General features: G+C 34.9%; 50 protein-coding genes and 2 tRNA genes (1 of these 52 running past the window's edge). 21 read left to right on the forward strand and 31 right to left on the reverse strand.

What is annotated here, in order from left to right:
- Window positions 1-92 precede the first annotated feature (92 nt).
- The 4 genes from ACNQGH_RS01195 (at window position 93) to ACNQGH_RS01210 (ending at window position 3276) form a co-directional block, all read left to right on the forward strand.
- On the forward strand, window positions 93-536 hold the full coding sequence (locus ACNQGH_RS01195) for a hypothetical protein (protein ID WP_417954151.1): 444 nt from the start codon (window positions 93-95) through the stop codon (window positions 534-536).
- Between the two features lie 172 nt (window positions 537-708).
- A complete protein-coding gene (locus tag ACNQGH_RS01200; protein ID WP_417954152.1) occupies window positions 709-1146 on the forward strand; it encodes a hypothetical protein in 438 nt (145 codons plus the stop codon).
- A gap of 97 nt (window positions 1147-1243) precedes the next feature.
- On the forward strand, window positions 1244-2329 hold the full coding sequence (bioB, locus tag ACNQGH_RS01205) for a biotin synthase BioB (RefSeq protein ID WP_417954153.1): 1086 nt from the start codon (window positions 1244-1246) through the stop codon (window positions 2327-2329).
- 77 nt (window positions 2330-2406) lie between these two features.
- Complete coding sequence (locus ACNQGH_RS01210) at window positions 2407-3276, forward strand: cupin-like domain-containing protein (protein ID WP_417954154.1); 870 nt, start codon at window positions 2407-2409, stop codon at window positions 3274-3276.
- 283 nt (window positions 3277-3559) lie between these two features.
- On the opposite strand, the gene ACNQGH_RS01215 is transcribed toward ACNQGH_RS01210, so the two are convergent.
- From ACNQGH_RS01215 to ACNQGH_RS01240, 6 genes are all read right to left on the reverse strand, one after another.
- Window positions 3560-7648 carry an Ig-like domain-containing protein gene (locus ACNQGH_RS01215; RefSeq protein WP_417954155.1) on the reverse strand — a complete coding sequence of 1363 codons (4089 nt, stop codon included), beginning with the start codon at window positions 7646-7648 and terminating at the stop codon, window positions 3560-3562.
- Between the two features lie 581 nt (window positions 7649-8229).
- The gene (locus tag ACNQGH_RS01220; protein WP_417954156.1) at window positions 8230-10500 is read right to left on the reverse strand and encodes a cation:proton antiporter; all 2271 of its coding nucleotides are present in this window, start codon (window positions 10498-10500) and stop codon (window positions 8230-8232) included.
- Window positions 10501-10623: 123 nt separating this feature from the next.
- On the reverse strand, window positions 10624-11343 hold the full coding sequence (locus tag ACNQGH_RS01225) for a LytR/AlgR family response regulator transcription factor (RefSeq protein ID WP_417954157.1): 720 nt from the start codon (window positions 11341-11343) through the stop codon (window positions 10624-10626).
- Window positions 11306-12049 (reverse strand): sensor histidine kinase, encoded by a 744-nt coding sequence (locus ACNQGH_RS01230; RefSeq protein ID WP_417954407.1) that lies wholly within the window; start codon window positions 12047-12049, stop codon window positions 11306-11308. Before ACNQGH_RS01230 ends, ACNQGH_RS01225 begins: the two co-directional genes overlap by 38 nt.
- A 73-nt stretch (window positions 12050-12122) precedes the next feature.
- The gene (locus ACNQGH_RS01235) at window positions 12123-12452 is read right to left on the reverse strand and encodes a DMT family transporter (protein WP_417954158.1); all 330 of its coding nucleotides are present in this window, start codon (window positions 12450-12452) and stop codon (window positions 12123-12125) included.
- A 1-nt stretch (window position 12453) separates the two neighbouring features.
- Complete coding sequence (locus tag ACNQGH_RS01240; RefSeq protein ID WP_417954159.1) at window positions 12454-14724, reverse strand: cation:proton antiporter domain-containing protein; 2271 nt, start codon at window positions 14722-14724, stop codon at window positions 12454-12456.
- Between the two features lie 197 nt (window positions 14725-14921).
- Between ACNQGH_RS01240 and ACNQGH_RS01245 the strand changes: the two genes are divergently transcribed.
- From ACNQGH_RS01245 to rpoN, 3 genes are all read left to right on the forward strand, one after another.
- Complete coding sequence (locus ACNQGH_RS01245) at window positions 14922-17294, forward strand: efflux RND transporter permease subunit (protein ID WP_417954160.1); 2373 nt, start codon at window positions 14922-14924, stop codon at window positions 17292-17294.
- 545 nt (window positions 17295-17839) lie between these two features.
- Window positions 17840-19276, forward strand: a complete 1437-nt coding sequence (gene asnS, locus ACNQGH_RS01250; RefSeq protein ID WP_417954161.1) for an asparagine--tRNA ligase — start codon at window positions 17840-17842, stop codon at window positions 19274-19276.
- 73 nt (window positions 19277-19349) lie between these two features.
- Window positions 19350-20816, forward strand: coding sequence for an RNA polymerase factor sigma-54 (gene rpoN / locus ACNQGH_RS01255; protein WP_417954162.1), 1467 nt, complete (start codon window positions 19350-19352; stop codon window positions 20814-20816).
- A gap of 78 nt (window positions 20817-20894) precedes the next feature.
- Here the strand turns inward: rpoN and ACNQGH_RS01260 are convergent, their stop codons facing one another.
- Window positions 20895-21482 carry a thymidine kinase gene (locus ACNQGH_RS01260; RefSeq protein ID WP_291248571.1) on the reverse strand — a complete coding sequence of 196 codons (588 nt, stop codon included), beginning with the start codon at window positions 21480-21482 and terminating at the stop codon, window positions 20895-20897.
- A gap of 245 nt (window positions 21483-21727) precedes the next feature.
- On the opposite strand from ACNQGH_RS01260, the gene ACNQGH_RS01265 reads away from it, so the two are divergent.
- From ACNQGH_RS01265 to ACNQGH_RS01290, 6 genes are all read left to right on the forward strand, one after another.
- The gene (locus tag ACNQGH_RS01265; RefSeq protein WP_417954163.1) at window positions 21728-22705 is read left to right on the forward strand and encodes a hypothetical protein; all 978 of its coding nucleotides are present in this window, start codon (window positions 21728-21730) and stop codon (window positions 22703-22705) included.
- A gap of 133 nt (window positions 22706-22838) precedes the next feature.
- Complete coding sequence (gene rsmI / locus ACNQGH_RS01270; protein WP_039108596.1) at window positions 22839-23552, forward strand: 16S rRNA (cytidine(1402)-2'-O)-methyltransferase; 714 nt, start codon at window positions 22839-22841, stop codon at window positions 23550-23552.
- A gap of 9 nt (window positions 23553-23561) precedes the next feature.
- Complete coding sequence (locus tag ACNQGH_RS01275) at window positions 23562-23906, forward strand: HopJ type III effector protein (RefSeq protein ID WP_417954164.1); 345 nt, start codon at window positions 23562-23564, stop codon at window positions 23904-23906.
- Window positions 23907-23957: 51 nt separating this feature from the next.
- Window positions 23958-25646 (forward strand): single-stranded-DNA-specific exonuclease RecJ, encoded by a 1689-nt coding sequence (gene recJ / locus ACNQGH_RS01280; protein WP_417954165.1) that lies wholly within the window; start codon window positions 23958-23960, stop codon window positions 25644-25646.
- A gap of 13 nt (window positions 25647-25659) precedes the next feature.
- Entirely contained in the window at window positions 25660-26925 is a 1266-nt protein-coding gene (locus tag ACNQGH_RS01285; RefSeq protein WP_417954166.1) for an MFS transporter, read from the forward strand.
- Window positions 26926-27077: 152 nt separating this feature from the next.
- Window positions 27078-27434 (forward strand): hypothetical protein, encoded by a 357-nt coding sequence (locus ACNQGH_RS01290; protein ID WP_417954167.1) that lies wholly within the window; start codon window positions 27078-27080, stop codon window positions 27432-27434.
- A gap of 99 nt (window positions 27435-27533) precedes the next feature.
- Here ACNQGH_RS01290 and ACNQGH_RS01295 read toward each other — a convergent pair whose 3' ends face one another.
- The 4 genes from ACNQGH_RS01295 to ACNQGH_RS01310 are packed head-to-tail and all read right to left on the reverse strand — an operon-like array spanning window position 27534 to window position 29742.
- Entirely contained in the window at window positions 27534-28289 is a 756-nt protein-coding gene (locus tag ACNQGH_RS01295) for a UDP-2,3-diacylglucosamine diphosphatase (protein WP_417954168.1), read from the reverse strand.
- A 4-nt stretch (window positions 28290-28293) separates the two neighbouring features.
- Window positions 28294-28758 carry a 6-pyruvoyl trahydropterin synthase family protein gene (locus tag ACNQGH_RS01300; protein WP_417954169.1) on the reverse strand — a complete coding sequence of 155 codons (465 nt, stop codon included), beginning with the start codon at window positions 28756-28758 and terminating at the stop codon, window positions 28294-28296.
- 36 nt (window positions 28759-28794) lie between these two features.
- On the reverse strand, window positions 28795-28968 hold the full coding sequence (locus ACNQGH_RS01305) for a hypothetical protein (RefSeq protein ID WP_417954170.1): 174 nt from the start codon (window positions 28966-28968) through the stop codon (window positions 28795-28797).
- Between the two features lie 6 nt (window positions 28969-28974).
- On the reverse strand, window positions 28975-29742 hold the full coding sequence (locus tag ACNQGH_RS01310) for an enoyl-CoA hydratase/isomerase family protein (protein WP_417954171.1): 768 nt from the start codon (window positions 29740-29742) through the stop codon (window positions 28975-28977).
- A gap of 128 nt (window positions 29743-29870) precedes the next feature.
- Between ACNQGH_RS01310 and ACNQGH_RS01315 the strand changes: the two genes are divergently transcribed.
- A tRNA-Ala gene (locus tag ACNQGH_RS01315) sits at window positions 29871-29944 on the forward strand.
- A 208-nt stretch (window positions 29945-30152) separates the two neighbouring features.
- Here the strand turns inward: ACNQGH_RS01315 and ACNQGH_RS01320 are convergent.
- The 4 genes from ACNQGH_RS01320 to ACNQGH_RS01335 form a co-directional block, all read right to left on the reverse strand.
- Window positions 30153-31229 carry a nucleotidyl transferase AbiEii/AbiGii toxin family protein gene (locus tag ACNQGH_RS01320; RefSeq protein WP_417954172.1) on the reverse strand — a complete coding sequence of 359 codons (1077 nt, stop codon included), beginning with the start codon at window positions 31227-31229 and terminating at the stop codon, window positions 30153-30155.
- A 24-nt stretch (window positions 31230-31253) separates the two neighbouring features.
- Window positions 31254-32024: a DUF6577 family protein gene (locus ACNQGH_RS01325; RefSeq protein ID WP_417954173.1), complete on the reverse strand. Its 771-nt coding sequence runs from the start codon at window positions 32022-32024 to the stop codon at window positions 31254-31256.
- Window positions 32025-32337: 313 nt separating this feature from the next.
- A complete protein-coding gene (gene mtgA, locus ACNQGH_RS01330) occupies window positions 32338-33078 on the reverse strand; it encodes a monofunctional biosynthetic peptidoglycan transglycosylase (protein ID WP_417954174.1) in 741 nt (246 codons plus the stop codon).
- Window positions 33078-34190, reverse strand: a complete 1113-nt coding sequence (locus ACNQGH_RS01335) for an NAD(P)/FAD-dependent oxidoreductase (RefSeq protein WP_417954175.1) — start codon at window positions 34188-34190, stop codon at window positions 33078-33080. The genes mtgA and ACNQGH_RS01335 overlap by 1 nt, the downstream gene beginning before the upstream one ends.
- Window positions 34191-34394: 204 nt before the next feature.
- Between ACNQGH_RS01335 and ACNQGH_RS01340 the strand changes: the two genes are divergently transcribed.
- Window positions 34395-36248 carry a S9 family peptidase gene (locus tag ACNQGH_RS01340; RefSeq protein WP_417954176.1) on the forward strand — a complete coding sequence of 618 codons (1854 nt, stop codon included), beginning with the start codon at window positions 34395-34397 and terminating at the stop codon, window positions 36246-36248.
- Window positions 36249-36365: 117 nt separating this feature from the next.
- The gene (locus ACNQGH_RS01345) at window positions 36366-38798 is read left to right on the forward strand and encodes a hybrid sensor histidine kinase/response regulator (RefSeq protein WP_417954177.1); all 2433 of its coding nucleotides are present in this window, start codon (window positions 36366-36368) and stop codon (window positions 38796-38798) included.
- On the opposite strand, the gene ACNQGH_RS01350 is transcribed toward ACNQGH_RS01345, so the two are convergent.
- From ACNQGH_RS01350 to pdxA, 9 genes are all read right to left on the reverse strand, one after another.
- Complete coding sequence (locus ACNQGH_RS01350; RefSeq protein ID WP_417954178.1) at window positions 38795-40132, reverse strand: sigma-54-dependent transcriptional regulator; 1338 nt, start codon at window positions 40130-40132, stop codon at window positions 38795-38797. The two genes, ACNQGH_RS01345 and ACNQGH_RS01350, sit on opposite strands and share 4 nt — an antisense overlap.
- 125 nt (window positions 40133-40257) lie before the next feature.
- The gene (locus ACNQGH_RS01355; protein ID WP_417954179.1) at window positions 40258-40563 is read right to left on the reverse strand and encodes a hypothetical protein; all 306 of its coding nucleotides are present in this window, start codon (window positions 40561-40563) and stop codon (window positions 40258-40260) included.
- A gap of 40 nt (window positions 40564-40603) precedes the next feature.
- Window positions 40604-40924 carry a hypothetical protein gene (locus ACNQGH_RS01360; RefSeq protein ID WP_417954180.1) on the reverse strand — a complete coding sequence of 107 codons (321 nt, stop codon included), beginning with the start codon at window positions 40922-40924 and terminating at the stop codon, window positions 40604-40606.
- A 279-nt stretch (window positions 40925-41203) separates the two neighbouring features.
- Window positions 41204-42550, reverse strand: a complete 1347-nt coding sequence (gene accC / locus ACNQGH_RS01365; protein WP_417954181.1) for an acetyl-CoA carboxylase biotin carboxylase subunit — start codon at window positions 42548-42550, stop codon at window positions 41204-41206.
- 93 nt (window positions 42551-42643) lie between these two features.
- Window positions 42644-43123 carry an acetyl-CoA carboxylase biotin carboxyl carrier protein gene (accB, locus tag ACNQGH_RS01370; protein ID WP_417954182.1) on the reverse strand — a complete coding sequence of 160 codons (480 nt, stop codon included), beginning with the start codon at window positions 43121-43123 and terminating at the stop codon, window positions 42644-42646.
- A 22-nt stretch (window positions 43124-43145) separates the two neighbouring features.
- Window positions 43146-44144, reverse strand: a complete 999-nt coding sequence (locus ACNQGH_RS01375; protein ID WP_417954183.1) for a beta-ketoacyl-ACP synthase III — start codon at window positions 44142-44144, stop codon at window positions 43146-43148.
- Between the two features lie 173 nt (window positions 44145-44317).
- Complete coding sequence (rpmF, locus tag ACNQGH_RS01380) at window positions 44318-44512, reverse strand: 50S ribosomal protein L32 (protein WP_007137315.1); 195 nt, start codon at window positions 44510-44512, stop codon at window positions 44318-44320.
- A gap of 9 nt (window positions 44513-44521) precedes the next feature.
- The gene (locus ACNQGH_RS01385) at window positions 44522-45073 is read right to left on the reverse strand and encodes a YceD family protein (protein ID WP_143387030.1); all 552 of its coding nucleotides are present in this window, start codon (window positions 45071-45073) and stop codon (window positions 44522-44524) included.
- 84 nt (window positions 45074-45157) lie between these two features.
- Window positions 45158-46207 carry a 4-hydroxythreonine-4-phosphate dehydrogenase PdxA gene (gene pdxA / locus ACNQGH_RS01390; protein WP_417954184.1) on the reverse strand — a complete coding sequence of 350 codons (1050 nt, stop codon included), beginning with the start codon at window positions 46205-46207 and terminating at the stop codon, window positions 45158-45160.
- Window positions 46208-46265: 58 nt separating this feature from the next.
- Here pdxA and ACNQGH_RS01395 point away from each other — a divergent pair, with 58 nt between their 5' ends.
- Window positions 46266-46853, forward strand: coding sequence for a riboflavin synthase (locus tag ACNQGH_RS01395; RefSeq protein WP_417954185.1), 588 nt, complete (start codon window positions 46266-46268; stop codon window positions 46851-46853).
- Window positions 46854-46893: 40 nt separating this feature from the next.
- Here ACNQGH_RS01395 and ACNQGH_RS01400 read toward each other — a convergent pair whose 3' ends face one another.
- The 3 genes from ACNQGH_RS01400 to mce form a co-directional block, all read right to left on the reverse strand.
- Window positions 46894-47121 carry a hypothetical protein gene (locus tag ACNQGH_RS01400; RefSeq protein ID WP_417954186.1) on the reverse strand — a complete coding sequence of 76 codons (228 nt, stop codon included), beginning with the start codon at window positions 47119-47121 and terminating at the stop codon, window positions 46894-46896.
- A gap of 189 nt (window positions 47122-47310) precedes the next feature.
- A tRNA-Ile gene (locus ACNQGH_RS01405) sits at window positions 47311-47384 on the reverse strand.
- 138 nt (window positions 47385-47522) lie between these two features.
- Entirely contained in the window at window positions 47523-47924 is a 402-nt protein-coding gene (gene mce / locus ACNQGH_RS01410; protein ID WP_417954187.1) for a methylmalonyl-CoA epimerase, read from the reverse strand.
- Between the two features lie 226 nt (window positions 47925-48150).
- Here mce and ACNQGH_RS01415 point away from each other — a divergent pair, with 226 nt between their 5' ends.
- Complete coding sequence (locus tag ACNQGH_RS01415) at window positions 48151-49806, forward strand: Ig-like domain-containing domain (protein ID WP_417954188.1); 1656 nt, start codon at window positions 48151-48153, stop codon at window positions 49804-49806.
- Between the two features lies 1 nt (window position 49807).
- Here ACNQGH_RS01415 and ACNQGH_RS01420 read toward each other — a convergent pair whose 3' ends face one another.
- The 4 genes from ACNQGH_RS01420 to ACNQGH_RS01435 all read right to left on the reverse strand — a co-directional run bounded on the left by ACNQGH_RS01420 (window position 49808) and on the right by ACNQGH_RS01435 (window position 54140).
- Window positions 49808-50578 carry a nitrilase family protein gene (locus ACNQGH_RS01420; RefSeq protein ID WP_417954189.1) on the reverse strand — a complete coding sequence of 257 codons (771 nt, stop codon included), beginning with the start codon at window positions 50576-50578 and terminating at the stop codon, window positions 49808-49810.
- Between the two features lie 81 nt (window positions 50579-50659).
- Window positions 50660-51406, reverse strand: a complete 747-nt coding sequence (locus tag ACNQGH_RS01425) for a succinate dehydrogenase/fumarate reductase iron-sulfur subunit (protein ID WP_143387023.1) — start codon at window positions 51404-51406, stop codon at window positions 50660-50662.
- A 54-nt stretch (window positions 51407-51460) separates the two neighbouring features.
- Complete coding sequence (locus ACNQGH_RS01430) at window positions 51461-53461, reverse strand: fumarate reductase/succinate dehydrogenase flavoprotein subunit (RefSeq protein WP_417954190.1); 2001 nt, start codon at window positions 53459-53461, stop codon at window positions 51461-51463.
- A 13-nt stretch (window positions 53462-53474) separates the two neighbouring features.
- Window positions 53475-54140 carry a succinate dehydrogenase cytochrome b subunit gene (locus ACNQGH_RS01435; protein WP_417954191.1) on the reverse strand — a complete coding sequence of 222 codons (666 nt, stop codon included), beginning with the start codon at window positions 54138-54140 and terminating at the stop codon, window positions 53475-53477.
- A gap of 369 nt (window positions 54141-54509) precedes the next feature.
- Between ACNQGH_RS01435 and ACNQGH_RS01440 the strand changes: the two genes are divergently transcribed.
- The 3 genes from ACNQGH_RS01440 to ACNQGH_RS01450 all read left to right on the forward strand — a co-directional run.
- A complete protein-coding gene (locus tag ACNQGH_RS01440; protein ID WP_417954192.1) occupies window positions 54510-55871 on the forward strand; it encodes a hydroxymethylglutaryl-CoA synthase family protein in 1362 nt (453 codons plus the stop codon).
- A 265-nt stretch (window positions 55872-56136) separates the two neighbouring features.
- Entirely contained in the window at window positions 56137-57429 is a 1293-nt protein-coding gene (locus tag ACNQGH_RS01445) for an aminopeptidase P family protein (protein WP_417954193.1), read from the forward strand.
- Between the two features lie 230 nt (window positions 57430-57659).
- Window positions 57660-57671 carry the beginning of a TIGR00266 family protein gene (locus ACNQGH_RS01450; RefSeq protein WP_417954194.1) on the forward strand. The gene runs 789 nt beyond the window's last position, so only the first 12 of its 801 coding nucleotides appear in the window; its start codon is at window positions 57660-57662; the stop codon falls past the right edge of the window.

Raw genomic sequence — 57671 nt, forward strand, 5'->3', positions numbered from 1 at the left:
CATAAAATATTGTCATATTTTCTGTAAATTTGATGTACAATGTATTGTTTATCATAGCCGTATTATTTTTAACTCCTCTAAAAATTAATCATATGAAACTGCCAAAAGAATTTTACAACGGATTTATAATTTTCCTCGGAATTGGACTTTACTTTTTGTCAATGGAGCTTATGGGCCTCGCACATTTGTTTTACTTGCGCCTCTTTAATGTCTTATTTGTATTTTATGGAACCAATAGAACCCTAAAAACAAATTTTTCAGAAGGCAAGACAATTCTTATTTCCAATGCCGTTTCGGCATTGATCACATCGCTCACAGGAGTTTTTTTAAGCATCATTGGATTAATAATTTACAGCTATTCAAAAGGTGGTGATGCTTATGTAGGCTCATTATCAAAAACTTTTCTATTTGGCGGAAATCCCTCTGTGATGACGTATTCCATTTCTCTACTTTTTGAAGGAATCGTATCAGCCGTAATTGTCACATTTATGTTGCTGTTGTACTGGGAAAGCCGCTACTCTTCAGACAAACATTAAAATTAAACCAATAAACCAAAGGTTTCTGATTTGCATCATCCCAAAAAAGACAACTTCAAGAAATCCTATAATACAGCTTTACTTTTCATGCTATTTTTTAAAGAGCTCAAAAAAAATTCTATACCTATAATTCAAACATGCGTTCTATTTTTAATTTTTAAAAACTAACCGAATGAAACTACCTAAAGAATTAGTAAACGGAGTTATTATTTGCACCGGAATTGCACTCTATTTTCTGTTAATGAATGCACTGGGCTATGCTGATTTATTTTACCTGCGCATCGTTAACGTATTTTTTGTTTTTTATGGCGTTAACAAAACTATCGAAATGAATGTGGCCGAAGGCAAAAAAACGTTCATAGCTAATGCAATATCCGCCATGATCACATCATTGATAGGTGTATTTTTAAGTATAGTGGGATTAGTAGTCTATAGTTACATGCAAGGTGGAGACTCCTATGTAAAATCCTTGTCGAAAACATTTTTGTTTGGCGGAAACCCATCAGTAAACACCTATTCTATTTGCCTGCTATTTGAGGGGATTGCATCTTCGGTAATTGTTACCATGTTACTCATGTTATATTGGAACAACCGTCTTACAACTGATTAACATTAGCTGTAAAATATTGTCCATTGGCTTTTAGCTACTATTGCATTGCTTCTTTAGAACAATTTGACTACTTTTGGTGCATCAAAAAATCGTATCGATGAGCATTACAAAACATAACTGGACGAAAGACGAAATTATCGCAATATATAACAAACCTATGATGGATTTGCTTTTTGAAGCAGCGTCCATTCATAGAGAGCATCATGACCCTAACGTTGTTCAAGTTTCAACTTTACTTTCTATAAAAACAGGCGGTTGCCCGGAAGATTGTGGGTACTGCCCACAGGCAGCCCGGTATCACACAGCTGTTGAAGGCAATGATTTAATGTCAGTTAGTCAAGTAAAAGCACAAGCTTTGCGCGCAAAATCAAGTGGCTCTTCCCGTGTATGCATGGGAGCAGCTTGGAGAAATGTAAAAGACGGCCCTGAATTTGATCAGGTACTGGAAATGGTTCGTACTATAAACAAGCTGGACATGGAAGTGTGCTGCACACTTGGAATGATTACGGAGAACCAAGCGCATCGCTTAGCAGAAGCAGGTTTATATGCTTACAATCACAATTTAGACACTTCAGAAGAATATTATAAAGAAGTAATCTCGACACGCGGATTTGAAGACCGTTTGCAAACTATAGAGAATGTCCGTAAAACGAATGTAACTGTTTGTAGCGGTGGAATTATTGGGATGGGAGAAAGTATTGAAGACAGAGCAGGAATGCTTGTAGCACTTTCTACACTAAATCCCCAACCGGAATCAGTGCCAATAAATGCTTTGGTTGCTGTTGAAGGAACTCCAATGGAAGAAGAAAAACCGGTAGAAATTTGGGAAATGATACGAATGGTAGCCACTACCAGAATTATTATGCCGGAAACTCAAGTGCGCTTATCCGCAGGAAGAATGAACATGAGCCGTGAAGGCCAAGCCATGTGTTTCTTTGCGGGTGCCAATTCTATTTTCGCAGGAGATAAATTATTAACTACTCCAAATCCAGATGTAAATGAAGACATGAAAATGTTTGAAATGCTGGGATTAAATCCTCAAAAACCATTCACAAAAGTTTCTCAGCCTCAAACCATTGAAGCAGCAGATTCTCAATTCGCACCTCTAGGAGAAAAACCAAAATGGTCAAGACCGGGGCACGCCATCGAGAGAAATCTCGAAGCATCTGCTAAAGAAAAATAGTATTGACTTTACTACATAAAAGCTTTTATAATTATGCTCTTGACCTAAAAATCAAGAGCTTTTTCTAATCTTTATTCATGAAAATAAATCTTACCGAAATAGAGCGTGTTGAAACCATTTCGAAAGATGATTTTTATTCTAACTATGTCAAAAAACAAAAGCCTTTAGTTGTTGAAAAGTTGACTCAAGATTGGCCTGCATACAAAAAATGGAATCTCAACTATATCAAATGTATTGCAGGTGAAAAAACAGTTCCCTTGTATGATAACAGGCCTGTTTCTCACAAAGATGGTTTTAATGAGCCTCATGCCGAAATGAAGATGGCAGACTATATTGATTTATTACAATCAAAACCTACCAATTACAGAATATTCCTTTATGATTTAATGAAGGAACTACCCGTTCTTCATAAGGATTTTAAATGGCCGAATATTGGATTACATTTAATAAAACAATTACCGATGCTTTTTTTTGGAGGTAAAAACTCCAAAGTATTCATGCACTTTGATATTGATTATTCGAACATACTCCATTTTCAATTTGATGGTCAAAAACAATGCATTTTATTTGATCACGATCAGACTCCTTTTTTATATAAAATTCCCCATTCATTAATCTGTAGAGAAGATATCGATTTTGACAATCCCGATTTTGATAAATGGCCCGCTTTAAAACAAGCAAAAGGATACATTTGCAAACTAAATCATGGTGAAATGCTGTATATGCCTGAAGGATACTGGCATTATATGAAATACCTCGAACCTGGTTTTTCAATGAGTTTACGGGCTTTTCCAAGAAAAATTTCCAGTCTATCAAAAGCCGTTTACAATCTGACGATTATGCGTCATTTTGATAATTTGATGCGTAAACTGAAGGGACAGAAATGGATTGATTATAAAAACAAAGAATCCATTGTACGCACCCACAAAAAATTAAATATTAACTAAGACTACGAACGTAAAAGTTTACCATAGAAACAGTGTTTCTTCCACAATATTGACATTTAGAATATTTACTTATAAAAATAAATAGTTTTGCTTTTTTACGGGAATATGATTTTTGAGAAATGCTAATTCCAACGTCTTAAGGAATTTTATTCACAATAGACCTGGGATGAATGAGCAGCAACAGCATAAATGCCATTAATTTTATTTATTAATTAAAAAAAATCCCATCCTGAAATAAGCAGAATGAGATTTTTTAATGAATTATCAAAATTAACCAAATGTTCTAATAAATAACTTTTTTAGAAATTATCTCACCCGTAGTTAAAGTTACTTTTACGATTACCGTTTGTTTCTTTAAAGTAAAATTTGAGATATTAAATTCATTGTTTTCTATTGCTTCTTTATCAAACACTTTTCTTCCAAGCAAATCAAAAACAGTAATCCTTTTTATAATTTCAAGTTCTGATTTTATTTTTAATTCATTTTTATCTTTTGAAACCAATACCGTATGATCCAATGTTTCAAAACTACCCATTGCTAAATTTTTATTGGTATTGATGTATCGCAGTACAAAACGATCGTTAAAAACACCCGCTTCTGTTAAGAAACTATATGCTCCCCCTTTTAGATTTTTTATAGTATTAGTATTCTTATCTTCAATAAAAACATCCTGAGACGCTAGTAATCCATCTGCCTCATCAATAGCTATTGAAAAAGCACCTTTAATAGTAGTACTATAGCCCAAAGGCACCTGATCATTTTCATCGAAAGGCAATGCTCTTCCTTGTATTGTTAAATTTTTATCTTCATTGACACTATAAAAATCAACAAAATCATTCCCATCAACACTCTCCCCGTCAAAAGCATTATCATATTTGTTAGTGGCGTTTGCAACATAGCCAACCAAGGTTTGTTTGAACGCCCCTTGATCATTCGTCAAATTAAGCCAAACACGATTCTTTGCAATTGCATTTGTTGTTTTCGAATTTTTAGTCATCTTGAAAAACTGGGAGTTATTTACACCCGAAGTCCCGCCAGCAAGACGCATACTATTATTAAAAACAGCATTACCAGCAGCTATACCCGTTGCAAGAAAACTTTGCCCCGAAGCAATTTTACCGGAAGGTTTATTAGATGTTTGTTCAACAAGACCTCCTATAAAGTTACCAGATCCGGTTCCAATTCCGCCCGTAAGATTGTAAGCTGCATAATCATCGGATGAGTAAGCATAAATACCAGTTCCGGGATTGCTAACTCCAATTCCGATTTCTGTGTGGTGTGTCCAGAAATAAAGGGTTCCGTCCAATACCCCACTATTTGCTGTTAAAAATAAATCTGCATCTAAAGCGGATGGATAAGGATTACCTATAAGATTTGTAGTCTCGTTTCCTGCAAATGGAATTGAAATAGAAACATTTCCATTGTTTGGCACTCCTATAAAAGGAGCTTCATAAAATCCCGGAGGCGGTGTTGTCGTATAATGTGGCCCTCTAATAATATAACCAATACCTATTGACATAACATTAGCTGGATCCTCGTGATGCCAATCATCTGCAACTGCATCAAATGAATAAAAGAAACTTGAAGGGGTTTTAGTGGAAACATTTTTCAATATTTGCGCTGCCACCGGTGAAGACCAATAGGTATAATCAGTCTCTCTACTTGTAGAATTGCTTCTCTTATAAGTTATGTTCCCTGTATTTATAGCATTACCATTAATTTGTACCAAACTTGCATTATTCTCGAATGTCAAAGATCCCCCAGAAACAGTTACTTCGTTGGTTAAGGTCAAAGTATGCGCTGAATTAATAACAACAACTCCTGAATTTACCTGACAAGAGCAACCAACTAGATCAGCAGTGGATGAAAAATCTCCATTAAAAATGATTTTATCCGCACTTGTCGGAGCACTCGGCAGCCATGAACTTCCATTCCATGTTGAAGTAATTGAGGCCGGGTTTATTACTACATTGGCAGAGGCTTGAGAGGTACATCCCCCAGTAGTAGTCACTGTAAAATTATATATTGTTCCCGGACTTAAACCTGTAACGACAACAGTAGTTGAGTTTCCAGATAATGCTCCCGGATTTATCGTCCAATTTCCTGCCGGCAAACCGCTCAGGACAACACTCCCAGTTACTACAGAACAATTAGGTTGTGTAATATCCCCGAATACAAATATTGGGGCTGATGGCAGCGTGTTTACCGTTACGGATTGTTGAGCCGCTATTGTTCCTCCACAGCTTCCTGTTATTGTATAAATAATAGTACAAGTTCCTGCAGATACTCCTGTTACTAATCCTGAAGCATTAACGGTTGCTACTGCGCTGTTACTACTACTCCAAGCCCCTGTTCCACCGCTCAAAACTACTGTGTTACTTGTATAAGTTGCCGTGCTTCCAATGCATAGTGAACTTGTCCCTGTTACTGAGGCTATACTGGCATTAGGACTGACTGTTACTGATTGTTGAGCAACTTTTGTACCCCCACAGCCTCCTGTTATTGTATAAATAATGGCACAAGTTCCTGCAGCTACTCCTGTTACTAATCCTGAAGCATTAACGGTTGCTACTGCGTTGTTACTACTACTCCAAGTTCCTGCTCCACCGCTCAAAACTACTGCATTAGTTGTATAAGTTGCTGTTCCTGCAACACATAATGATGTTGTTCCTGTTACTGAAGCTATACTGGCATTTGGACTGATTATTACCGATTGTTGGGCAACTTTTGTTCCTCCACAGCCTCCCGTTATTGTATAAATAATGGCACAGGTCCCTGCAGCTACTCCTGTTACTAATCCTGAAGCATTAACGGTTGCTACCGCGCTATCACTACTACTCCAAGCCCCTGTTCCACCGCTCAAAACTACTGTGTTAGTTGTATAAGTTGCCGTGCTTCCAATGCATAGTGAATTTGTCCCTGTTACTGAGGCTATACTGGTATTTGGATTGACTGTTACTGACTGTTGAGCAACTTTTGTACCCCCACAGCCTCCTGCTATTGTATAAATAATAGTGCAAGTTCCTGCAGCTACTCCTGTCACTAATCCTGAAGCATTAACGGTTGCTACAGCGCTGTCACTACTACTCCAAGCCCCTGTTCCACCGCTCAAAACTACTGTATTAGTAGTATAAGTTGTCGTGCTTCCAATGCATAGTGAACTTGTCCCTGTTACTGAAGCTATACTGGCATTTGGATTTACTTTTATAGTTCCCGTAGCATTCACAGCGCTACACCCTCCTGTTAATGGAATGGCATAGCTAAAAGTACCCGATACAGTTGGTGTTCCACTGATGGTTATCGTATTTGACGCCCACGTTGCCGATACACCTGTAGGCAAACCGTTTGCTCCAGAAACTCCGTTATTTGATATACCTGTTGCTTCAGTGGTTGTATGCGTTATACTATTCAATACAGTATTAACACACAATGTTGGTGTTGAAGAAGCTGCCCCAGATGTATTCGCAGCTGTCACCGCTAATACCCCGTAATTTCCATATTTAGAGCAACTGTTCCATGTTACCTGAGCTCTATATTTATATTTATCCATCACAACACTAACATTGCTAAGGGTCAAAGTTGCATTTGTTCCTCCAGAAATAGAATTCCAACCGGAACCATCATTCTTATTAACTTGCCATTGGTACGCTGAAGGAACTCCCGAAGGTGTTGGCGAAGAAAATGTAATTGCAAATACCGCACTAGCTCCTGAACAAGCACTAATATTGGCAGTAGTCCCCATAAATGGACAACTTCCTCCATAAATAACCTCATTCATCAAAGCCGCCAATGTAGCGTCTGTTGCTACAGTACCCGGTGGTTTCTCATCTGCATTTCCAGTGACAGTAACAGAGGCATTCGGATTAACAGGATAAACAATTCCACTACCGCTACCACCAATAACCCCTGACACATTTCCCCCAACTATTACATCCCCATTATTTTGTAAAATTGTACTAGCGGTAATCAAATTGCCTCCTATTATAACGGTACTTTTCCAAAAATTAGCATTCCCTTGATTTGTAAAATCGCCATAAACTTTAATTGTTGCACTGTCACTATTACCTCTACCGGCATTAAAATTAGCGCCACTGTCAATAGCAACATTTCCATAAACCGTTAAGGTTATGCCATTCTCTACAGTTAATATTCCAGTCCCTAAAACACTTATATTATTTGCAAAAGCATTTGCAGTAACAGTAACTGTTTTTCCAGATGGAATTATTACATTATCGGCTGATGTAGGGACCCCATTTGGAGTCCAATTAGCAGCAACATTCCAATTTCCAGATGTCGCATTATATGTTTTTTGAGCAAAAACAACAGTTTGAACTAAAACTAAAAAAAGAGTAAGGAGTAATTTTTTGATCATCTATATTTTTGTGGTATTTAAATAAATTCTATGCTGCGCTTATGCCTTTCTAAATGAAAAAACTTACATTAAAAAACAAATAAAAAAAAACAAATTTTAACCACATAATAAACTCGTTCATATGTCTATTTATCTGTTGTGCGACAGTTTTTTACATACTTTTATAAATCTCAAGAATGTGACCCTAAAAAACAACACTAATTTTTTAATTATTATTTTTTCGCACCACAATGATTTGAAATTTAGCAAGATGCATTTCAAAACAGAATATAAAGAGATTATTTAGCTCAAAAACGACCTTTTGAAGCAGCATTTGCAGATGTTCCATTAATCCATTCAGGCAATTTGGCACCGACTACAAGACTTTAGGTAAAGACCTTTTGAATGGAAAACAGAACGCAATCAGATTTTAAAGGATTGAGAATAAGTGAATTTTGACGTTACTGACCCAATCAACTTCCTAAATTTAAGGACAGTATTGTTACAAAAATAGATTAGGCACTTAGGACTTGAACTAAAACAAAAAAGCCCTGCATATTTCTTAAAAACGCAGGGCTTTACTTGTTTCAGTTTAACAATTATTATGGTTTAATAATCAAAACTGATGGCGTATTATTGAGCCAAATACTGTGAGAATCCAACAATTTTTTCCAGCTTTCTAAACTGATAATCATCAAATCCTGATGCTCTAAAAACTCTTTTTTAATCGTTCGTTCCTGCATCATCATAATGTGATTGGGAGCTATTTGTTCTATGGAACGAATTCCTTCTTGGATTTTTCGATTATTTCTTATGTGCCCAACGGCATCCAAAACTGTAATTTGAGAACCATTATTGTGAATCAATTTTTGGGCAAATTCAATCAAAAAGGCATCCTCATCACCAAAAATAGGCATAAAGACCTGATTTATTTCCTTTAATTCTTTGTCGACAAGAATTCCGACTGGCATTTTGCTTTTGGCAATAATTTGTCTTGTTCGCTCGTCGAAAGGAGAATTTTCAAACAAGCCTTCTTTTCCTGTAAATTTATCAATCAGGCGATCCGGATTGATGATTCTTGTCGTAAAACCAAGTACTTTACCCAGCAGTGTTCCTTCAAAAATAGATTGTCCTAAACCTACCAATAACAAGTCATATTCACCATGATTAGCTGTATCAATTATATCCGAATCAATATCATTTGACGCTTTGAAAAGAGTAATGATTTTTTGATTTAGATTTTCTGATTCAGAAATAATCGGTAAAAACATTTCTCGTTCATAATCTTTCACATCAAAGGAATGCAACTCTGAACTTAATGACAAATGCATTGCAGTAACAACCGTATTCCCACTTTGTTTTTTGACTAAACTATTGGCAACGTTCAATAGTGTTTTTCCTTTTTCAGCTGTGGCAAAAGAAATCAAAACTTTATATTTACTTTTATTGCTAATTTCTTCCGGGATAATGCTGCTTTTGGTCTTAAATATATAATTAATGAAATCCAAAGCCGGACCGGTCATAAAGGTGGTTGCCAATGCCATAATAACCATCATGGTAAAAATTTGAGTTGACAAAACACCTAAGTCATACCCAATATTCAGCACTACCAATTCCATCAAACCTCTTGTATTCATTAATGTCCCAATGGACAGACTGTCTTTCCAATTATGACCTACAAACTTTGCCGCAAGGGCACTACCAAAAAATTTTCCGACTACTGCAACCAAAATAATCAAGCCTGTAATTTTCCATAAATAAGGGTCGTCGATTAACCCTATTTGGGTCCTTAAACCTGTAAAAACAAAGAACAAAGGAAGTAAGATTACAACTGAAACATCTTCTACTTTTTCGATAAAAATAGTGCGGAATTTATTGTTTTCCGGCATGATTGCCCCAGCCAAAAATGCTCCGAACAAAGCATGAATCCCTATTAACTCAGATGCATAAGAAGACAACAATAATGTCAAAAAGAAAATAGCCACAACGGGTTTGTTTAGACTTTCTCTGGTAGAATTCAAATCACCGACTCTTTTTAGAAAAGGCCTAACCATTTTTAACATCACAACTACATAGATTATAGCTAATGCAATAACATACAAGGAACTCATAAAAGAACCCGCTTTTACAATGGCAATTACTGCTGCCAGAATACACCACGCAGTGATATCATCGGCAGCGGCACAGGTAATTACAATTGCCCCTAATTTAGTTTTATGAATCCCACGTTCCCGAACAATTCCTGCCAAAACCGGAAATGCAGTAATGCTCATGGCGATTCCTAAGAACAATCCAAAAGAAAGGAATTCAACACCTGGAGGAGCAAAAGAATGATAAATAAAATAAGCAAGCCCTAAACCTAAAGTAAACGGAATAATAATACTGGCATGACTGATAACAACAGCATCATGCGCTTTATTTTTAAGCACTTTTAAATCCAATTCCATCCCAATAACGAACATGAAAAGGATTAACCCAATTTGGCTCAGAAACTGCAAGTTACCTAACGAATCCTTTGGAAATAGCATTGCCGAAAATTCGGGAAAATACATCCCGATTAAAGAGGGCCCTAAAACAATCCCTGCTATCATCTCCCCTATTACTGTTGGCTGCCCAATTCTTCTGCAAACCCATCCAAAAAATCGAGCCACCAAAATAATAGTGACAATTTGCGCCAGAAGAATGGCTAAAGGGTGTTGTAAATTATGGTTCATCGACATTGTAAAATCATTCCAATGTCCGTTTTCTATTTGGTGAGAAACAATGTTTTGCCCTATTTCCAGCGTTTTCCCTTTTAGAATAATCCAATACATCAAAGCAGATGACCCGCCAATAATTATCAAATAAAAAAACGAATTTTTAATACTTCGCATACTACCTCTTTTTAAATTATCATTCATTCACGATGCAAATATGGGAAGTGATTATGGAGAAATAAAAAGAAACACAGGGTAATTTCTTTTGGATGTAACAAGATTGGAAAACTTTGTAATAAGTTAGATTTTCACTTTTATTAAAAAATCAGAACGATAGGTTTCACTCAAAATTAGTGTAGTAAATTTTCCGTTTTGTTCTTGATGGCTCAGCGTAATTTCATTGTGATTAAAAAATTTCACAGCCATCAAAGCTATAACTTCCTTTTTATTCACTCTACAAAAATCAACCTTTGGAAGCTGACTTAAAAGCGACTCAAAATTAATGTTTTTTAAAATCAGGGAACTACCATCGACAAGAAACACTTCTTTATCTCTGCTGTCAGTCACAGCAGTTTTGATGTATTGAATCTGATCAAAATACAACAATGCCTTCCCTTTGTCAGTATTCAAATGAATGAATTTTTTAGTGACCGAAGGCTTGTTAAATCGTTCTAAAGCCTTTGCAACTGCTTTTTGCAAACGCTCTTTTGTAACTGGTTTTGTAATATAATCAACAGCATCAATTTCAAATGCTTCGGCAGCATAATTTTTATAGGCAGTGGTAAAAATAACTAATTTATTTTGTAGTAAACTCGCAAGAGTCAACCCATCAATTGCTGGCATTTCGATATCTGAAATACACAAATCGAAATCGAGTTTTGGAATTTCAGCCAGTAAATTTTTTGGATTATTGAATGCTTTTACGATTTCCAATTCTGGGATTTGCTCACAAAGCATTTTCAGGTAAGTCAGTCCTGGTAATTCATCGTCCAGCAGCAAGCATTTGAGTTTTGTATTCAAGAAGATTGATTTTTAAGTGCGCAATATAAATGTCATTTTCAACAAATTTATCTAGTTTGAACTGATTTTTGTATATAATTTTCAACCTTTGCTCTAAAGTAGTGGCTCCAATGCCGCTTCGTTCTTTTTTCAATGTCTTTTTATCTGAAATTTTATTCGAAACTGTCAAATAGAAACAATTGTCTTTGAATTCAAATAAAACCGAGATAAAAGCGTCAGCGCTTTGCAAGTCAGCATGCTTAAAAGCATTTTCTATTAAATCTATTGAAATTAAAGGTGCCAAAAGTCGTTGTTCATAGAGCATTTCGCCTTCATTGATTTTGGTTTTTACTTTCAATTCAAAAAGCGGACTGACTTTAATTTTATTGATTTCTATTAAATTCAATGCAAATTCGATTTCTTCTTTTGGAGAAACAAACTTTTTTTGGCTTTCATATAAAATATAATCCAGCACATTCGCCAATTTATCCAACGCAAAATAGGTTTGGTAAGCATGCGACTGAATTGAATTGAGAATGTTTTTAAAAAGGTGAGGATTGAGCTTGGATTCCAATGTCTCCAACTGTAAATTATTCACTTTCATTTCCAGCAAATGAAACTTTTCCTCTACACTCTCTTTTGCTTTTCCAGATTGGATTAATCGATAAACAAGATAGCAGAGTGCAATTGCCAGTGTCAGAATAATAGCCAAAAACATATAAATCATACCGTTGTTTTCTTGAATTTGGTTCATATTTTAAGTTTAAAATACTTTAAAAAAGTAAAATCATTTTTCGCATTTAATGATTCGACACGAATTTCAACCCAATAATCGAAGCTATTAAAGTAGTGATAAAGAAAACCCTCCAAAAATCAGCTGGTTCTTTAAAAACAAAAATTCCAATCAAAACAGTTCCTACTGCGCCAATTCCGGTCCAAACCGCATAAGCAGTTCCTATAGGCAATGTTTGCGTGGCTTTATACAGCAATACCATGCTGATGGTCAGACAAACTAAAAATCCACCCAGCCATATTGCAGCGGTAACGCCTGAACTTTCTTTGGCTTTGCCTAAACAAGTAGCAAAACCCACTTCAAAAAGACCACCAATAATCAATAAAATCCAATTCATCTTAGTGTTTTAAAATCAAAACAGATGGAACTCCTCTCAGCCATACACTTCTTGAATCCACAAGAGTTTTCCAATTTTCGTGACTAATAATCATTAAGTCTTCGTTCGACAAAAACTCCTCTTTAACAATCTTGTCTTGCATCAAAGTGATGTTTTTAGGATATTTTTGTTCCAAAGAATTTATGGCACTTTTGATCACAAAATTGGACTCAATATTTTCATTTACATCCAAAATAATTATTTTGGAATTGTTATTGTAAATTAATTTTTGGGCGTAATCCAATAAAAATGAATCTTCAGAACTAAAAATCGGAAGAAAAACTTCGTCCACTTTTTGCAAATCCTTATCGATCAAAATCCCAATAGGCATCTTGGTTTTAGAAATAATTTGTCTGGTTCTTTCGTCAAAAGGAGAATTTTCAAACAATCCTTCTTTTCCGGTAAACTTATCAATCAATCGATCCGGATTAATTATTCTTGTCGTAAAACCAATTACTTTTCCGAGAATAGTACCCTCAAAAATTGATTTTCCTAAACCTATAAGTAACAAATCGTAATCTCCTTGATTCGCAATATCAGCAATATCCGTTTCTATGTCAATAGTCGCTTTAAAAATGGTAGTGATTTCCTGTTTTAATATTTTAGATTCTTCAACAATCGGAATAAAACTATTTTTCTCTTTATCCTCCATATTAAATTGGTGCATTTCATCACTCAAAGACAAATGCATAACCGTAATGGTGGATGTTTCTTTTGTTTTCTTTATTAAACTGTTGGCCAGTCGTAAAAGCGACTTCCCTTTTTCATTATTTCCGAACGAAATTAATATTCGGAATTTATTGTGGTTTGTTTCTTCTTCGGTATCAACACCGTCCTTGGTATTAAAAATGTAATTGATTAAATCCAAAGCAGGGCCAGTCATAAAAGTAGTCACCAATGCCATAATAACCATCATCGTAAAAACTTCGGGAGTCAACACTTTAAGTTCTAATCCGATGTTCAATACAATTAATTCCATCAATCCCCTGGTATTCATCAAGGCACCAATAGTTAAACTATCACGCCAACTCTGACCTACAAATTTGGCGGCCAAAGCACTTCCTAAAAATTTCCCGACCACCGCAACTAAAATAATAAACGCAGTTACTTTCCATAAATAAGGATCATTGATCAGTCCTATTTCGGTTTTTAGACCCGTGAAAACAAAAAACAAAGGCAATAGCAGGATTAAGGCTACATCCTCGACTTTTTCAATAAATATCGTTCTGAATTTTGACACATCCGGCATAATAGCGCCCGTCATAAAAGCGCCAAAAAGTGCATGAATACCAATCACTTCAGTAGCATAAGAAGAAAGGATAAGCGTCAAAAAAAAGATCGCAACAACAGGTTTTACAATACTGTCTTTAGTTCCATATAAATCCCCGATTCTTTTCAGGAATGGCTTTACAATAAAAAGCATTACAACGACATAAATTAATGCCAACGAAATGATGTATAACGAACTAACAAAAGTCCCTGCTTTTACAATCGCAATGACCACCGCCAGAATACACCAGGCTGTGATATCATCGGCAGCAGCACAGGTTATAACGATGGCGCCTAATCTGGTTTTATGAATTCCTCTTTCCTGAACGATTCTTGCCAAAACAGGAAAAGCAGTTATACTCATGGCAATTCCCATAAACAAACTAAACGAAAGAAATTTTACGCCTTCGGGAGCAAATCTATTGTAAACGAAGTAAGCCAACCCGATTCCAAGTGCAAAAGGAATAACAATACTGGCGTGACTAATTACTACAGCCTCATTCGCTTTGTTTTTTAACACTTTCAAATCAAGTTCCATGCCTATTACGAACATGAAAAGTATCAGTCCTATTTGGCTTAAAAATTTTAAATTTCCCAACGATTCCACCGGAAATAATGCAGCTGAAAATTCAGGAAAATAAATGCCCAATAAAGAGGGGCCAAGAACAATACCTGCAATAATCTCTCCTATTACCGATGGCTGACCTATTTTTCTAAAGACCCATCCAAAAAAACGGGCTACTAGAATTATTGTTATAATTTGAGCTAATAGTATCGCTAAAGGGTCTTGGAAACTGTGTTGCATAGAAGCTGTAAAATCATTCCAAGAGCCATTTTCAATTGTAGAAATACTGATTTTTTTACTTCCTTCTAAATGTTTCCCTTTTTTAATAATCCAATACATTAAAGCTGTGAAACCTCCGGTTACACCGAAATAAAATAATGCATTTTTGTATTTTTTCATATTTATTTTTATGTGGACATACTCCTCTTTTAAAAATGCAAAGATGAGAAAATCAAATATATAATTTATATCTCATAAATTATATTAATGTAAAATAAAAAACGAAGGATTGTCCCCGCACTAACATAAAAAGTTTGCTTTAAACTTTATGATTTATAACTGTTTTCATTACATTTGCATGCATTTTTAAATCATCTATGAAAAAGAAAATAACAGTAGGATTTTGGGAATCAATCGCCCGAATTGTACTTAAAAATAGAATCGTAATACTAGGCGTTATTCTTGCCCTAACCGTTTTTCTGGCATTGCAATGGAAAAACCTGGGCATGACCTATACCGAAGCCAATTTACTTCCTAAAAAACATATTGTAAATCAGCAATATCAAGACTTCCTGGACAAGTTTGGCGAAGAAGGCAATTTGATTGTTATAGGCTTCAAAGACAACGCTTTTTTCACGCCTAAAGCTTTTGCTGCTTGGAATGAATTGATGACTGGCTTAAAAAATTCCAAAGAAGTGGAACTGGTTGTTTCGTTGAACGACTTAAAAAAATTAGAGAAAAACGAAGCTGCCGAAAAATTTGAATTGGTTCCATTAATCGACCAAACTCAAATTGTAAACCCAACTTATTTACAGAAGATAAAAAGCGAGCTCTTTAATAATTTACCTTTTTACGAAGGATTATTATTCAATAAGCAATCAGGGAGTATTCGTTCAGCAGTTTATTTAAACAAGAAAATTGTCAATACAGCAGGAAGAAAGACTTTCATTATTGAGAATCTTGTTCCAAAAATCGAAAAATTCGAAAAAACAACCGGAATCGACCTTCGCGTTTCGGGAATGCCATACATCCGAACGATAAATGCTGAAAACATGAAAGGCGAAATTGGTCTTTTCATTGGTGCGGCGTTGTTCATTACTTCTTTAATATTCTTTTTATTTTTCCGTTCGTTTCGGGCGACTTTTATTTCAATTTGCATTTTGCTTTTTGGAGTAATGTGGTCTTTTGGAACACTGGGATTGTTTCATTACAAAATCACAATTTTAACGGCTATTATTCCTCCATTGATTATTGTTATTGGGATTACAAACTGTATTTTCCTGATTAATAAATACCAGCAGGAAATAAAAATTCATCAGAATCAAGCCAAAGCACTACAACGTGTAATTTCAAAAATTGGGGTTTCTACGCTGATGACGAATTTAACAACGGCTGCCGGTTTTGCTACCTTTATGATTACAGGCAACGATTTACTTTTTGAATTTGGATTAGTAACTTCCATCAACGTGATCTCCGTATATCTGTTGACGCTGGTTGTTGTACCGATTGTTTACAGCTTTATGCCTTTGCCGAAGGAAAAACACTTGTATCACCTGAGCAAAACCTACATTTCGACTTTGTTGGATTGGGTAGAAAATATTGTGAAATACAAACGGAAAATTATTTATATCATCTATGCGTTATTACTCATATTTAGTGTAATCGGAGTTTCACAGATGAAAGTCTCGGGAAGTTTGATTGGCGAAATGCCAAAAAGCGCTTCTTTCTTTAAAGATATTATTTTTTTCGAAAAGGAATTCAACGGTGTTATGCCATTGGAAATTATGATTAATACCAAACGTAAAAAAGGTGTTATGAAATTATCTACAATGAAAAAAATGGACGAGTTGCAAGAAACTATTGCTACAATTCCAGAATTATCAAAACCTATTTCTATTGTAAACCTGGTTAAATATTCCAAGCAGGCGTATTACAACGGCAATCCGGAATATTATGAATTACCTACTTCACAAGAACAGGCATTCATCCTTTCGTACGCAAAAAATGCCACTAAAAACACGAAGGAAAACTTGATGAAAAGCTATGTTGATTCTACTGGACAATATGCCAGAATCACCACCTTCATGAAGGACATTGGCACCAAAGAAATGGCAAAAGTAGAACATCAGTTGCGACAAAAAATCGACAAAGTTTTTCCAAAAGACCGCTACGAAGTGACACTTACCGGAAAAGCGTTGGTTTTCCAAAAAGGAACTTCTTACTTAATTGACAACCTGATCGAGTCCTTGATTTTTGCTATTTTCCTCATAGCGCTATTGATGGCCTATTTATTTAGATCAGGCAAAATGGTAATGGCGTCCGTAATCACTAATGTTTTACCGCTTTGCATCACCTCGGGATTGATGGGTTACTTTGGTATTCCGTTGAAGCCATCTACAATATTGGTTTTCAGTATTGCTTTCGGGATTTCGGTGGATAATGCGATTCAGTTTATGGCAAAATACCGTCACGATTTACTGCAAAACAACGGAAAAGTCAAAAAATCAGTATTCAGTGCGTTGAGAGAAACGGGAATCAGTACGTTTTACACCTCGATTGTATTAATTTTTGGATTTGCAATTTTCACGCTTTCCAGCTTTAGCGGTACCATTGCACTTGGCGGTTTAATCTCTTGTACTTTATTATTTGCCATGTTTGCCAACTTATTGGTTTTACCTGCATTGGTATTGACATTTGAGAAGAAAAGAGCCAAAAAAGAAGATCTAATAGAAGCCGAATTAGTGAATTAGTCTTTTTATCTGGAGCTGTTTTCCAACATTGATGACATTTTTTTCCCTCGTTTCAAAACGTGGAAAAAGCATTTTCGCTGCCATCGAGGCTAAGGAATTGTAATAATTACAAATTACCTACCTTTCTATTGTGCCGTTAGACACATTGACAGCAATCTCAAGCAATCCGGCATTTGTGTCCCGTCGGAAAATAAATAGCACATATAGTCCCTGACGGGATAAAACAAAAGAATCATATGTTTTTTCTGCCAATATAAAAACACGAATACAGCAACAATGGAGCTGAGGTCACAAGATTAAAAAAAACGATGCTGTATATCCCGAAAAAATACCTCCAAAAATTCAAAACAATTCCAGTCGTTTAGCCATGCTATGCACTGCATCCTTTCCTTTTTGCAATAAAAAGTAAAGGACATAGAGAATACCGGTAAATAGCTCCCTAAATAAATCCTGATTACTACTTTGCTGCAATGACATTTAAAACAAATGATTTATATTTGCACTTCGGTTACAAGACAATTTTCAATATCAATTATATAATTAAAATGAGACACACAAAAGTTAAAGACTTACTAAACAGTACTACGACGCTTCATGAAGTAAATGCAAAAGGATGGGTGAGAACTTTTAGAAACAATCAATTTATCGCGTTGAACGATGGTTCGACTATCAATAATATACAATGTGTGGTCGATTTTGAAAACACCGCAGATGAGACTTTAAAGAGAATTACGACTGGCGCCGCAATTTCTGTAACCGGAACTTTGGTAGAAAGTAAAGGTGCGGGACAACAATTTGAAATTCAGGTTGCAAAACTTGAAATTCTTGGAGATTCGGATGCAGAAAAATTCCCAATACAACCTAAAAATAAACCGAGTCTCGATTTCTTGCGTGAAAATGCGCATTTGAGAGTACGTACAAATATGTTTGGTGCCATTATGAGAGTGCGTTCGGTATTATCATATGCAGTTCACAGCTATTTTCAGGAGAAAGGGTTTGTATATGTAAATACGCCAATCATCACCGGTTCTGATGCTGAAGGTGCTGGTGAAATGTTCAAAGTTACCGCTTTGCCATTTGATAAAACCCCAAGAACCGAAGACGGAAAAGTGAATTACAAAGAAGATTTCTTTGGTAAAGAAACAAACCTTACGGTTTCGGGACAATTAGAAGGAGAAACTTTCGCAATGGCTTTAGGTCAGATTTATACTTTTGGCCCTACCTTTAGAGCTGAAAACTCAAATACCTCTCGTCACCTTGCGGAATTTTGGATGATTGAGCCGGAAGTGGCTTTCAATGATCTGAATGACAATATGGATCTAGCCGAAGATTTTATTCAGTATGTTATCAAATACACGATGGACAAATGTCTGGAGGATTTGAAATTCCTGGAGGGAAGATTATTGGATGAAGAGAAATCAAAACCAGCTGCGGACAGAAGCGAAATGCCGCTTTTGGAAAAATTAAACTTTGTTTTAGAGAACAATTTTAAACGTGTTTCCTATACTGAAGCAATTGAAATTTTGAGAAATTGCAAACCAAATAAAAACAAAAAATTCAATTATATCATTGACGAATGGGGTGCTGATTTACAATCAGAACACGAGCGTTATTTAGTGGAGAAACACTTTAAATGTCCGGTAATCTTATTTGATTACCCTGCAAACATTAAAGCATTTTACATGCGTTTGAACGAAGACGGAAAAACAGTCCGCGCCATGGATATCCTTTTCCCTGGAATTGGAGAAATCGTTGGTGGTTCTCAAAGAGAAGAACGTTTTGATGTTTTGGTAGAAAAAATGAAAGCCTTAGGAATTGACGAAGAAGAATTGTGGTGGTATCTCGATACACGAAGATTTGGTTCTGCAGTTCACTCTGGTTTCGGACTTGGGTTTGAAAGATTGGTATTGTTTGTAACGGGTATGACGAATATTCGCGACGTAATTCCTTTCCCTAGAACACCAATGAATGCTGAATTTTAATAAAAAAATTTGGATTTGGTATTTGTGGATTCCATCCCAATAACCAAATAAACGAATAACCAAATAAACATAAATGCTAAAGCAATTCTTAAATTTAAAATTATCACAAAAATTATCTCCTCAACAAATTCAGTTGATGAAGTTAATTCAATTGCCTACGCAAGCTTTCGAACAACGTTTGTTAGAAGAAATGAACGAAAATCCAGCTCTTGAAAGTGGAAAAGATGAAGAGGATTACGAGAAAGACGAGTTCGATAATGAAGATTATGACGACTATGATGATGCCGAATCGGAGCGAATTGATGCTGAAGACATTAACATCGATGAATATTTAAGCAACGACGACACACCCGATTATAAAACACAGGCAAATAACTATAGTGATGATGATGAAGATCGCGAAACACCTTTTGCTGCTCCGGTAAGTTTTCACCAAGATTTAATCAATCAGCTGAACACATTCATCTTGAACGATGAAGAGCGTGAAATTGCCGAATTTCTGGTGGGAAGCATTGATGACATGGGTTACATCCGTCGTAGCGTGCCTGATATGGTGGACGACATGGCATTTACACAAGGAATATATACCGATGAGAAAACGGTGGAAAAAATGTTGCATGTCATTCATGAATTGGAACCTTCGGGAGTGGGAGCGCGTGATTTACAGGAATGTTTATTGTTGCAATTGAAGCATAAAACGCCAACGGAATATGTCGAATTAGCCACTGATATCATCGAAAATCAGTTTGATGCGTTTACCAAAAAACATTACGATAAGCTTTTACAAAAATACAATGTTTCGAATGAACAACTTAAAAAAGCCATTCATGAAATAGAAAAACTGAATCCAAAACCAGGCGGATCTTTTACTGGAAATAATAAAATTACCGAAAATGTAGTTCCTGATTTTGCCATCAGAATTATTGACGGTGAACTGGAATTGACCTTAAACGGAAGAAATGCTCCTTCCCTGCATGTTTCCAAAGATTATCAGGAAATGATGCAAACCTATAAAGATTCCCGTGATAAATCTGCACAGCAAAAAGATGCGGTACAGTTTATCAAGCAAAAACTGGATTCGGCTAAATGGTTTATCGATGCGATACGCCAACGTCAGGAAACACTTTTTGTGACCATGAATGCGATTATGCATTATCAGGAAGAATATTTCCTCGATGGTGATGAAACCAAATTGAAACCGATGATTCTAAAAGACATTGCTGATATGGTAGGTCTTGACATTTCAACTGTTTCGCGAGTAGCAAACAGCAAATACGTGGAAACACCTTATGGTACCAAACTGATAAAAGAATTCTTTTCGGAATCCATGAAAAACGACCAAGGCGAAGATGTTTCTACGCTTGAAATCAAAAAAATTCTTCAGAATACGATTGAGGAAGAAGACAAGAAAAAACCACTTCCAGACGATCAATTAGCCGAAATTCTAAAAGAAAAAGGCTATCCAATTGCAAGAAGGACCATTGCAAAATACAGAGAGCAGCTGGACATTCCAGTAGCCAGAATGCGAAAGAAAATGTAAACTACCGAAATTTATACTATTAAAAAAGGGGAAAGCTGTTACAACAACTTTCCCCTTTTTATATTATTTTCACAACTACTACTCCTGATCTTTCTTCATCGCGTGATAATAAGCAGCACGGCTCAGCGGTTCGTATTCTTCGGTTTCCCCTAACATAACGAGTTTATCATTGTCAGTTTTACGAAAACTGTAATTAGCCAGATTTCCGGTGCGGGTACATACTGCATGAACTTTCGTCACATATTCGGCAGTGGCCATCAATGCGGGCATAGGGCCAAAAGGATTCCCCTTGAAATCCATATCCAATCCTGCAACAATTACCCGGATTCCTTGGTTCGCCAAATCGTTACAAATTTTCACGATTTCGTCATCAAAAAACTGCGCTTCATCAATCCCTACTACATCACAACCTTGCGCCAAAATAGCAATATTTGCAGCGGCAGGAACAGGCGTAGAACGGATTTCATTGGCATCATGCGACACAACCATATCATCATGATAGCGTGTATCAATTTCTGGTTTAAAAATTTCTACTTTCTGTTTGGCAAACTGCGCTCTTTTCAAACGACGGATCAGTTCCTCGGTTTTACCCGAAAACATGGAGCCACAAATGACTTCAATCCAACCAAATTGTTCTTTATGATTTACTGTATTTTCGAGAAACATTTTGTATTTTTCTAACTTAAAAAATGAATAGTTTTTATTACTTTGTAACGGATAAAACGGACTTAAAAATTTTATACTTTTACGTCGTTTCAAAAGTATGACATTTTTATCAAATCGAAGATTCGCGAGCATTTATTTGAAAATAAAAATCCCGCGAGCAAAGTTTACCTCTTCCTTATGCTAAATAAAACTCAGGAAGAAATTTATTAAAAAAGACCCACCAAACTCACTATAATTTCAAAGTTATGAAAAAAAAATTGGAAGCCGATTTAATCAGCATTGCACACAGAATATTACAGCTAAAAAATAAATCTGATATCAATCAATTATATCTGGAAACGCAGAAATTATATGAAAAACTTTCTGTCTTACGATTTGTAGACGAACATTTTAGTGATGCAAAACCAACTATTGGAATTGCTGAAATTGAACGCAAAATTGAGGGAATTTTTGACCAAAAAGAATCTGCACAGCCTGAAACGAATACTGTAGTTGAAGAAACTATAGCAGAAAAAATGGTTGAGATTCCAGTAGAACAAACCGAAGAAACGACTGCAGCTGCAGAAGACACAATTCCTTCAGAAACTACTTTAGAGGAAAAAGAAGAAATAGTAGCTGACAAAGAACCTACAATTGAAGAAGAAATAGTAGCTGAAGAGGAAACAGCAATGGAAGAAGAAACCACAGCACCGGAAACTGCTCCATTCATTCCTGCTTTTGAATTATCGGAAGAGGACGAGGAAGTTGAAGTTGAAGTTGAAGATAAAAAAGTAGCTGAAATTGAAGCACCAAAAAAACAGGAAGCCGTACAAATTTCTTTCGAAGATTTATTAGGCGGGAATTATAGTGATGCCCAGTTTGTAAAAGTACATCCGCTTGAAAATATTCCTACTGCCATTGCAATTGATTTCGAAGAAAAACAATTGGATACTATTGAAGAAGTGAAACCGGAACCAGTGGAACCAAAAACCGCTTCCTTAAATGAAAAATTAGCAAAAAATATCAATATTGATCTGAATGACCGTATTGCCTTTACAAAACACCTTTTTGGCAACAGCAGCGAAGATTACAATCGTGTTTTAAATCAATTGATCACATTTGATACATTCTACGAAACCCGCGATTTTATTCAGGAAATGGTAAAACCAGATTACAATAACTGGGAAGGAAAACAAGATTACGAGGAACGTTTTATGGATATTATTGAGAAAAAATTCCTGTAATTCCGTTTCAATTGTTCCGGGTGTTCCTTTGAACAAAATAAAATAATAAATAACGGAATGAATTTTAAGTTTTAAAATTCACTTTGTCTACTTCTTATCTCGAAAATCCGGGATGTGTTTAATTTTTTAATTTATGTCAAAATTATATATCGTTCCTACGCCTATTGGCAATCTCGAAGACATGACTTTTCGAGCGATTCGGATTCTTAAAGAAGTCGATTTGATTCTCGCCGAAGACACGCGGACCAGCGGGAAATTATTAAAGCATTTCGAAATTGGCACGCATATGTACAGCCACCACATGCACAATGAGCACAAAACAATTGAGAATTTGATTTCGAGACTAAAAGCCGGAGAAAATATTGCTTTGATTTCAGATGCAGGAACTCCGGCCATTTCTGATCCTGGCTTTTTACTAACCCGCGCTTGTGTCGAAAATGGAATTGATGTGGAATGTTTACCTGGCGCAACGGCTTTCGTTCCCGCATTAGTCAATAGTGGCTTACCCAATGATAAATTTGTTTTCGAAGGATTTCTGCCTGACAAAAAAGGACGTCAAACTCGATATTTAGCTTTAGCAGAAGAAACACGCACAATGATTTTGTATGTTTCTCCACATAAATTAGTAAAAACTTTAGCGGAGTTCATTACCTATTTTGGCGAAGACCGTCAAATATCGGTTTCCCGTGAATTGTCAAAAATGCACGAAGAAAACATTCGGGGAACGGTCAAAGAAGTGGTAGCCCATTTTGAAAAAATAGCTCCACGAGGAGAAATTGTCGTAGTGGTAAGTGGAAAAACAATTACCAAAGACCCTAAAAAATCAAAATTTTCATCAGAAGAATAATATAAATATATGAGTCCAGCATCTTTCTTAGAAAAACTAAAACAAACTCCGGAAACAATCGCATTTACAGAAACAATTGCGACAATTGAAGAAAATTATACTTTTACTCCAACCACATTTCACAACGGCTCTCAAATCAATGCCGCAGGAGAAAATTCAGGTTCTTGCAAATTATTTGCTTTTGCCCAATTACAAAACTTAACCGAAGCAGAAACATTAGCGTGTTTTGGAGCGTATTATTATGAAGATGTTTTAAAAAATCCTGCAGGAACAGATCATCAGAACATCCGCAATTTTATGAAAACAGGATGGAACGCGATTCAGTTTGAAGGAACCGCCCTAGTTCCGAAATAGCATTTTTCTAAATTGCGAAATTCCCTTTCCAAAAAATAAAAACCAAACCCTATGCGTTGGACCATCAAATCAAAACCTTCCGAAGATAAGGTGAAACATCTTGCTCAAGCTTTGAATGTGGAAGATTTTGTGGCAACTTTACTAGTACAACGTGGCATTGAAACTTTTGAGGATGCCAAACGATTTTTTCGCCCCAGTTTAGATGATTTACACGATCCGTACTTGATGAAGGATATGGATAAAGCGGTAAAGCGTATTGAAAAGGCGATTGAAAATCAGGAAAACATTCTCGTTTTTGGTGATTACGATGTCGATGGAACCACAGCTGTTTCGCTGGTCTCTTCTTATTTAAGAAGCTACTACCCTAATGTTGCGACCTACATCCCGGATCGTTATGATGAAGGGTATGGAATTTCTTTTAAAGGGATTGACTTTGCTGATGACAATACATTCTCGCTAATTATTGCTTTAGATTGCGGTATAAAATCCATTGATCATGTGACTTACGCCCAAGAACGAAATATCGATTTCATCATTTGCGACCACCACAGACCCGGTCAATTTTTACCCGAAGCAGTTGCTGTTCTTGATCCAAAACGACACGATTGCACCTATCCTTATGACGAATTATGCGGTTGTGGAATTGGATTCAAACTGATTCAGGCTTTAGGTCAAAACCGTGGGGAAACCATCGAAGACTTATTTCCCTATTTGGATTTGGTTGCCGCGGCAATTGCAGCTGATATTGTTCCTATGACTGGAGAAAACAGAGTGTTGGCTTATTTTGGACTGCAGGTCATCAACTCTGAACCGAGACCCGGAATCAAAGCTTTGATTCACCAAGTAAAAAAACACACCTTAGATATTACTGATGTCGTTTTTATAATCGCACCAAGAATCAATGCTGCCGGACGTATAAAACATGGTAATCACGCAGTGGAATTATTGACCGAATTTGATTTTGAGCATGCCCAGCAATTTGCTTCTGAAATCGAAAAATACAATTCAGATCGCAAAGAATTAGACAAACAAATTACTAAAGAAGCGCTTTCTCAAATTGAAAACAACAAGGAAAAAGAACGCTTTACTTCCGTTGTTTTTCAAGAAGACTGGCACAAAGGGGTCATTGGGATTGTCGCTTCCAGATTAATTGAAACCTATTACCGCCCGACCCTGGTTTTTACCAAAAGCGGTGATAAATATGCGGCTTCGGCACGTTCCGTAAAAGGATTTGATGTCTATAATGCACTCGAAGCTTGCGCCGAACATTTGGAACAATTTGGCGGTCACATGTATGCTGCTGGAATGACTTTAAAGGAAGAAAATTACCAACTTTTTAAAGATGCTTTCGAAAAAGAAGTCGAAAAAACCATTCATCCTGACATGCTCACTCCAGAAATTTCGGTCGATGCCGAAATTAATTTTGCCGATATTACTCCAAAATTGACAAGGATTCTAAAACAATTTGAACCTTTTGGACCTCAAAATATGGCACCTATTTTCCTTACCAAAAATGCAAAAGATACGGGTTACGGGAAACCAATGGGACAAGAAGATGAACATTTAAAATTATTTGTAAAACAAAACAACTCTGAAGGCATTGCTGTTATCGGCTTTGGTTTGGGAAATAAATTAGAAACAACTAAAAACGGACAACCCTTTGATATGGTTTATTCCATTGATGAAAACGAATGGAAAGGGAAAGTAAGTTTACAATTAAGATTAAGAGATATTAAATAATATGGTTACGAAAATGAAAAAACACGATCCCTACGCAGCCTTGCGTTATAAAGAATTCAACACCTTTTTATTATTGCGTTTTGCCATGGTTTTCGCCTGGTCGATGCAGTTTATAGTTATTGAATGGCAAGTATATAGTTTGACCAAAAATCCGCTTTCATTAGGAATTATTGGATTAATGGAAGTAATTCCTGCCATTGCCATGGCATTGTTCGCAGGACATATTGTCGATCAAAATGAGAAAAAAGGACTTCTTTTTAAATGTATTATAGGATTTTCAGGAATCAGTTTTGCGCTGTTTTTGTTAACATGGCCGCCAATTGTAAGTGGGTATTCTACAAATGCAATTTTGTACGGCATCTATTTTCTGGTTTTTCTGGGAGGAATTGTACGTTCCTTTCTTGGCCCTACCATATTTTCCCTTTTATCCTTGATCGTCCCTAAAAAAGTATATCCAAACGCTGCCACGTGGAGCAGCTCCGTTTGGCAGATAGGTGCTGTTTTAGGACCGGCTGTAGCGGGTTTTTCTATTACGCTGATTGGTGTTCACTGGTCGATGTGTTCTGTTTTCATCTGTTCTGTTTTTTCTTTACTCGCTTTGTCCCAAATAGCCACCAAGCCTATTTTGAATCCAAAAATTGGGGAGCCCATTATGGAAAGTTTGAAAGAAGGCGTGAGATTTGTTTTCCATAACAAGACTGTTTTGGGAGCTTTGTCACTGGATATGGTAGCGGTTCTTTTTGGTGGGGCGGTAGCATTGTTACCCATTTTTGCTCAGGATATTTTAAAAGTTGGCCCCGAAGGCTTTGGCGTGTTGCGAGCAGCTCCAGCCGTTGGTTCGTTTCTAACTCTGATCATTTCAGCATATGTGCCTATGAATAAAAATGCGGGAATAAAGCTTTTATCGGCCATTTTTGCCTTTGGAATCTGCATTATTGTGTTTGGCCTTTCCACTATTTTCTGGTTGTCCGTATTGGCATTATTTTTAAGCGGTGCTGTTGACGGAATTTCGGTAGTGATACGTCAAACTATTTTACAATTAAAAACACCAGATCACATGCGAGGCCGGGTTTCGGCGGTGAATTCTATCTTTGTGGGATCTTCCAATGAACTAGGCGCTTTTGAAAGTGGATTAACAGCAAAATTAATGGGAACGGTAACTGCGGTTGTTTTTGGCGGAAGCATGACCCTTTTAATAGTGCTTGGTACAGGAATATTTTCCCCTTCTTTCAGAAAACTGGACCTGCAAAAGGACATTGACGAACATGAAAAGGGCTAGAAACAAATAAATTTTTCTAAAAAACACTTAAAATATAGTCAGTCGGTAAAATAATCTCAGGATTACTAACCGACTTTTTTTGTGACTTTTTTATATTTTTTTATTTAGAATAAATCTAAATAATTATTATATTTGCTTCAAACAAATTCCAAATGAAAGAAATAAAACAAATATATTACAATGATTCCGGAACTTCTTTCTATTGGAAAAAAGAGGATGAAGTGATGCTAGATAAAGTTCAATTGATTTTCAGAGAAACAGGTTTTTATTTTACCAAGCATGAACTCCACCAATTTAAGAATTGCATTACAGACAGTTATTTCCAAAACAAATGCTGTGACGAATGCGAACTAAAAAATAAATGCTACAAATTTTTACTAAAAACACCTTGCTCCCAAATCGATTTGGCCGTTTCCATGGAAGAACTCAACGCAGTAAAAGACTTAGTGGAAGGAACTTTGTTTAAAATGAATTTGGAAGATTATTTATATGGGGAGGGAATGAATTGAGGTTGGGCTTCTTAAAAAAGCATTGTAAACAACACTTATTTATTTCCCCATTTCAAAATCACCTTCAAAAAAAACGGGGAGTGAGAAAAAAGCAGCTAATTACTTGTATTTTTTGATTTCGAAAGTCTCCCCATCAAAAACACCATAAGTGAAATAGGTTATCCAATCACCAAGATTCACATATTCAGAATTTTCGCCAACCGTTACTTTCATGGGTAAATGACGGTGTCCAAAAACAAGATAATTGTAGTGTTTGGTTTCTAGTTTTCTTTTGGAATAGAGAATTAACCATTCCTTGTCTTCACCAAGAAAGGTTACATCTTCATTCCCTGAGATCAATTTGTTTTTCACGGAAAGATATTGTGCCAATCTCACTCCAATGTCAGGATGAAGCCACCTAAAAAGCCATTTTGAGAATGAATTTGAAAATACTTTTTTCATTCGTTTGTATCCCATGTCACCAGGACCTTTGCCGTCGCCATGTCCCACTAAGAAAGTTTTATCTCCTAAAATATATTCTTGATTGTCATGATACACCGGAATATTCAATTCTTTCTGGAAATAATCTTCCATCCATAAATCGTGATTTCCCACGAAGAAAAAAATGGGGATTCCACTATCGCGAATTTCAGCCAATTTCCCTAAAACACGAACAAAACCTTTTGGAACCACTGTTTTGTATTCGAACCAAAAATCAAATAAATCACCCACTAAAAAAATAGCTTCTGCGTCTTTTTTCACTTCATCGAGCCAAGCCACAAATTTTTGTTCCCTTGGAAAACTCAATTCGGGTGTTGGTGCGCCAAAATGTTGATCAGAGGCGAAATATATTTTTTTATTATTGGCTAACTGCATGAAGTTAAAGTATCGATTTTAAATTATCACTTGCAAACCATTCGGCAAAAGAAGATTCGGTTTCCTGTAATTTTAAGGAAAAAAGATTAATTCCTTCTGGCAATCTTCTTATTATTCTTTGCGAAAAATCGACCACCATATTCTCGCTGGTTGGCTGATAATCTACTAAAATAACGTGATGCCCACGATTTTTCAATTCGTTTGCTAATTCAACATGAGGAGTCGTTTCGTTAAAAACGGTTGCGTGGTCAAATTGATCCACAATTTCTTCTTTTACAATTTTCTTTAAATCAGAAAAATCGATAACCATTCCAAATTTTACGTCATTGCGATTTTCGATTGGCTTCCCTATTACGGTTACTGACAATTTATAACTATGTCCATGAACATTCTTACATTTCCCGTCATAACCATATAAGGCGTGACCGGTTTCGAAACTAAATTGTTTTGTAATTCTGATATTGCTCATCGCGGTTTTTATTTTGATTGCAAATTTAGTAAATAATTAAAGGTCTTTGTCTCTTTTTTTGGCACTTGTATACATCCAGTATGCCAATCCAATTAAAATAACAAATGGAATAAATGATCCAATAATAATCCCTGTTTGATAACTGCTATCTGTTGCGTTTTTTAATTTTTCTTCAATGTTTACTTGCTGAACAAGTGCTAAAATTATCATGATGAATTATTTATTGAATTGTGATAAAGCCTTTTTTGTAAAATCGGACAACACTAACCTTCCAGAAATAGCAGCACGTTCCAACAATAGTGTTTCCCAATCTTGAGTTCCGTCCCACAAAACCTTTTTCATTTCGGCTAATGCTTCCGGATTATAATTAGATAATTTGTAGCTAAAATCTGCCACAGCACTATCAAGATCTGCTATAGTTTCAAAAAGATCAGCATACAAACCTTTCTCTTTTGCCCAATCAGCCGTTTTCCATTCGTGCGCCATAAGTGTCATTTCAGCCATTGCCGTCTTTCCAATTTTTCTTGAAACTACCGGCTCAATAACAAACGGACCAATGCCTATAGCTAACTCTGATAATTTTATCGAAGCATTTTTTGTTGCTAATGTATAATCACATGCGGAAGCAATTCCTACACCACCACCTACTGCTTTTCCGTGAATGCGACCCACTATTAATTTTGAACACGAGCGCATGGCATTGATTAAAAACGCAAATCCAGAGAAAAACTTTGTTCCTTCTTCTTGATTTGAAACTGCCAAGAGTTCATCAAAAGAGGCTCCGGCACAAAAAGCGCTTGTACCTTCACTCTTTATAATAATCACCGAAACAGCTGGATTAATACTCAAATCATTGAGCTCCTTTGTTAAGCGATCTAATAATTCTCTGGGAAAGGAATTACTCGCTGGATGTCCAAATTCAAGTGTAGCAATTTTATTCTCAATTGTTGCAATGAGCGAACCAGTTGGATTATCTTTTACCATAGCATCTATTTTGACGTAAAGTTAAAAAAAGTAACGGACGCTTTCGCTTTTTTTTAAAATAGTATCGATTTGTATTTTTGAAATTTGCTTTTTACTCAATTTATATGTTATATTTGCGAAACATTGCTGGGGATGTAGCTCAGTTGGCTAGAGTGCTTGACTGGCAGTCAAGAGGTCGTGGGTTCGAGCCCCATCTTCTCCACAAGTAAAATCAAGCCTTGCAGAAATGTAAGGCTTTTTTTATGCAATCTAAGTGTACCTATTCCGTGTATTTTTTGACATTTCAAATATAAAAAATGAAGCTCCATCAAGATGACGGGCATATTTATTTTTTGGCTTAAAAACTTAATTTCTGAAGTACCTAAATCCTTCTATTTACGTCCCTTACGACCTCAACTAATCTCTATTAATTAGCTTTTATCCCAATTGTTGATAAGAAAGATTTGATGCCAATAAAAAAATGCTTCGGGATTAGATTTTTTAAGTTTATTCAATTTATTATTTAAAGGTTCACCAATAGACCAATTCTTAATTTGGGCAGGGTTTTCAAACTTTTGTACAGTAGAACTATCATGCTTTATCAAAGCAGACAAGTATGCGGCTTTTGAAGCATGGGTAATTGCTTTTTCAATATGATAATTTTCTGAAAAAATGAAACTACCAATCCTTTGAATCCCATTTTGCAATTCCTCAAAATTCCCTTTTCCATCTATTCCCCTAGTTACTATACAAAGAGATGTTTGATAAATATCTTCCAGTACATCTAATTCATTCATTTTATCTGAATTTCGATACGCCAATTCTGTTTTAGCAAAACGAAAAAAAGTAGGTTTGATAATGCTTAATTCATTGACAGCATTAAAGAGATTTCCTATGTCATATAACTGCTTGATGATTTCCATGCTCATACTGTCCTCTTTTTTAAAGTATGGTATTCCTGTTGTATTCGGAGCAAAGGCGGTTAATTTATCTCCTAGAATATCTTCTAAACTTGGAACATTAACCGTCAGTGGTTCACCGATAATTGGAACAAATGTTGATTGAATAGGCAACAAAATTATTTTAGAATAATTTGCTTCCTCATACAATATATCAAGTAACACGTATTCTTCCTCTTTATTAGTTTTATGCAATGGAGTATAGAAAAATTTATAATGTTCCTTTTTAATTTTCGATTTAGTATCCCTATGCTGCAACTCTTTCCTTAGAAACGCTTGTTCATAAGCTATTAAATCAAGGCTTAGTTCTAAATTTTCAATCTCTTGCGGCAATATAATGTCAATATCTATTGACAATCGTCTAGTTGAGTTGAAATGTAGCATCAAAGCAGTGCCTCCCTTAAATATGAATGGTATTTTTTGTTTAACTAATCCTTCTAATAAAAGTAAAGCACGAACAACCTTTTCTACTAAAATTTTGTCAGCATTTTTGTTTTCTTTTGAAACTTTACTGAGCCATTCATTTGTTATTTCTTCTTGATTTATCATGCGCTATAAATTGGCAGCAAAACGCTATTGCTGCCGTATATTAGAAATTGAGTTTATAAATTCAGTAAAATATTCTTTTTTCCTTCTTCGATTTGCATATCGTAGCATTTTACTTTGATTTATTGTATATTTAGTAAATGCAGTTTCAAAAATTGTACGCATTTCAGAGCCTTGCTGAGCAGAAAATAGTATAGTATCGCAAAAAATATCAACCAACATTTTTTCTATTGAGGCAGATTTAATTCCATTAACAGAAATAAGTGGAGCTTCTGAAATCAAAGGTTTTATAATAATGATTTGTTTATTATCGGGGGCATATTTTTCAAGTATATCTGTAGTTGGTTCGAGAAAAACAGAAAAATTCAAATTTTTTAAAAAATAGAATATTGAATTCATTGCTTCTTTTTCTAATTCTAGCACATAATAAAACTTGAATGGCTGATGAATCATAAATTCATTAAGTGAAGAAGTATTCCAAATACAAATATCTGTATATGGATATTCCTTTTTTACTTTTGAATAAATTAATTTCATCTTTGATGAGATTTCAGGAAAATAATTTCGTTCTTTCCCTAATTTAAATTTCCCTCTACCAACCCGTTGTAACACTCCATTTTGGACCATAGCATATATTCGCCAATTTACAGTAGAACGTTTTAACTCCTCCTCTATTTCAGTGTAAAACGTAGCTATATCATTGGTATCAAAGACATTTTTATCTTTGAACTGGCTTTTTAATTTATCAATATTTAGTTTTTCTATTGCGATAATTATATATTTTGTACAAATATACATAAAAACTATAATATGGCAGCAAACATAAAAAAGTGCCAATAACTAGTCTTCGTAAGAAACACTAAATCTAAGTGTACTTAATAAGTGGCAAAATGCTTGAAAATATATGATTTTGCAACAATTAAAAAACACAAACTCCAGTAAAATAAGGATTTTTATAAATATGAATTCTACTGGCAGTCAAGAGGTCGTGGGTTCGAGCCCCATCTTCTCCACAAAATAAAACCGTAAATTCTTTTAATTAAGAATTTACGGTTTTTTATTTAGGGTTTGCCTATGATTCTCTTTTAAAATCAAAGAAAGTTGTACTACATTAATATTCTAATTTTCCCATATGTCGCATGATGCGGACAATCTTAGCCTTTCTATTATTAATATAAGACGAAGAACTTGTAGCCGAATATTTTCTTGGATTTGGTAATATCGCAGCAATTCCTGCTGCCTGTTGCGATGTCAAGCTTGAGACATCTTTTCTATACCAATGTTGTGCCGCTGCTTCCGCGCCATACACACCATCGCCCATTTCGATACTATTCAAATACACTTCCATGATGCGTCTTTTCCCCCAGATAGTTTCTATCAAAACGGTAAAATAGGCTTCCAGTCCTTTTCTAAGATAACTACGTCCCTGCCAAAGAAATACATTCTTGGCCGTCTGTTGTGATATTGTACTTCCACCTTTTATCCTACGGCCTCTTTCATTGCTTTTATAGGCTTTTTGCATTGCGGTAAAATCAAAACCATTGTGTTTCAGAAAGGTTCCATCTTCACTGGCAATAACTGCTTTTTGTAGATTCACAGATATATTTTCAAGAGGTTCCCAGTCATGACTGAAATAATTTTCTTTTCCTGCCATTTTATTTTCAACGGCACGAATCACCATCAAAGGAGTAAATGGTACTGGAACAAATTTAAAAAGTACTACAAAAAATAAAGAGAGTCCGATGAACCATAAAAAAACTTTAAACAAAAAACGGGTTAGTTTACTCATAAAAGGGGTTGCTTCTTTTTTTGCGGGTTGTTTTGATCTTTTTGGTGTTATTTTCGTTGCCATTATATTAAATCTGCTAATTCTGTTCCTATTAAACTTCCTATTGCCACTCCCATTCCACCTAGCCGTACGCCACAATAAACATTATCTGACACTTGCGAAACGATAGGATTCTTACTGTTACCAATGCCCATGATTCCGCTCCAACGGTGTGCAATTTCGAAATCCTGATGCGGCAAAATTACTTCTTTTAATAATTGTTCCAATTTTTTTTGCACAATTTCTGTTTGACCAAATTCGGTTGTTGTTTCAGTATCAAAATCAAGGTTTCTCCCACCCCCTAACAATATTCTATCTCCAATATTCCTGAAATAATAATAACCTCTATCCAGATGGAAGGCACCTTTTATATCTAAATTTTTAATGGGCTCCGTAATCAAAACTTGTGCTCTGGCTGGCTTTACCGCTCCATTGGTCAGCGTATTTGCAAAACCGTTAGTGGCAAATAATAATTTCTTAGTGACAAAACTAAAATCTCCAAGCGCCACTTCGACTGCATTTCCTTTTTCTAAATACGACGTAACCGTTTGTTGATTTAGAATCATAATATTTTCATTAATAGCCTGTTTCAACAATGCCTGCATCATATTACCGGTATCAATCTGCGCCTCAAAAGGATTAAAAATCAAATACTCCTTTATTTCTTTGAATCCAAAACGATCCACTTCTTTAGTAAAAACATCGGCTTTAAAAAGTGGTCTTAAAATTTCATTAATAAAAGGTAATTTTCCAACACATTCACTATAACTATTTTCATCCGTGTTCAAAAACAACTCGTAACCACCGTAAGGGTTAAAATCAATGGTGTCATTACCAAGTCTTTTCCGTAACAATTGCAAGCCTGCCCATCGTTTTTGAACAAGATTTACAACATCCTCTTCTGAATGGGATTTTAAATCGTCAATGATTTCTGAAAGACTTCCAAAACAAGCGAAACCGGCATTTTTAGTACTGGCCCCTTGTGGCAACATCCCTTTTTCCAAAACCAAAATTTTACTTTGAGGAAATTTTTCGCGCAAGCGCAGCGCAGCATGTAAGCCCACGATACCGCTCCCAACAATTGTGTAATCGATACTAGTAAACCAGTTTTTTAATTCCCAATAACTCAAATCCATCTGCAAATATTTTTTATAAAAATAATAATTTTCATGTGCTAATCACGCTATCCGTTCTAATCTTTTATTTTTTTAAGAGAAAAGAAACAAAAGGTTCCCCACTCTCGTTCGGACTAAAAAGCAACTATTAAAACGACAAACATCAAATTAAATTGGCTATTTTTATGGCTAAGAAAAAAAATTGCTTTAATTCGTTTATATACTATGGCGCAAGATCTAATGACACCCGAATTGCTTTGGAAATTAGGAAGAATAACTCCTCTAGGTATTTCCAACGACAAAAAAAATATAGTTTATAAAGTAGAAACTCCATCTGTTGTAGAGAATAAATTGGATACAAAATATTACTCCTTACCAATAAATGGTGGAAATCCAACCGAAATAAAAGACACCGCAGCTGTATTAAAAGACGAGAACATTTCTCCAGACGGGAAACATATGGTGTATAGTGAAGAAGTAAAAATCGATAAGGTTCTGGGAAAAGATTTTTATCCAGAGCTGGAAAAATCAGAAGTACAAATCTACAATGGATTAGATTATCGCCATTGGGACACCTGGAACGAAGGAAAATTCAATCATGTTTTTTATAAAGAAAACAAAGAAGGTACTATTGCAATTGACATTATGAAAGGAGAAAATTTCGATTGCCCACAAAAACCTTTTGGAGATAACAAGGATTATATCTGGTCGCCAGACAGCAAACGCATTTTATATGTTTGCAAGAAAAAAGCCGGAACAGAATATGCCATTTCTACCAATGTTAATATTTTCGAATACAATCTGGAAACTGGAAAAACAAGCAACAGAACCGAGGAAAATTTAGGTTATGACACCGCTCCACAATTTTCTCCTACAGGTAATTTGACTTGGCTTCAAATGAAGCGCGATGGTTACGAAGCGGATAAAAATGACTTAATAGTTAATTTCGAAGGAACGAACATAAACCTGACAGCTAATTGGGATGGCACGGTGAATCATTTTATATGGAGTGGTGATGGAAAAAAAATCTATTTTATTGCACCAATAGACGGGACAAAACAATTATTTGAGGTTAATTTTCCGGGGCTAAACCAATCCGCAATCAAGGTTCATCAAATCACTAATGGTGATTTCGACATCAATGACTTAATCGGTTTTTCTGGCGATTCAATTATCATTACCAGAACGGACATGAATCAGGCAGCGGAAATTTTTTCCTTTGATTTAAATAAAAACAGCTGGAAACAACTGTCAAATATAAATACTGCTATCTATAATTCATTGGCACTAAGCAAAACTGAAAGAAGATATGTTACCACAACCGATGAAAAAAAAATGTTAGTTTGGGTAATACTCCCTCCTAATTTTGATGCATCAAAAAAATATCCAACCCTTTTATTTTGTCAAGGAGGACCACAAGCTCCATTGACACAAGGCTATTCCTTTCGTTGGAATTTCCAGCTAATGGCCGCCAATGGTTATATTGTAGTCGCGCCAAACCGTCGCGGTATGCAAGGCCACGGTGTGGAATGGAACGAACAAATCAGTAAAGACTGGGCTGGACAAGTAATGAACGATTACCTTTCAGCGATTGATGATATAACGAAAGAAAAATATGTTGATGCATCACGTTTGGGATGCGTAGGCGCCAGTTATGGCGGTTATTCTGTGTTTTACTTAGCAGGCATCCACAACAACCGATTTAAAACATTCATTGCTCACGATGGCGTTTTTAATACCCAAAGCATGTTCGGAACTACCGAGGAAGTTTTCTTTTGTAACTGGGATTTTGGTGGCGCTTATTGGGAAAAAGACAATACTGTAGCACAAAAAGCCTATACTACATTCAATCCAATAAGTATGGTCGAGAAATGGAATAAGCCTATTCTAATTATTCAAGGCGGTAAAGATTTTCGCGTACCGATAGGACAAGGACAAGAAGCATTTCAAGCGACCCAATTGCGAGGAATAAAAAGTAGATTCTTATATTTTCCAGAAGAAAACCACTGGGTACTTAAACCTCAAAATGCTCAGGTTTGGCAAAGTGAATTTTTTAAATGGCTGAAAGAAACCCTATGAATTATAATGGAAAATCATTCTCAAAAACCTCACTTCTCAATAAGGTTTTTTGTTTTTCACCAAAACATTTTTGAATAACTTAACTTTAGACACTTTTGTAATTTTTATCTTTGAAAGATGAATAGCAAAAAAAGTTATATTCCTTTTAAAATTCTTATCAGTTACCTAATTTTGGCAGCCCTATTTGTTGGCGCAGGCTGGTTTTTGTACTCGGAAAGCACCGTTTTTTCAAAAACGGAAAGTAAGATTGCTAAAGAAAATAGCAAGATTCTAAAAGTAAGCAATTTACTTTCCAACGTTTATAAAACTGAAAGTTTAGCCCGAATAACAATTCAGTCTAATTCTGAAAAGGATTTCAAGAATTACACCTCTAAAACCGATTCATTAAAATCAGCTATTGCCTCTTTAAAATTATTAGTCACCACTCCATATCAAATCGCACTATTGGATAGTGTAAAGATTTTATTATCCAAAAAAACGCATAACATAAAGCAGCTAAAAGCTATAAAAAACAAAACTGACGATGAAGTTTCAGTAAAAAAAGCGATTGACGATTTAACTAAAATGGAAGCTTCGTTAAGAAAACTCCAATTGGAAGATTTTGTAAAATATCCTCTGGCGATGGGAGATTACCAACGGAATGTACTTAAAAAATATGTCACTTATCTCAATCAAAATATCCCTGACGACAGTACAAATACCTTAACCAAAAAAGCTTCTGACTCGATTTTATTAGCTTCTAAAACCTTACTGAATCAAGTTAAAAAAGAGACAACAAAAAAGAAAGAATTATTAAATTTTGAAGAAGACAAATTGCTTCAAAATGAACTTTCAATATCTGAACAATTAAGAAAGGTCTTAAACATTGTTGAAAGTGAAATCATCAAAAACACAGCAAAAAACTATTTTGAAAGAGAAAATTCATTAAAAAAAACCAATCAAATAGTAACTATAGCTGCAGCAGTAGGATCATTATCTACCTTATTTTTCTTGATTTTAATCCTGAATGATTTTTCAAAAACGCAATCCTATAAAAAACAACTTGAAGTTGCCAATAGAAAAACAAAATCACTATTAAAAAACAGGGAACAGCTCATCTCCACCGTGAGCCATGATTTAAAAACGCCGTTAAGTACAATTTTGGGCTACACCGAACTTTTAGACAATTCTGATCTAAATAAAAGACAACTCTATTTTGCAAAAAACATCAAAACCTCTTCAGAATACATCTCAAAACTAGTTCAGGACTTACTGGATTTCACACAAATTGAAGCAGGAAAAATAACAATTGAAAACATTCCATTTTCATTAAATAATATCGTTTCAGATGTTGCGAAAAGCATTCAATCCCTGTATGAACAAAAATCGGTGGCACTTTTGATCGAAATTGATCCGCGATTAAATAATCCTATAATGGGAGATCCTTTTAGATTAAGACAGATTTTAACCAATCTAATTGGCAATGCTTACAAGTTCACCGAGACGGGCTTTATAAAAATTGAAACCAAAATCGATATTGAGAGCCATAAAATCAAAATTAGAGTTGAAGATTCCGGAATTGGAATAGCAGAAAAACAGCAGCAATTGATCTTCGAAGAGTTTACACAAGCGGATGAAAACATCGAAAAAAAATATGGAGGAACTGGTTTGGGACTTACTATTTCAAAGAGCATAGTGGAAATTTTAGGTGGAGAATTAAGTCTAAAAAGCGCTTTAGGGAAAGGCAGTATATTTGAAATTGAACTTCCATTGCAATTTGATACTGAATTACTGCAAAAAACATCTATTCCAAATAATCCAAAAAACGAATTAACTGCGATTATTGTTGATGATGACATTAATTTATTAAAACTAACAACTGAGATTTTAAAACAAAATAATTACATCGTCATTCCATTTAACAATGCCGCTGATGCAATTGAAGCAACAAGAACAAGTTCATTTGATTTTATAATTACCGATATTCAAATGCCGGAAATTGATGGTTTTTTGTTTCTCGAAAAATTAAAAAACCAGAAAGAACTAAAATATAAGAACCAACCAATAATAGCTGTTACCGGACGAAACGATTTAGATTTAGAAGTTTATAAAAAAGCTGGGTTTACGGAAGTTGTTAAGAAACCTTATGCTCCAAAAATGCTCCTTAATGTAATAAATTCTATTTTTAGCAACATTGAAAATCAAGCCAATTCAGATCAATTAGGTGAAGAAAGTGATTTAAAGAGGCCTTATTCTTTGACGTCATTACAATCTTTTTTGATCAACAATGATAAAGCTTTAAAAGAATTTTTAACCTCATTCATAAAAAGCACAAAGGAGAATTTAATACCATTAGAAAATGCAATTGCAGCAAATAATATGCTGGAAATTAAAGAAATCTCACATCGAATGTGCCCCATGTTTAAACAAATTCAAGCCCATAATATCACTGGAATATTAGATGAACTAGAATTGAAAGATCTTCCAATAGAGGATATCACCTCTAATTTCAAGGAATTAAAAAATATGATATTAACTCTTTTCATACTTTTAGAAAAAGAGCTCAATTAATCGATATCGTATAATTTTAATTTATTATACAGTGTTTTTCTGTTAATCTTAAGCAATCTGGCCGCTTCAGACTTATTGTTTTTAGTCTGATTTAAGGCCTCAAGAATAGCTTCTTTTTCATTTTCAGACAAGGAAAAATCATTTGTTTCTCTATTAGGACTTTGAAAAAATTCGACTGGAAGTGCTGTCTTTTCGATAAAATCACCTGACGATAAAAGCGCAGCTCTTTTGATACTATTCTGAAGCTCTCTTAAATTCCCCGGCCATCTGTAGTTTTGAAAAATAGTCACCACTTCAGGAGAAAATCCTATTACTTCCTTATTCAATTCTTGATTTGCTTTTTCAAGAAAAAAATCAGAAAAAACCATCAGATCCTCTTCTCTGTCTACCAATGATGGTGAATGAATGGAAAACTCATTGATTCTATGATACAAATCTTCTCTGAAATCGCCATTTTTTACCGCTTCCCGTAAATCCTCATTTGTAGCAGTAATTATTCTAATATCAACGTCGATTTCTTTGTTGCTCCCAACAGGTTTTATTTTTCTTTCCTGTAAAGCTCTTAGCAACTGTATTTGATTTTCATACGATAAATTTCCAATTTCGTCAAGAAAAATTGTCCCGCCATTTGCTGCCTGAAAATAACCTATTTTATCCCCAATAGCTCCTGTAAAAGAACCTTTCACGTGACCAAAAAACTCACTTGCAGCCAATTCCTTTGGTATAGCTCCACAATCAACCGCAATAAAACTATTGTCTTTTCTGGAGCTTTTTTGATGAATACTTTTTGCAATAACTTCTTTACCTGTACCGCTTTCGCCAATAATCAAAACAGACATATTCGTTGGACTCACTAATTGAATATATTCAGCAAGTTTTTTTGAAGCTGCAGAAATACCTAAAACAAATTTGTTTTCCGACAGTACCTTGTTTTGTTTATTTTTTAGAATATTGCTTTTGACAGTATTTTCAATTGGTGTTTGCAATGCGCTGGAAATAATCAATAAAACCTCTTCAGGATTGAATGGTTTAGAAATATAATCTGCAGCACCTTTTTTTATTGCTTTTACTGCCGTATTAACATCAGAATAACCCGTCATAAGAACGACCGGAATTGTGGGATGTAATTTTTTGAATTCAGTCATTAATTCGATTCCATCATAATTAGGAAGTCTTAAATCCGTAATTACAAGGTCAAATTCTTCATTATTGATTTTAATTTTTGCTTCTTCAGCTGTAAAAGCAGTCGTCACGAAAAAAGATTTTTTCACGAGAAATTTCTCTAACAACTTACAAAAAGAAACATCGTCTTCTATCAATAAAATTTTTGACATGGTTTTTTAACTTTGAATGCTAATGTAAAGTTATTAAACTCGAATTTTCATAAAAAATTTGTAAAAAAAGGGAGATTGTAAAAAAACAATCTCCCTTTTAAAAATAACCCCTAAGTTACCCAAACTTATTTTTTAATCCAGTTTCCGTCAGCATCTGCATAAACGGTAGCTTTTTGATCTCCAGTTTGAATTTCCAGTTTGAATTCTTTCTTTTCATTCACAAACGCTTTTTCAATAATCGCTACTGGATAAGCTGTTTTAAAAGCTATTTGTAATGCTTCTGGAACCTCTTCTGATTTAATTTCTGTAAACTTTTCTTCAACAACTTTCGTCGTAGTTTCAATTTTCATTGCTTTTTTCACTGTTGAAGACTGAGCAAAAGCTGATAAACTTCCTAAAACAATTGCTATTGATAAAATTAACTTTTTCATTCTGCTATATTTTTTAATGATCTAAATTTTGTGGTGCTTCTTAAGATTGTTTAGTAATCCATTTCCCTGCTGCATCTGCATAAAGAGCTCCTGCTTTTTCACCTACTGTAACCTCTAATTTATACTCTTTTTTTTCGTTTACATATACTTTTTCAAGTTTTGCAGTTGGAAAAGCTTTTTTCAAAGCACCTTTGACAGCATCTGGAACTTCTTCCGCTTTAATTTCTGTGTATTTTTCCTCAACAGTTTGAGTAGCTTGTGCCGTTTGAGTAGTCGCTTCTGTTTTTGTAGTTGCTGATGCTTGTGCAAATGTTGATAAACTTCCTAAAAAGATTGCTGCTGATAAGATTAACTTTTTCATAATAATAGATTTTAAAAATTCAATGTTTTTTATTGTTATATTGTTATTTAAATTAATGAAATTATCATACCATAGTTATATACCTTAGCCACGCAATACTTAAAACACTTCATTGCAACACCTTACTGATTTTTCAATTAATTTAAAAATCTATAAAAGTGTGTATTCTCCATCTCAGCCTGTGTAATATTTATACACCTATCCTACTTTCGCTCCAATAGAACAAAAAAAAAAGAACCTTACATCACTGTAAGGTTTTCTCTAAATAAATATTCAAGATTATTCTGGATCATTCATTTTGAAAGTATCCATAAAAGCAGTTGTGTAATCTCCTGCAATGTATCTTGGATCATCCATTAATTGTCTGTGGAATGGAATTGTAGTTTTTATGCCTTCAATCACAAATTCATCTAATGCTCTTCTCATTTTACTAATAGCTTCTTCACGAGATTGTGCAGTTGTAATCAACTTTGCAATCATTGAATCGTAATTTGGCGGAATGGTATACCCTGAATAAACATGCGTATCTAAACGAACACCATGTCCTCCTGGCATATGAAGCGTTGTGATTTTTCCCGGAGATGGACGAAAATCATTATAAGGGTCTTCTGCATTAATCCTGCATTCAATGGCGTGCAATTGCGGTAAATAATTTTTACCAGAAATAGGTATTCCGGCAGCAACCATAATTTGCTCACGAATTAAGTCATAATCAATAACTTGTTCTGTAATCGGATGCTCAACTTGAATACGGGTATTCATTTCCATAAAGTAGAAATTACGGTGTTTATCGACCAAAAACTCTACAGTACCAGCACCTTCATACTTAATATATTCCGCAGCTTTTACAGCAGCTTCACCCATTTTAGTGCGCAGTTCATCAGTCATAAACGGAGATGGCGTCTCTTCAGTCAATTTTTGATGACGTCTTTGAACTGAACAGTCTCTTTCTGAAAGATGACAGGCTTTGCCGTACGCATCACCTACCACTTGAATTTCAATATGGCGAGGTTCCTCGATTAATTTCTCCAAATACATACCATCATTTCCAAAAGCGGCAGCAGATTCTTGACGAGCGCCTTCCCATGCTTTTAGCAATTCATCTTCTTTCCAAACAGCTCGCATTCCTTTTCCGCCACCACCAGCAGTTGCTTTAAGCATTACTGGAAAACCAAAATCTCTTGATAATTGCAGGGCTTGTTCGTACGACTCTAAAATTCCTACTGAACCGGGAACACATGGAACGCCAGCTTCAATCATAGTTGCTTTTGCAGAAGCTTTGTCTCCCATTCTATCAATCATTTCAGGAGATGCTCCAATGAATTTGATACCATGTTCTTGACAAATTTTAGAAAACTTTGAATTTTCAGAAAGGAATCCATACCCTGGATGTATTGCATCTGCATTAGTAATTTCGGCAGCGGCAATAATATTTGACATTTTCAAATAAGATAAGTTACTTGGAGGCGGTCCTATACAAACCGCTTCGTCAGCAAACTTCACATGCAGACTTTCAGCATCAGCAGTAGAATAAACTGCTACTGTTTTTATACCCATTTCCTTGCATGTTCTAATTACGCGAAGCGCAATTTCTCCCCTATTTGCAATTAATATTTTTTTAAACATCTTATTGAAATTATAAATTATAAATTATAAATTTTAAATTATTTGAATGATCGAAAAACAATTTCTCATTCAAAATTCATCATTCAAAATTTCTTATGATGGATCTACTAAGAATAAAGGCTGGTCAAATTCTACTGGCGACATATCGTCAACCAATATTTTTACAATCTTACCAGAAACTTCAGATTCAATTTCATTAAATAATTTCATTGCTTCAATAACACAAAGCACATCTCCTTTAGAAATTGTTTTACCTACTTCAACAAACATAGGTTTATCTGGTGATGGTTTTCTATAGAAAGTTCCAATAATTGGAGATTTTATAGTGATATAATGAGAATTTTCTACTACTGGAACTTCTGGCACCGAAGCTACTGGAGCAATTTGTTGCGGAGCTGCTGCTTGCGTAAGTGCATTTTGAGGTGGCATTTGCTGAACATACGTGGTCTCTGTTACATTGCCTTCTAAAGTTGTTCTAATGGTGATTTTAACATCATCCATCTCTAATTTAACTTCTGCAACACCTGAATTTGCCACAAACTTGATTAGATTTTGAATTTCTTTTAAATCCATAATTATTTATTTTAGTTTAAATTTATTTTTTATCGTATGCCCATTTTAAGTAAATAGAACCCCAAGTAAATCCTCCTCCGAAAGCTGCAAAAATAATCGTATCGCCTTTTTTAAATAAAGATTCAAAATCGTTAAGTACTAAAGGTAACGTTGCAGAAGTAGTATTTCCGTATTTTTCTATATTCATTAAAACTTTTGAGTCTTCTAAATTCATTCGACTCGCAGTAGCGTCAATGATTCGTTTATTTGCTTGATGCGGGACTAACCAATCCACATCATCATTGGTTAAATTATTTCTTTTCAAAATTAATTCACTTGCATCAGCCATATTGGTAACTGCATATTTGAAAACAGTTTTACCATCTTGAATAATATTGTGTCGATTGTCTCTTACAGTTTCGAAAGTTGTAGGAACCAAAGAACCACCGGCAGGAATTTTTAAAAAGTCTCGGCCCACACCATCGCTACGCAAATATTCGTCTTGTAATCCAAGGCCTTCGTAATTAGGTTCAAACAAAACTGCTCCGGCGCCATCACCAAAAATAATACAAGTTGATCTATCTGTATAATCGACTATAGAAGACATCTTATCTGCCCCAATTAAAAGTACTTTTTTATAACGTCCTGATTGTATGTAAGCTGCCGCTGTTGACATTCCATATAAGAAACTCGAACATGCCGCTTGTAAATCGTAAGAAAAGGCATTTATGGCTCCTATTTCGGTAGCCACGTATACTCCTGTCGATGCTACTGGCATATCCGGGGTAGCGGTTGCCATTATTAATAAATCTATTTCTAAAGGGTCAATGTTTGCTTTAGCCAATAAATCCTTTGCTGCCATAATGGCTAAGTAGGAAGTTCCTTTATCTTCATCTTTAAGGATTCTTCTTTCTTTTATTCCTGTACGAGAGGTAATCCACTCGTCATTTGTGTCAACCATTGTTTCTAACACTTTGTTTGAAAGTACAAAGTCCGGTACATAGGCTCCAACTGCTGTAATTGCGGCTGTAATTGTATTCATTGTATTCGATTATTTCTTGTCAAATGCTACCATTTGAAAATTTTTTAAAAGACTTGAAAATTACAAAAAAAATCCCAAAGCGTATTGATTTAGAACCTCTTATTTAATGAAAATTATAAACAACAAAAAAACTCTCACGATGTGAGAGTTCGAATATCATTTACAAAAATGTATTAAGCAACAGCTACAGATTTATCTATAACAACTTGCCCTCTGTAATACATTTTCCCTTCATGCCAGTAGGCTCTGTGGTATAAATGCGCCTCACCTGTGATTGGGCAAGTAGCGATTTGTGCTACAGTAGCTTTGTAATGTGTTCTTCTTTTATCTCTTCTTGTTTTGGAGATTTTTCTCTTAGGATGCGCCATTTTACTATATTATTTATCCGTTAATAGTTGCTTTAATTTGTCCCATCGCGGGTCAATATTTTCTTCTTTCTGTTCTTGTTTATGCTCTTTTTTTTGTTCTTTTATTGTCAGTTCCTTCAGTTTTTTCAAGGCTTCAGTATTTAAACTTCCATCTTTTATTCCTGGATGAACTCGTCTTAGAGGCACGGACAACACTATCATTTCATAGATATATTGTGCAATATCTATTTCAAACTCTCCGTGTGGCAAAATCAACAATTCTTCATTGTCATTATTATACATTTCTCCAAAACGAACAATCAATTTCATTTTCCCCTTAACAGGCAAATCAAAATCTTCACTGGTAAGATCACAAGGAACATTTACTGTTCCTTTATGCTTTAAACTTAATTCCAGCATTGTACTTTTTTTCTCTAAAACTACATTTACTTTGATATCTGAATTTTGAAATTCATTATAATCAAAGATTTCAAAGAACGCATTACTTATTTGATATTCAAATTGATGTTTCCCTAGCTTTAATCCTACGAAAGGAATTAAATATTCTTTTGTCTTGTTCATTTCAACAACAATTTACCCTAAACTTCGGGAGTGCAAAGATATAAAATTATTACAAATCTAATAATGTTATTCACCTTTTTTTGTTCACAACTGTTTTTCTTTTGTTTTCAAAGGTTTTTGACTGATTTCCTTGTATTGATTTCTAGAGTGAAAGATATCTATAGCAAGATAAACAGCCTCCTTAAATGAGTTATAATCCGCAACACCTTTTCCAGCAATATCGTAAGCGGTACCGTGATCCGGCGAGGTTCTGATTTTATCCAAACCTGCTGTATAATTCACTCCTTTTCCAAAAGACAATGTTTTAAAAGGAATCAATCCCTGATCGTGATACGTTGCAATAACAGCATCGTATTTGTCATATTGATTACTACCAAAAAAACCATCCGCCGCAAAAGGACCAAAAACCAACGTTCCTTTATCAAATATTTTTTTCAATGCCGGCTTTATTATCAAATCATCTTCCGTACCAATAACTCCGCCATCGCCACAATGCGGATTCAATCCTAAAACAGCAATTTTAGGCTTGTTAATACTGAAATCCTGAATTAACGATTGCTTTACAGTTTCTATTTTTTGCTTAATCAAATCTTCTGTCAGATGCGATGCAACTTCATTTAAAGGAATATGATCTGTCAACAAACCAACCCTTAAATTATCCTGCACCATCAACATTAATGCATTTCCTTCTAACTCTTGATTGAGATAATCGGTATGACCCGGGAATTTAAACGTTTCCGACTGTATATTGTATTTATTAATCGGTGCCGTAACTAACACATCAATCAACCCTTCTTTTAAAGCTTTAGTTGCCGCAACAAAAGATTTTATAGCATATTGACCTACTTTCTCATCGTTCGTTCCTGGATTTAAATCAACACCCTCTTTCCAAAGATTCAAAACATTAATCTTTCCCAGAACAATTTGATCTAATCTATCAATTCCATGAAGCGTTGAAGTAGATTCAAAACTCTTTTTTACAAATGACATTATCTTAACATTAGCAAAAATAACCGGCGTACAGAGTTCCAGCATACGTGAATCTTCGAATGTTTTCAGTACCACTTCGCTTCCAATACCGTTCAAATCTCCTATAGAAATCCCTACGATTATATTTTCTGCTTTTTTCATCATGACCTCACGTTATTTATTGCTAATTTTGAAGTGCAAATTTAGTAAAATAAAATAAGAAATGTTTACAGGAATCATAGAAACACTTGGTGTAATCCAAGAAATAAAAAAAGAGAAAGACAACATTCACATTACGGTGAATTCTTCGATCACCAGTGAATTACAAATAGACCAAAGCGTAGCTCACAACGGAATCTGCTTGACGGTAGTTGCCTTAAACGACACTTTTTATACCGTAACCGCAATTGACGAAACTATAAAAAAAACAAATTTAGCGTATTGGCAAGAAGGCGATAGCATAAATCTTGAAAGAGCAATGAAGCTTGGTGACAGACTAGACGGCCATATAGTACAAGGCCATGTTGATCAAATTGGAACCTGCATCGCTGCCGAAGAAACCAACGGAAGTTGGTCGTACACTTTTGAATATGACGAAACACTCAACAACATTACCATTGAAAAAGGTTCAATTACCATAAACGGAGTAAGTTTAACCGTAGTAAACTCAAAGAAAAATCAGTTTAGCGTAGCCATCATTCCATACACGTACGAACACACCAATTTTAATTCCTTTAAAGTAGGCACAAAAATCAATCTGGAGTTTGATGTAATAGGAAAATACGTTGCCAAACTATACGCCAACAAATAGAAAACAACACAACAAACCTTATAAAAGCAAAAACTCCAATCTAAATTGGAGTTTTTGCTTTTAACTTAAAGCTATAAATGATATAAATTCCGAATAGCGCAGCAATTATCAATATTACGAAAATATTCTCATTAATGGGCAAACCTGGCGGAGGAGGCAATGCCTTTTTCCCCGTCGGCGAAGGCACAGGAGGACCGTCAGCCAAAGCATTAAAAACGCCAAGCAGAAATAAGATTATAGTAAAAAAAACTCTTTTAATAACTTTCATAATGAGAAAAATAAAAGACAAATCATTCTTACGAGAACATTTTCCATGACATTTATTCTTTTGCAAAACAAACACATAGTTTTAACAAAAACAACAGTATTCGTGACAAAAGTATGACTTTTTTACAACAAATTTACCTTTACATTGCCATAAAAAAAGCCTTTCAAAAATTTGAAAGGCTTTTCTCTGTGGTCCCACCTGGGCTCGAACCAGGGACCACCTGATTATGAGTCAGGTGCTCTAACCAACTGAGCTATAGGACCGGTTAAGAGTTTGCAATATTACCACTATTTTTCATTTGCTCCAAATATTTTTGACCTAGATTTTCAGATAGTTTCATTATTAAGGACTTTAAAATTGAAACCAACTGAATATTAGAATACTATCCTTTATCTAAAAACTTATCGGATTTCCTGACACAGCTCAATCAGAACTCCATTAGTGCTTTTCGGATGCAAAAATGCAACTAGCTTATTATCCGCGCCTCTCTTTGGTATTTCATTTAAGACAACAAACCCTTCTTCCTTTAAACGCGCGATCTCCAATACAATATCTTCGACATCAAAAGCGATATGATGCACCCCTTCCCCTTTCTTAGCAAGAAATTTGGCAATAGGACTGTTCGGATTAGTAGCTGCTAAAAGTTCAATTTTATTAGCACCGACATTAAAAAAAGAAGTCGTTACCCCTTCACTTTCCACGTCTTCAAATTTATAGGCTGGAGCGCCTAATAACTTTTCGAAAATCAAATTCGAAGTTTCCAAATCATTAACTGCAATCCCAATATGTTCTATTTTTCTCATTTATTAAATATTCAACTGAAAATTATTTATAAAATTTAAAGGCAGAAAAAGTGTATTTTTTAAAATTCATCAACCTTAAAGCCCTGTAAAATTAAACATTAAAAATCATAAAAAACATGAAGAATTACAAAAGTAACGCTAGTTAAATACCTCATAATAATTCTATAAAAAGTTTCGATTACATTAATTATAATTGTTATTTTGTAGATTCTAATTTTGATTTGATATGTTGAAAAACAATTTAAAATATATTTCCTTATTTCTGCTTTTAATTACGATTGGTTGTGCAAAAAGAGGAAACATTACCGGAGGCCTGAAAGACACTATTGCACCCGTTTTAAAAGCGAGTTTTCCAAAGAATTTCAATACCAATTTCAAAGGAAACGAAATTAAATTGGTCTTTGACGAAAATATAAAATTAAAGGATTTAAACAAACAGTTGATTATTTCTCCACCGATGAAACATGAACCTTTGATTTTACCAACAACTGTTACTAAATTTATTACAATCAAAATAAAAGACACACTGCAACCCAACACTACCTATAGCTTCAACTTTGGTCAGAGTATAGCAGATAATAACGAAGGAAATCCTCTAAACCAGTTCAAATATGTCTTTTCAACTGGAGACTATATCGATTCTTTATCCATTAGCGGAACTGTAAAAAATGCTTACGAAAAAGAAGTAGAATCATTCATTTCAGTTATGTTGTATGAAGTAAATGACACCTTTAAGGACTCAATTGTCTATACTGAAACTCCGAGATACGTAACGAACACATTAGATAGTCTGAAAACATTCCGGTTAGAAAATCTTAAAGCAGGAAAATACCTTCTTGTAGCAATGAAGGACTACAATAACAATAATAAATTCAATCCAAAAAAAGACAAAATTGGATTTAATAAACAATTTATTACCGTCCCAAATGATACTGTTTACGAATTAGCATTATTTAAAGAAGTTCCCACATTCAAGGCTTACAAACCAAGTCAGGCGTCTGGAAATCGATTACTAATGGGATTCGAAGGAAAGACAGATCAGGTCAGCTTAAGACCTAAAATAACCTTAAAAAAAAACAACGAAACAATCCCGTCCATTGTTACCCAGTTACCTAAAAAAGATTCGCTGCAAATATGGTACAAACCCATAAAAACCGACTCATTAGCTTTGGCTGTAACCAAAGACAAATACAACACAAATTTCTCGTTTAAAATTAAAGATCAGAAAAAAGACACCCTAAATATTACTGCCGTACAAAATGGTGTATTAAATTTTAGAGATCGATTTACTTTAGAAACCGCTACGCCACTAGTAAATTTTGACAATTCAAAAATAAAGCTCGTTAAAAACGGTAATGTCTCTATACCTTTTACAACTGAATATGACGAATTTAATCAGAAATTGTATTTCGACTTTAAGAAAGAACCCTCCGAAAAGTACAGCATTTCCATTCTTCCTGGAGCTTTGACCGATTTTTTTGAAAAATCAAATGATTCACTAACATATAAAATAAACACCAAAAGCACTGCTGATTACGGAAACCTTAGTGTGTCTTTACAAAATGGAAAGCAATTTCCTGTTATCGTGCAATTAACCAATATCAAAGGAGAAATTTTAGCTACTGAATATACTGAAAAAAACACAACAGTTGACTTTAATCTAATTGAACCTGCACTTTATACCCTTAGAGCCATCTATGACGAAAACAAAAACAAAGAATGGGATTCAGGAAATTATTTAGAAAAACGTCAAGCAGAGGAAGTAATTTATTTTTCTAAGGAAATAGATGTACGAGCCAATTGGGATGTAAACCAAGCATTTGACCTGAGTCTTCCCTACATTCCTGAACCTAAAAAGAAAACGGATAAAAAGAATAAATAAATTATATATTTTTTATTTCAAAAGTATCCCTATCATTCAAAAAACCTAACTTTTGTCTGGCTTGCAACATCTTTTCTTTATTTAATTCAGCATAAAGAATACATTCGGATTCTATCGGTTCGACAATAGAATTTCCAAAAAAATCTAACGCTTGCGAGTGTCCCGTATATTGATAACCATTATTATCGGCTCCTATTCGGTTAACCCCAATCGTATAACACATATTTTCTATTGCGCGTGCTTTAAGTAATGCATCCCATGCATTTATTCTAATTTTTGGCCAACTTGCAACATAGATTAGTAAATCATAATCCTCAGAATTCCTTGAGAACACCGGAAATCTTAAATCATAACATACTTGCAGGCAAATTTTCCAGCCAAAATAATCCACAAGGGTTTTTTGGGTTCCGCTGGTGTATACCTTATCTTCTCCAGCAAGAGTAAATAAGTGTTTTTTATCATAGAATTGAATTTCACCTGATGGAAACACGAAAACCATTCGATTGTAGAAATTATTATTTTCTTCAACAACTAAACTTCCCGTAATGGCAGTTTTTTTTGCTCTTGCCAACGATTTAACCCACGTTATCGTTTCACCCTGCATCGTCTCCGCAACCTTCTCCGGACTCATGGTAAATCCAGATGTAAACATTTCCGGAAGTACAATCAAATCAATATCATCGCCAATTGAATTGATCTTTTCTTCAAAATAGTTCCGATTTCTTTTTGGATTTTCCCAATATAAAGATGCTTGTATGAGTGCCGTTTTCATTTGAAATCATTTTTATAAAGATAAAAAAAAACACATTCAACTTTTACATTGAATGCGTTTATTAATTTCATTTATTAGGTTTTATCCTTTCAAGCTTGCAGACATATATTCTCTGTTCATACGAGCAATATTTTCAAGAGAAATTCCTTTTGGACATTCTACTTCACAAGCTCCAGTATTGGTACAATTCCCAAAACCTTCTGCATCCATTTGGCTGACCATGTTTAAAACCCTGTCAGTAGCTTCAATTCTTCCTTGAGGCAGCAAAGCATATTGAGATACTTTTGCAGCAACGAATAACATAGCCGATGAATTTTTACAACTCGCAACACAAGCTCCACAACCAATACAAGCTGCAGCATCAAAAGCATCATCAGCATCTTTCTTGTTAATTGGAATTGTATTGGCATCAATTGTATTTCCAGAAGTATTTACAGATATAAATCCTCCGGCGTGCTGAATTCTGTCAAAAGAACTTCTATCAACAACTAAATCTTTAATTACTGGAAATGCTTTTGCTCTGAATGGCTCGATAAAAATTGTATCTCCATCCTTGAACATTCTCATGTGCAATTGACAGGTTGTAACACCTCTGTCCGGCCCATGAGCTTCACCATTGATGTACAAAGAGCACATTCCGCAAATTCCTTCGCGACAATCATGATCAAATGCAACCGGTTCATCTCCTTTCATGATTAATTCATCATTCAAAATGTCAAGCATTTCAAGGAATGACATATCTGGCTCAATATGATCTATAGGATATTCGACTATTTTTCCTTCTGCAGCGGCATTTTTCTGACGCCATATTTTTAATGTAAGTTTCATCTTTTTTTTAAGTATTAAGTATTAAGAGTAATCTTCAAGACTTTTCTCGAAATACTATTTATAACTTCTTTGAACTAGTTTCACGTTATCAAATACCAGCGGCTCTTTATGCAAAACAGCTTCACTTGGTTTTCCAGTGTATTCCCATGCGGCTACATAAGCGAAATTCTCATCGTCGCGTTGCGCTTCACCTTCTTCTGTTTGGTATTCTTCACGGAAATGTCCTCCACAAGATTCATTACGATGTAAAGCATCCTTAGCGAATAATTCTCCCAATTCAAGGAAATCGGCAACACGAGTCGCTTTTTCCAATTCTTGATTCAATCCATTAGCATCACCAGGAACTTTTACTTCTTTGTAAAACTCTTCACGTAAAGCAGCAATCTCAACAATCGCTTCATTTAATCCTTTTGCGTTACGAGCCATCCCAACTTTATCCCACATAATTTTTCCTAATTTCTTATGAAAATAGTCAACAGAATGTGTTCCTTTATTGTTCATGAATTTTTCAATTTGATCTTTTACTGCTTTTTCTGCAGCAACAAATTCAGGTAAGTCTGTAGATATTGCCCCCATTTTAATGTCTGGCGATAAATAATCTCCAATAGTATATGGCAATACAAAATACCCATCAGCTAAACCTTGCATCAATGCTGAAGCTCCAAGTCTGTTAGCTCCGTGATCAGAAAAATTAGATTCTCCAATAGAGAAACATCCCGGAATTGTAGTTTGTAAGTTATAATCAACCCAAGTTCCTCCCATAGTATAATGTACCGCAGGGTAAATCATCATTGGAGTTGAATAGGGGTTCTCATCAACGATTTTCTCATACATTTGAAACAAGTTACCATATTTATTGGCAACAACTTCTGTCCCTAATTTAATAATTAACTTGGCATCATTTACATCTAAACCTTTAACATATACTTGCTCTTTTCCGTAACGTTGTATTGCAGCAGCAAAATCAAGATACACAGCTTCACCAGTTTTATTTATACCAAAACCAGCATCACAACGCTCTTTGGCTGCACGTGAAGCAACATCACGAGGAACAAGATTTCCAAAAGCAGGGTATCTTCTTTCCAAGTAATAATCTCTTTCCGCTTCAGACAAATCCGTTGGTTTCTTTTTACCTTCACGAATAGCTTTGGCATCCTCTAATTTTGCAGGAACCCAAATACGTCCGTCATTACGCAATGATTCCGACATTAATGTCAATTTCGATTGATGATCTCCAGAAACCGGAATACAGGTTGGGTGAATTTGTGTGTAGCAAGGATTTGCGAAGAAAGCTCCTTTTTTGTGGATTTTCCAAGCTGCTGTAGCGTTGCTTCCCATTGCATTTGTAGAAAGGAAAAATACATTTCCGTAACCTCCGGAAGCAATAACAACCGCATGAGCTGAATGTCTTTCTATTTCACCAGTAACCAAGTTACGAGCTATAATCCCTCTTGCTTTTCCGTTTACGACTACTAAATCAAGCATTTCGTGACGGTTATGCATTTTTATTTTTCCACGACCGATTTGGCGGTTCATTGCTGAATAAGCACCTAGTAATAACTGCTGCCCAGTTTGCCCTTTTGCATAAAAAGTTCTAGAAACCAATGTTCCACCAAAAGAACGGTTATCTAATAACCCCCCATATTCACGAGCCAATGGGACACCTTGTGCCACACATTGGTCAATAATATTAGAAGAAACTTCCGCAAGACGGTGAACGTTTGCTTCACGAGCACGATAATCGCCCCCTTTTACAGTATCATAAAATAGACGGAACGTTGAATCTCCATCACCTTGATAATTTTTCGCAGCATTAATTCCCCCTTGTGCAGCAATTGAGTGCGCACGACGTGGTGAATCTTGGAAGCAAAAAGCTTTTACGTTATATCCTAATTCTGCTAAAGTTGCAGCAGCAGAACCTCCAGCTAAACCTGTACCAACTATAATTATATCTAAATTACGTTTGTTAGCAGGGTTTACTAAATTAATATGATCTTTATAATTTGTCCATTTGTCCGAAATTGGACCGCTAGGAATTTTTGAATCTAATGCCATTTATAATTTAATATTAATGATTAAAATGATGAAATAATGCAATGAAAATGAAACCAAAAGGAACTACAATTGCAAAAGCATATCCTAATGTATGCAAAGATTTTGAATATTTATTATTAAAACCCACCGATTGAAATGATGAGTTGAAACCATGCCACAAGTGCAAAGACAACAACAAAAATGACAAACTATACAATGCTGTGCGAACTGGGCTTTCAAACTTTTCTACTAATTCAGGATAGTACCTTGCTGCATCCAATGGATTAACGTTTACATATTTATAAACCATCTCAGGAAACCAAAAATCGTAAAAATGCAACGCTATAAAAGCCAAAACAACTGAACCAGAAAGAATCATGTTTCTTGAAGCCCAAGAAGAATTCGCAGCTCCATTATTCCTTTTGTAGGCAATAGGGCGGGCACTTCTATTTTTGAAATCCAAAACAAAACCCATTATAAAGTGAAAAACTACCCCTACAATCAATATAGGTTGTATTACGAATTGAACTAATGGATTATTCCCCATAAAATGAGAAATTGAGTTAAAAGTATCGGAACTAAAGACCGACGTCATATTGATAAAAAAATGCTGTGCTAGAAACAACATCAAAAAAAGTCCTGAAAGTGCCATAGCTACTTTTTTTGCTATTGACGATTTCAATAATGCAGATTTTGCCATAAGATTTATATAATTTGTTTAAAAAAATTCTACAAAAATAAAGCAATTACACAGGAACTACAACCTTTTCGCTGTTATTTATAATGATTTTAAAGTGCTCTACCTAAAAGAGTAACAAATCCTTAACCACAAACACTTAAAGCATTAATTAACTGCAATTTAGTTACACAAAAAATAAAAATACAATAAATAAGCCATCACAAAATCAGCTATTTATTGATATTCAAATGCCTTAAAAATAGCAAATCAATAATTTTTAATATTATTTATTTTCAAATCAATAAAAACACAAAAAACTACCATTTTGTGTGTATAAAAAAATTGCAAATAAAGAGTGTAATTTTAACTTTACATGTTAAAAAATTGAAAATGAAAACAGGAATTGATTCCATCTCTTTTGATGTTGCTAAAATACACTTACCTATTAAAACTTTGGCGAACGCCAGAAATATTGAACCTGAAAAATTAGAAAAAGGTTTAGGTTTAATCAAAATGACACTACCAGATACCCATCAAGATACCGTCACTTTTGCCGCCAACGCCTTGACAAAACTGATCCAAGAAAACAATCTAAATCTAAATGAAATTGCAAGAATATATGTTGGTACTGAAAGCGCGATTGACAATTCAAAACCAATAAGCTCTTTTTTAATTGCCTTAATGGAACAAAAATTTGGAGAAAACACTTTGTCTGAATGTGATGTAGTTGATTTTACATTCGCTTGCATCGGTGGAGTTGATGCGTTACAAAACTGCATCGATTTTATAAAATTGAATCCAACCAAAAAAGCAATTGTTGTCACTACTGATTTTGCCAAATACGATTTGAATTCAACAGGCGAATATACTCAAGGTGCTGGAGCTTTAGCTATGCTAGTCACTTCAAACCCGAGAATTATTGCATTTGATAATAATTGGGCAACAAGCACAAAAGGTGTTTTTGACTTTTTCAAACCGTTCAGAACACTTCCGAAAGCAGAAATTACAGGAAATAAAAACAATGAATCATGGTTTGACAATCTTGAAACGGAAATAGAAATCCACAAAGACCAACCTGTTTTTGACGGACAATACTCCAACCAATGTTATATGGATCGTACCAGAAACGCCTATTTTTCATTAAAAAAATTAAAAAATACTTCCGAAACAATCTATAATTCATGGGAAAGCATAATCATGCATTTACCATATGCATTTCAAGGGCGTCGCATGTTATCTGAGATTTACGCTTTAGATGCCGAAAGCAAAATTATCTCTGGAAATGAAAATGCTTCGGAATACCAAACTAAATTGAAAGAAATCAGTAAATCTGAAGAATACCAGCGTTTTGTAAATGAAAAATTAATGCCTGCTGAATTAGCTTCTTCTTTAATTGGCAATTTATACACTGGCTCCATTTTTATGGGATTACTTTCGACTTTGGCACATTTTTACGATACTAAGAAAGAAATTTCAAATTTAAAATTTGGATTTTTAGCCTATGGAAGCGGTTCAAAATCCAAAGTTTTTGAAGGAACCATTCAACCAAACTGGGAAGCCGCAATTACCAATATTAATCTTTTCGAAACCTTAGAAGAAAGCTTTGAAATTGATTTCGAAACTTATGAAAAGCTTCATAAAAAAGAACAGAAACAAAGCATTCAACTGCCCAAAAACGAATGGATTTTGAACCGAATAGAAAAAGAAATTCCAAATCTATTAGGAGCGCGTTATTATAAATGGGTTAATTAATTACACCTCCTTTAGAAAAAAGCACCCGGAATTCTTAATTGAACTTTGGATGCTTTTTTTATTTAAACAGAGAATCCGTTTACTGAATCTGCTCATTTATTGCGCTACGATTAAATCCGTGTCTACGTTACGCATTTTTTTTTTGCAGCAACTGAATGGGAGACAAAGTGCGCTGTGTTTTTTTATTTAAAATTTGTCGAATTCATAACAAAAAACGATTTAAACTTAGTATTTTTGAGTAATTAAAAGTTTAAACTGAATTGTTATGAAATACCATCAAATTGACCGGGATTTATTTATAAAAAATCGCACCAAATTCATGGCTCAAATGAAGCCAAAAAGTGTCGCCGTTTTTAACTCTAATGATATTTATCCAATAAGTGCCGATAGCACAATGCCTTTTGCACAACACCGAGACATTTTTTATTTAAGCGGGGTAGATCAAGAAGAAAGTATTTTATTGCTTTTTCCAGATGCACCATATGAACATCAAAGAGAGATGCTATTCTTGAAAGAAACTAGCGAACATATTGCTATTTGGGAAGGCGAAAAACTGACTAAAGAACGTGCTTTTGAAGTTTCAGGAATTAAAACCGTGTATTGGCTGCAAGATTTTGAGAAAATTTTATTCGAAATGATGACCTATTCGGACACTATTTATATCAATACCAACGAACATTATCGCGCCACTGTACAAACCGAAACTCGTGAAGCCCGTTTTGTAAAATGGTGGAAAGAAAAATATCCGGCCCATACTGTCGCAAAAAGCAACCCAATATTGCAACGTCTTCGTTCTATAAAAGAAAGCGAAGAACTAGATTTAATCCAAAATGCCTGTAACATCACTGAAAAAGGTTTCAGAAGATTATTGCCATTTGTGAAACCAAATGTAACCGAATACGAAATCGAAGCCGAGTTAATTCACGAATTCATTCGCAATCGTTCCAAAGGTTTCGCTTACACACCAATTATCGCTTCAGGAAATAACGCTAATGTTTTGCATTATATAGAAAATAATCAACAATGCCACCCAGGTGATTTGATTTTATTGGACGTAGCAGCGGAATACGCGAATTATTCCAGTGATATGACCAGAATGATTCCCGTTTCAGGAAAATTCAGCAGCAGACAAAAAGATGTTTACGAAGCTGTTTTACGAGTTAAAAATGAAGCTACCAAAATGCTTATTCCAGGAACACTTTGGAAACAGTATCATTTCGAAGTGGGAAAAATCATGACTTCAGAATTACTGGGCTTAGGACTTTTGGACAAAGCTGATATACAAAACGAAAACCCGGAATGGCCCGCATACAAAAAATACTTCATGCACGGAACTTCTCACCATATGGGATTGGATACTCATGATTATGGAATTTTAATAGAGCCAATGCAGGCCAATATGGTTTTCACCGTGGAACCTGGAATTTACATTCCTGCCGAAGGTTTCGGAATCCGTTTGGAGGACAATGTAATTATTCAGGAAACTGGAGAGCCATTCAATTTGATGCGCAATATTCCTATTGAAGTTGACGAAATTGAAGATTTAATGAACTGTTAAATTCATTAAAATACATCTAATTGGGACGGCTTACACCATGTAGGCCGTTTTTTATTTGGGCCTAACCCACTCCCATAAACTCCAGCTGCATTGGGTTATTCGCCACCCTCTCAGCCCTTACTTCAACTGGAAAATCTATAATTCAATGCTATCAATTCCAAAATCCAACGCAAAACTGTAACTTTTTAATTCAACTTCCGACTTATTTAAAAACTTAAATCACAGAAATCATGCAAGCACAC

It is taken from the genome of Flavobacterium kochi (assembly GCF_048286715.1).
In the GTDB taxonomy this organism is placed as follows: Bacteria; Bacteroidota; Bacteroidia; order Flavobacteriales; family Flavobacteriaceae; genus Flavobacterium.

What these genes read in the sequence shown, in the direction of transcription:
- ACNQGH_RS01195 (WP_417954151.1), top strand. Translation starts at nt 93, where the DNA reads ATGAAACTGCCAAAAGAATTTTACAACGGATTTATAATTTTCCTCGGA.
- ACNQGH_RS01200 (WP_417954152.1), top strand. Translation starts at nt 709, where the DNA reads ATGAAACTACCTAAAGAATTAGTAAACGGAGTTATTATTTGCACCGGA.
- bioB (WP_417954153.1), top strand. Translation starts at nt 1,244, where the DNA reads ATGAGCATTACAAAACATAACTGGACGAAAGACGAAATTATCGCAATA.
- ACNQGH_RS01210 (WP_417954154.1), top strand. Translation starts at nt 2,407, where the DNA reads ATGAAAATAAATCTTACCGAAATAGAGCGTGTTGAAACCATTTCGAAA.
- ACNQGH_RS01215 (WP_417954155.1), bottom strand. Translation starts at nt 7,648, where the DNA reads ATGATCAAAAAATTACTCCTTACTCTTTTTTTAGTTTTAGTTCAAACT.
- ACNQGH_RS01220 (WP_417954156.1), bottom strand. Translation starts at nt 10,500, where the DNA reads ATGCGAAGTATTAAAAATTCGTTTTTTTATTTGATAATTATTGGCGGG.
- ACNQGH_RS01230 (WP_417954407.1), bottom strand. Translation starts at nt 12,049, where the DNA reads ATGATTTATATGTTTTTGGCTATTATTCTGACACTGGCAATTGCACTC.
- ACNQGH_RS01235 (WP_417954158.1), bottom strand. Translation starts at nt 12,452, where the DNA reads ATGAATTGGATTTTATTGATTATTGGTGGTCTTTTTGAAGTGGGTTTT.
- ACNQGH_RS01240 (WP_417954159.1), bottom strand. Translation starts at nt 14,724, where the DNA reads ATGAAAAAATACAAAAATGCATTATTTTATTTCGGTGTAACCGGAGGT.
- ACNQGH_RS01245 (WP_417954160.1), top strand. Translation starts at nt 14,922, where the DNA reads ATGAAAAAGAAAATAACAGTAGGATTTTGGGAATCAATCGCCCGAATT.
- asnS (WP_417954161.1), top strand. Translation starts at nt 17,840, where the DNA reads ATGAGACACACAAAAGTTAAAGACTTACTAAACAGTACTACGACGCTT.
- rpoN (WP_417954162.1), top strand. Translation starts at nt 19,350, where the DNA reads ATGCTAAAGCAATTCTTAAATTTAAAATTATCACAAAAATTATCTCCT.
- ACNQGH_RS01260 (WP_291248571.1), bottom strand. Translation starts at nt 21,482, where the DNA reads ATGTTTCTCGAAAATACAGTAAATCATAAAGAACAATTTGGTTGGATT.
- ACNQGH_RS01265 (WP_417954163.1), top strand. Translation starts at nt 21,728, where the DNA reads ATGAAAAAAAAATTGGAAGCCGATTTAATCAGCATTGCACACAGAATA.
- rsmI (WP_039108596.1), top strand. Translation starts at nt 22,839, where the DNA reads ATGTCAAAATTATATATCGTTCCTACGCCTATTGGCAATCTCGAAGAC.
- ACNQGH_RS01275 (WP_417954164.1), top strand. Translation starts at nt 23,562, where the DNA reads ATGAGTCCAGCATCTTTCTTAGAAAAACTAAAACAAACTCCGGAAACA.
- recJ (WP_417954165.1), top strand. Translation starts at nt 23,958, where the DNA reads ATGCGTTGGACCATCAAATCAAAACCTTCCGAAGATAAGGTGAAACAT.
- ACNQGH_RS01285 (WP_417954166.1), top strand. Translation starts at nt 25,660, where the DNA reads ATGAAAAAACACGATCCCTACGCAGCCTTGCGTTATAAAGAATTCAAC.
- ACNQGH_RS01290 (WP_417954167.1), top strand. Translation starts at nt 27,078, where the DNA reads ATGAAAGAAATAAAACAAATATATTACAATGATTCCGGAACTTCTTTC.
- ACNQGH_RS01295 (WP_417954168.1), bottom strand. Translation starts at nt 28,289, where the DNA reads ATGCAGTTAGCCAATAATAAAAAAATATATTTCGCCTCTGATCAACAT.
- ACNQGH_RS01300 (WP_417954169.1), bottom strand. Translation starts at nt 28,758, where the DNA reads ATGAGCAATATCAGAATTACAAAACAATTTAGTTTCGAAACCGGTCAC.
- ACNQGH_RS01305 (WP_417954170.1), bottom strand. Translation starts at nt 28,968, where the DNA reads ATGATAATTTTAGCACTTGTTCAGCAAGTAAACATTGAAGAAAAATTA.
- ACNQGH_RS01310 (WP_417954171.1), bottom strand. Translation starts at nt 29,742, where the DNA reads ATGGTAAAAGATAATCCAACTGGTTCGCTCATTGCAACAATTGAGAAT.
- ACNQGH_RS01320 (WP_417954172.1), bottom strand. Translation starts at nt 31,229, where the DNA reads ATGATAAATCAAGAAGAAATAACAAATGAATGGCTCAGTAAAGTTTCA.
- ACNQGH_RS01325 (WP_417954173.1), bottom strand. Translation starts at nt 32,024, where the DNA reads ATGTATATTTGTACAAAATATATAATTATCGCAATAGAAAAACTAAAT.
- mtgA (WP_417954174.1), bottom strand. Translation starts at nt 33,078, where the DNA reads ATGGCAACGAAAATAACACCAAAAAGATCAAAACAACCCGCAAAAAAA.
- ACNQGH_RS01335 (WP_417954175.1), bottom strand. Translation starts at nt 34,190, where the DNA reads ATGGATTTGAGTTATTGGGAATTAAAAAACTGGTTTACTAGTATCGAT.
- ACNQGH_RS01340 (WP_417954176.1), top strand. Translation starts at nt 34,395, where the DNA reads ATGGCGCAAGATCTAATGACACCCGAATTGCTTTGGAAATTAGGAAGA.
- ACNQGH_RS01345 (WP_417954177.1), top strand. Translation starts at nt 36,366, where the DNA reads ATGAATAGCAAAAAAAGTTATATTCCTTTTAAAATTCTTATCAGTTAC.
- ACNQGH_RS01350 (WP_417954178.1), bottom strand. Translation starts at nt 40,132, where the DNA reads ATGTCAAAAATTTTATTGATAGAAGACGATGTTTCTTTTTGTAAGTTG.
- ACNQGH_RS01355 (WP_417954179.1), bottom strand. Translation starts at nt 40,563, where the DNA reads ATGAAAAAGTTAATTTTATCAATAGCAATTGTTTTAGGAAGTTTATCA.
- ACNQGH_RS01360 (WP_417954180.1), bottom strand. Translation starts at nt 40,924, where the DNA reads ATGAAAAAGTTAATCTTATCAGCAGCAATCTTTTTAGGAAGTTTATCA.
- accC (WP_417954181.1), bottom strand. Translation starts at nt 42,550, where the DNA reads ATGTTTAAAAAAATATTAATTGCAAATAGGGGAGAAATTGCGCTTCGC.
- accB (WP_417954182.1), bottom strand. Translation starts at nt 43,123, where the DNA reads ATGGATTTAAAAGAAATTCAAAATCTAATCAAGTTTGTGGCAAATTCA.
- ACNQGH_RS01375 (WP_417954183.1), bottom strand. Translation starts at nt 44,144, where the DNA reads ATGAATACAATTACAGCCGCAATTACAGCAGTTGGAGCCTATGTACCG.
- rpmF (WP_007137315.1), bottom strand. Translation starts at nt 44,512, where the DNA reads ATGGCGCATCCTAAGAGAAAAATCTCCAAAACAAGAAGAGATAAAAGA.
- ACNQGH_RS01385 (WP_143387030.1), bottom strand. Translation starts at nt 45,073, where the DNA reads ATGAACAAGACAAAAGAATATTTAATTCCTTTCGTAGGATTAAAGCTA.
- pdxA (WP_417954184.1), bottom strand. Translation starts at nt 46,207, where the DNA reads ATGATGAAAAAAGCAGAAAATATAATCGTAGGGATTTCTATAGGAGAT.
- ACNQGH_RS01395 (WP_417954185.1), top strand. Translation starts at nt 46,266, where the DNA reads ATGTTTACAGGAATCATAGAAACACTTGGTGTAATCCAAGAAATAAAA.
- ACNQGH_RS01400 (WP_417954186.1), bottom strand. Translation starts at nt 47,121, where the DNA reads ATGAAAGTTATTAAAAGAGTTTTTTTTACTATAATCTTATTTCTGCTT.
- mce (WP_417954187.1), bottom strand. Translation starts at nt 47,924, where the DNA reads ATGAGAAAAATAGAACATATTGGGATTGCAGTTAATGATTTGGAAACT.
- ACNQGH_RS01415 (WP_417954188.1), top strand. Translation starts at nt 48,151, where the DNA reads ATGTTGAAAAACAATTTAAAATATATTTCCTTATTTCTGCTTTTAATT.
- ACNQGH_RS01420 (WP_417954189.1), bottom strand. Translation starts at nt 50,578, where the DNA reads ATGAAAACGGCACTCATACAAGCATCTTTATATTGGGAAAATCCAAAA.
- ACNQGH_RS01425 (WP_143387023.1), bottom strand. Translation starts at nt 51,406, where the DNA reads ATGAAACTTACATTAAAAATATGGCGTCAGAAAAATGCCGCTGCAGAA.
- ACNQGH_RS01430 (WP_417954190.1), bottom strand. Translation starts at nt 53,461, where the DNA reads ATGGCATTAGATTCAAAAATTCCTAGCGGTCCAATTTCGGACAAATGG.
- ACNQGH_RS01435 (WP_417954191.1), bottom strand. Translation starts at nt 54,140, where the DNA reads ATGGCAAAATCTGCATTATTGAAATCGTCAATAGCAAAAAAAGTAGCT.
- ACNQGH_RS01440 (WP_417954192.1), top strand. Translation starts at nt 54,510, where the DNA reads ATGAAAACAGGAATTGATTCCATCTCTTTTGATGTTGCTAAAATACAC.
- ACNQGH_RS01445 (WP_417954193.1), top strand. Translation starts at nt 56,137, where the DNA reads ATGAAATACCATCAAATTGACCGGGATTTATTTATAAAAAATCGCACC.